This is a genomic window from Streptomyces sp. NPDC001450, assembly GCF_053597295.1.
The window spans coordinates 112411-170081 of sequence record NZ_JBSFHY010000014.1 but is presented as its reverse complement, the minus strand read 5'-3'; the positions used below and the strand labels follow the sequence as shown (position 1 = coordinate 170081).

The window sequence follows — 57671 nt, the reverse complement described above, 5'->3', positions numbered from 1 at the left end:
ACGGCGCACCGCGTAGGCGGCGCCCATGACACGGTCGCCGTCGACGGCGACCCGAAGCCCCTCCGGATCGAAGTTGGCGTCGAGCAGCACCAGGGAGCGGAAGCGGTCGGGGGTGATCGGGTCGGCCGGCGCGCTCCGGCGCCACGCCTCCACCAACTCCGGGCCGTCGCCCGCGCGAAAGCCACGAATCCCGGCCCGGGATCTCGTCGTTGTGCGATCGGTCATCGACGGGGTTGTCCTTCCGGGACGGTGTGGTCCTTCCGGGCAGAGCAGTGGGTGGCGGCGGTTGGGCGGGCGGGCTCACGTGTAGAGCAGCACGTCGTCGCCGGCCCACCGGCCGGGCGGTGCCGGCGGATCGCACAGCGGCAGCGGGTCGTCGCCCGCGTCGACGGCGTGCCGCAACCGGTCGGACCCCCACAGCAGGTCGATGAAGTGACGGTGGCCGGTCTGCTCCGCGCCGCTGTCCGCGGTGTGCCAGGCGAAGTCGTCCGGGTACAGCCGTCGCAGCGTGGCGAGCATCGCGACGGCGGTGCGCACGGGAGCGAACAGCTCGCGGTCGGTGATGTGGAGCTGGACCCCGCGCAGCGGCCGTCCGGCGTGTTTGTGGAAGGTCGGTACGTACCGCAGATCACGGAAGAGCACTCCGGGCAGGGCGAGTTCGGCGAGCGAGGGCGCGAACCGAGCGTCGATGTACGGGGCGCCGACGATCTCGAAGGGCTGCGTGGTGCCACGGCCCTCCGATAGGTTCGTGCCCTCGAACAGGCAGGTGCCGGGGTAGACGGTGGCGGTGGCGGGCGTCGGCATGTTCGGCGAGGGCGCGACCCACGGCAGGCCGGTGGCCTCCGCGGCCATGGCGCGCTGCCAGCCGACAGCCTCGATCACCGTCAAGTCGGCCGCGCTGGCCGCTGCTTGGGGCACGGCCGACGCGTTGAGATGCCGGGCGAGTTCGCCACAGGTGAGGCCGTGCCGGACGGGCACCGGGGCGCGTCCGACGAAGCCGGCCCACGCGGGGTCGAGCAGCGGGCCCTCGCTGACGAGCCCACCGAGGGGATTCGGCCGGTCGGCGACCACGAACCGTACGCCCGTACGCGCCGCCGAGACCATCAGGTCGAACATGGTCCACACGTAGGTGTAGAACCTGGCCCCGATGTCCTGCAGGTCGTACACCAGAGCGTCGACGCCGCTGTCGATCAGCAGTTTGTCGAGGAGCTCGCCGCTGCACCGGTAGGTGTCGTGGACCGGCAGGCCGGTGGCGGGGTCCGCCTCAGCGGCCTCGCTCTCGCCGGCCTGGCCGGTCCCGTGCAGCCCGTGCTCGGGACCGAACAGGGCGACCAGCCGCGCGCCGGCCTCGAGCAGCGCGGGCGCGGTCGGGCGCAGGTCAGGGAGGACGCCGGTGTGGTTGGTCACCAGACCGAGCCGGCCGGGCCCGGCGAGGCCGGGCGACGCGTGCAGCCGTGCGATCCCGGTCGTCACCGGGACGCGGTCGTCCGTGCCCATCCTTTGCCCCCGTCTGCCGGTGACGTCTCGAAGCGATGGTCGGAAATGTACGTGCATACCCGGGAATTTTGCTGGATTTACCAACAGTTCGCGCCGAAGGTGGTCGCCGTGCCCGGCGTCCGCGTCACGTCGAACAGCAGCGACAGCGGGGCGCCCATCACCTCGGCGAAGTCCGTGGCCCGCTTCGCCGTCCAGCGGTCGGCCGGCAGGTGCGCCAGGATCCCGTGCCCGCTGCACCCCCGGTGCAGGGGAGCGGCCGAGCCGAGCCGGGCTGCCGCCGCGGCTCGTGGTCGCTCTCCGTGCCCAGCACCAGCACCGTCTCGTCCCCGGCCCGCAGGTGGATGACCGCACCCGACCAGAGGCCCGGTTCGTCGAGAGTCTGTAACCGGCGGTATCGCTCCGCTCCGCGGCCGTGGCATCGTGGTCGCAGGGCGGAGGTGAGACCCCATGACCGATGCCGACCCGGGGCTGTTCGGCCCCTCCTCGGTGACCTGGCAGATGCACGGCGACCCGATGATGTGGGTCGCCGGCGTCCGCGCCCTGTACCTCCAGGCGCTGCACCCGCGCGCCGTGCGCGGCGTCATGCAGAACTCCGACTTCCGGCGTGACGCCTGGGGCCGGCTGATGCGCACCGCCAACTTCGTCGGCACGACGACCTACGGCACCAGCGAGGCGGCCGAGCGGGCCGGTGCCCGGGTGCGGAAGATCCACAGCATGCTCCAGGTGAGCGACCCGGACACGGGGGAGCGGTACGGCGTGGACGAGCCCGAGCTGCTGCTGTGGGTGCACTGCGCGGAGATCGATTCCTACGTGCACGTCCTGCGCCGCTCCGGTTACCCCCTCACCGACGCCCAGGCCGACCGGTACATCGCCGAACACCGCGTCAGCGCCCGCCTGGTGGGCCTCGACCCGGACGCCGTACCGGCCGGCCGGGCCGAGTTGGCCGCGTACTTCGAGAGGGTGCGGCCGGAACTTGCCGCGGGACCCGAGGCACGCGCGGTGGACGACTTCCTTCTCCGCCCGCCGACGCATCCTCTCCTGGTCCCGGCGCGCGAGGTGTTGTGGCGGCGCGTGGCGCAGCTGGCGTACGCCTCCCTGCCCCCGTACGCCCACGAGTTGTACGGCAGACCGGCTCCCCGGCCCGCCGTCGTCACCCGCCGGCTGCACGCCGCGGGCGCTCTTCTGCGGTGCGTTCCCGCACGTCTGCGCTGGCAGCTGCCGCCCAAACACATCCTGCGGGCCATGGCGAGGCTCGGTCCGGACACCCGACCGGCACCGTACAAACCGGGGCGATAGGCCGCCATACTGGACGAGCAGGGGGGTGTGTCACGGATCGGGCCGTGTTCCACGCGGTCGCGGCACGTGGCGATGTCCCCCAGGGGGCGGGGCGGACAGCGACGGGGGCGACGGCGCGCAATGGGGGAGAACAGGCTGATTCAGTACCGCTACCGACTGCTCGACCTGATCGGGCGGGGCGGGATGGGCGAGGTGTGGCGGGCCCGCGACGAGTCCCTGGGACGCCAGGTCGCGGTGAAGTGCCTCAAGCCGCTCGGCCCGCAGCACGACCCGTCCTTCACCCGCGTCCTGCGGGAGCGGTTCCGCCGGGAGGCCAGAGTGGCCGCCGCGCTCTCGCACTGCGGAGTGACCGTCATCCACGACTTCGGCGAGTACGACGGCGTCCTGTACCTCGTCATGGAGCTGCTGGAAGGACGCGACCTGAGCCGGCTCCTTGAGGACAACAAGGGGCATCCACTGCCCCTTGACGATGTGATCGACATTGCGCAACAGGTCGCCGCCGCCCTCGCCTACACCCATCAACAGGGCATCGTGCACCGGGACCTGAAGCCCGCCAACATCGTGCGCCTGACCGACGGCACCGTGAAGATCTGCGACTTCGGCATAGCGCGCCTCGGCCACGACATCGGCTTCACCGCCCGGCTCACCGGCACCGGCATCGCGATGGGCACACCGCACTACATGTCCCCGGAACAGATCGGCGGCACCGAGGTCGACCAGCGCAGCGACCTGTACTCGCTGGGCTGCGTCCTGTACGAGATCGCCACCGGGGCACCGCCGTTCGACCTGGACGACGCCTGGGCGGTCCTCATCGGCCACCGCGACACCCCGCCCCGCCCGCCCCGCGACCACCGCCCCGAACTGCCCGCGCCCTTCGAACGGATCGTCCTCGACCTGCTGGCCAAACAGCCCGAGGAACGGCCGTACGACGCCACCGAGTTGGGGCGTCGCCTGGCCGCGGGGCGTACGGCGGCCGGGTACGTGCCGACGGTCGTGACAGGACGGTCGCGCGCCGGCGAGACGGCCGCGCACGAGACACGCCTGCCGGCGTGGACCCGGGGCATGACCACCGGCCACAAGGCGGTCGGTGCCGGACTGCGCGCCGTCCCGCCGGACCCCGGCGCGGCCCTGCGCGGCGCCTGGACCGCCGGGGCCCGGGTCGCCGTCCTCTCCCGGCCGGCACCGGACGCCGTCGCCGCCCTCACCGCACGGCACCACGAAGGCCTGGGCCTGGCCCGGCGCGGCCGCTGGGCCGAGGCACGCGACGTGCACCTGACCGTCGCCGCCGAGCGGGCGGCACTCCTCGGCCCGGACCACCCCGACACCCTCGCCAGCCACTACGAGGCCGCCTTCACCCTCAGCCGCACCGGCCGGGCGGCCGACGCGCTGCGCACCTACACCGACGTCGCCGCGGCCCGGGCGCGCGTCCTCGGCCCCGAGCACCCCGACACGCTGGCCACCCGCCAGGAAACGGCCTACGTACTGGGCCAGTTGGGCCGTCACTTCGAGGCCCACCAGGGCTACACCTCGGTGCTGGCCGCCCGGATGCGCGTCATGGGCCCCGACCATCCCGACACCCTGCGCTGCCGCCACAACCTCGCCTTCAACCTCAGCCGGCTCGGGCGCCTGGAGGACTCGTACCGCATGGCCCTCGACGTGGCCGCCGCCCGCGCCCGGGTACTCGGCCCCGACCATCCCGACACCCTGGTCACCCGCTACGAAGTTGCCTACGCCCTTGGCCAGTTGAGCCGCTGGGACGAGGCGCTGCGCACCTACCGCGAGGTCGCCGCCGCCCGCGCCCGCACCCTCGGCGCCGACCACCCGGACACCTTCGCCGCCCGCTACGAGGCCGGCATCAGCCTCGGCCGGCTCGGCCGCAGCGCGGACGCCCTCCGCCTCTACCGCGACCTGATCGAGGACCGCACCCGCGTCCAGGGCGCCACCCACCCCGAGACCCTGCGCGCCCGCCACGGCCTCGGCGTCAACCTCGGCCGCCTCGAGCGCTGGGAAGAGGCCCTCGCCGAGGCCCGCGATGTCTGCGCGCTGCGTGAACGCGTCCTCGGCAGCGACCACCCGGACACCCTGGTCAGCCGGCGCGAGGTCGCAGTCGCCCTGGGCTGGCTGGGCCGCTGGGCGGACGCGCTCACCGAGTACCGGCGGGTCGCCACGGCCCGCGAAATCGTCCTCGGGCCCGACCACCCCGACACCCTCGCCAGCCGCAACGACGAGGCCCACTGTCTGGAACAGCTCGGCCGCGGTGCCGAGGCCGTCGAGCTGTACCGCAGGGTCGCCGTACTGAGCCGGCAGCGGGCGTCCGGCGGACACCGGCCCGCACCCTGACCCGTGCGCCGACACGTCCGGCATGCCTCTGGCCGCCGTAGATCATCACGTGTTACGAAGAACCATGCCTGCCAACGAGGGAACCCGGACGTACGACGCCGTCATCGTCGGCGGCGGCCACAACGGCCTTGTCGCCGCCGCCTACCTGGCCCAGGCCGGCCGCTCCGTGCTGCTGCTGGAACGGCTCGGCCACACCGGTGGCGCCGCCGTCTCCACCCGCCCGTTCACCGGGGTGGAGGCCCGCCTGTCGCGCTACTCCTACCTGGTCAGCCTGCTGCCGTCGAAGATCGTGCGCGATCTGGGTCTCGACTTCCGCGTCCGCGGGCGCACCATCTCCTCGTACACCCCCGTGGAGCGCGGAGGCCGGCCCACCGGACTCCTCGTCGGCGGCGGGGAGCAGCGCACCCGTGAGGCCTTCGCCCGGCTGACCGGCGGTGAGCGCGAGTACGACGCCTGGCAGCGCTTCTACGGCATGACCGGCGAGGTCGCCCGGCGTGTCTTCCCGACCCTCACCGAGCCCCTGCCCACCCGTGACGAACTGCGCCGCCGCATCGACGACGACACCGCCTGGCGGGCGCTGTTCGAGGAGCCGATCGGTGTCGCCGTCGAGGAGAACTTCACCGACGACCTGGTCCGGGGTGTGGTCCTCACCGACGCGCTGATCGGCACCTTCGCCGACGCGCACGACACCTCCCTGGCCCAGAACCGCTGCTTCCTCTACCACGTCATCGGCGGCGGCACCGGCGCCTGGGACGTGCCCGTCGGCGGCATGGGAGCCCTCACCGACGCCCTGGCCACCGCCGCGCGCGAGGCGGGCGCGGAACTCGTGACCGGACACGAGGCGGTCCGCATCGACACCGACGGCCGCACCGCCGAGGTCACCTACCGCACGGCCGACGGCGAGGGGGTCGCCGCCGCCCGGCACGTCCTGGTCAACGCCTCCCCGCAGGAACTGGCAGCCCTGACGGGGGACTCCGCACCCGAGCCGGCCGAGGGCGCCCAGCTCAAGATCAACATGCTGCTCACGCGGCTCCCCAAGCTCCGCGACCCCTCGGTGGACCCCCGCGAGGCCTTCGCCGGCACCTTCCACATCGCCGAGGGCTACGAGCAGCTGGCCACCGCCCACGCCCAGGCCGCCGCCGGTGAACTCCCGACCGCGCCGCCCTCGGAGATCTACTGCCACTCCCTGACCGACCCCACCATCCTCGGCCCCGACCTCGCCGAGCGGGGCTACCAGACACTGACCCTGTTCGGCCTGCACACCCCCGCCCGGCTCTTCGCCCGGGACAACGACGCCGTACGCGAGGAACTGCTGAAGTCCACCCTCGCCCAGCTCGACGCCCACCTCGCCGAACCCCTCACCGACTGCCTCGCCACGGACGTCGACGGCCGCCCCTGCATCGAGGCGAAGACCCCGCTGGACCTCGAACGCGACCTGCGCCTGCCCGGCGGCAACATCTTCCACCGTGCCCTGTCCTGGCCCTACGCCCAGGAGAGCACCGGCCGTTGGGGCGTCGAGACCCGGCACGCCAACATCCTGCTGTGCGGCGCGGGCGCGGTGCGCGGGGGAGGGGTGAGCGGGGTGCCGGGGCACAACGCGGCGATGGCGGTGCTGGAGGGGTAGTGCGCCCCGGCGGTGGGCGTCAGTCGGCCGAAGCCGTCCACCCCACAGCCTGGATCCGTGCCGCGTCGGCCGGCCGCGTCTCGTCGAAGACGACCTCGCCGTCGGCCTCGACGCGCGATGCGTCCACGTAGGCGCCGCGGCCGACGTACAGCCTGTCCGTGGTGTACCGCCAGCGCACGGTGAGCCGGCGGGCGGCCGGCAGGTCGGCGGTCAGCCGGTGCCAGACGCGGCCGGACCAGCCACTCGCCGAGCCCGTGGGGTGCTCCTGCGGCTGTGCGCCGTGGCTCGTGGTGGTGAACGGCACCGGCTGCCAGGTGGTGCCCCCGTCCGTGGTGGCCTCCAGGGCTAGGGCGTCCGAGGCGGGCTCGGTGTCCCACCACAGGGCGCAGCACAGCCGTGCGTCACCGGGCGAGGTGTCGACCGCGGGCAGGGTCAGCGTCGCCGAGGTGGCGTTGGCCGTTCCGGAGAACCAGGCCGTACGGTCTTGGGCCGGGCGGACGGGTACGGCGCGGGCCAGATGGGTGCCCGCGGCGACCCGGGGTGCGGACCCCGACCGCCAAGTGCGCACCGGATGAACGGAGTTGCCCAGCACCACGAGGAAGGAGTCGGTCGTCGGGTCGAGTACGAGCGAGGTACCGGTGAAGCCCGTGTGGCCCGCGGTGTGCGGGGTGGCCATCGCGCCCATGTACCAGTGCTGGTAGAGCTCGAGGCCGAGGCCGTGGTCGTGGCCGGGGAAGGCGGTGTTGAAGTTCGTGAACATCAGGTCCACCGACTCCGGCTCCAGGACGCGTGTACGGCCGTAGGCGCCGCGGTTGAGCAGCGTGCGGCCGAGGACCGCGAGGTCCCAGGCGCAGGAGAACACCCCCGCATGGCCCGCGACTCCGCCGAGGCTGTACGCGTTCTCGTCGTGCACCTCGCCCCACACCAGCCCGCGGTCCAGCCCCGACCAGGGCGGGCGGGCGACCTCGGTGGCGGCGATCGTCGGTTTCCAGGACGCGGGCGGGTTGTAGCGGGTGCGGTCCAGGCCGAGTGGGGTGGTGATCTCCTCGCGCAGGAGGACGTCGAGGGTGCGGCCGGTGGTCTTCTCCAGGACGAGCTGGAGGGAGATCAGGTTGAGATCCGAGTAGAGGTAGACCGTGCCGGGCGCATTGAGCGGCGCCTCGTTCCAGATGAGGCGGAGTTTCTCCTCGTGCGTCGGCGCGTTGTAGAGCGGGAGCCAGGCGCGGAAACCCGAGGTGTGGGTGAGGAGTTGGCGGATCGTGATGTCCTGCTTGCCGGCTCGGCCGAAGTCCGGGAGGTACGAGGCGACGGTCGCCTCCAGCTCCAGAGCCCCGCGCTCCAGCTGCTGCACGGCGAGCAGTGAGGTGAAGAGCTTGGAGACCGAGGCGAGGTCGAAGACGGTGTCCCCGGACATCGGGATCTGCTGGTCGGCCGGGAACTCGATTCCGGTGTCGGCCTTGTCGTCGTATCCCGCATAGCGCACCGCCATGCCGATCGGCTGGTGCAGTGCCACGGTGGTGCCGCGTCCGGCGAGCAGGACGGCGCCCGCGTACCAGGGGTGCTGGGGGGAGGGCCCGAGAAACGCCTCCGCATCGGTGACGAGTCCGCGCAGGTGCGTGGCCAGGAGTCCGGCCTGTTCCGGGGAGCCGTGCCGCAGGGTGCGACGGCCGGAGGTGGATGTGGCCTCGGCCGGGCCGGCCGGGAAGCCGGCGAGGGTGAGGGCACCGCCCAGGGTCAGGGCGCCCAGTTGACGGCGGGTGAGTCCGGTGGCCACCTCATCGGTCATCGTGAAACTGTCCTGTCGGGTGCGGGACATGTCAATGAGGCCTGCGCGCCCCCCGGGGTGAACATGAGTCCGGCGGAGCAAAATCTGCCGCGGTAACTGACGGAGCATCAGAAAAGCTCTTCCGTCGTCCGGGGGACTGCGGCATCCTGCGCCCATGCAGACGGAGCTGAGCAGGAAACTCGGAGTCGAGCACGCCGTCTTCGGCTTCACGCCGTTCCCCGCCGTCGCCGCGGCCATCAGCCGGGCCGGCGGCTTCGGCGTGCTCGGCGCGGTCCGCTACACCGCCCCCGACGACCTCAAACGGGACCTCGACTGGATCGAGGGGCACGTCGACGGCAGGCCGTACGGGCTGGACGTGGTGATGCCCGCGAAGAAGGTGGAAGCCCCGAAAGATCAAACACTGACCGAGGCGGACGTCGAGGCGATGATCCCCGAGGGGCACCGGCAGTTCGTGCGGGACACCCTCGCCCAGCACGGCGTGCCGGAGCTGGCCGAGGGTGAGGCGTCCAGATGGCGCATCACCGGGTGGATGGAACAGGTCGCCCGCACCCAGCTCGACGTCGCCTTCGACTACCCGATGCGGCTGCTCGCCAATGCCCTCGGCTCCCCGCCCCCCGACGTCGTCGCCCGCGCCCACGACCGGAACATCCTGGTCGCCGCGCTCGCGGGCAGTGCCCGGCACGCCCGAAAGCACCAGGAGGCGGGCATCGACATCGTCGTGGCCCAGGGTTACGAGGCCGGCGGCCACACCGGTGAGATCGCCTCCATGGTGCTCACCCCCGAGGTGGTCGAGGCGGTCGATCCGCTGCCCGTGCTCGCCGCGGGAGGCATCGGCAGCGGACAGCAGGTGGCGGCAGCCCTCAGCCTCGGCGCTCAGGGTGTGTGGCTGGGCTCCATATGGCTGACCACCACAGAAGCGGACCTCCACTCGCCCGCCCTGACCCGCAAGCTCCTGGCCGCCGGGTCCGGCGACACCGTCCGCTCCCGCGCCCTGACCGGGAAGCCCGCCCGTCAGCTGCGTACCGGGTGGACCGACGCCTGGGACGACCCGGGCGGGCCCGGCACGCTGCCCATGCCGTTGCAGGGCCTGCTGGTCGCCGAGGCGGTCTCCCGGATCCAGAAGTACGAGGTCGAGCCGCTGCTCGGCACGCCCGTCGGCCAGATCGTCGGCCGGATGACCAGCGAACGCAGCGTCCAGGCCGTCTTCGACGACCTCACCCGCGGCTTCGAGCAGGCCGTCGACCGCATCAACCGCATCGCCGGAAGGAGCGGCCAGTCGTGAGCACACCCCCCGCCGGCTTCTGGGCCCAGGCCGCCCAGGACCCCGACCGCATCGTGCTGATCGCCCCCGACGGCGAGCAGTGGACCGCCGGACGCCTGCACGCCGCCGCCAACCGGCTCGTCCACGGGCTGCGCGCGGCAGGCCTCGGGCGTGGCGACGCCTTCGCCGTCGTCCTGCCCAACGGCGTCGAGTTCTTCACCGCCTATCTGGCCGCCAGCCAGGCCGGGTTCTACCTCGTCCCGGTCAACCACCACCTGGTCGGCCCCGAGATCGCCTGGATCGTCGCCGACTCCGGCGCCAAGGTGCTCATCGCCCACGAGCGCTTCGCCGCTCCGGCTAGCCACGCCGCCGACGAGGCCGACCTGCCGGCCACCCACCGCTACGCGGTCGGCTCGGTCGAGGGCTTCCGGCCGTACCCCGAACTCCTCGACGGACAGCCCGAGTCGGCGCCCGCGGACCGCACGCTCGGCTGGGTCATGAACTACACCTCCGGTACGACCGGACGCCCCCGTGGCATCCGCCGCCCACTGCCCGGCAAGGCCCCAGAGGAGGCCTACCTCGGCGGCTTCCTCGGCATCTTCGGCATCAGGCCCTTCGACGACAACGTCCACCTCGTCTGCTCGCCGCTCTACCACACGGCCGTCCTCCAGTTCGCGGGCGCGTCCCTGCACATCGGACACCGCCTGGTGCTCATGGACAAGTGGACTCCTGAGGAGATGCTCCGCCTCATCGACGCCCACAAGTGCACCCACACCCATATGGTCCCCACCCAGTTCCACCGCCTCCTGGCCCTCCCGGACGAGGTGAAGGGCCGGTACGACGTCTCGTCCATGCGGCACGCGATCCACGGCGCGGCCCCCTGCCCCGACCATGTGAAGCGGGCCATGATCGACTGGTGGGGGCACTGTGTGGAGGAGTACTACGCGGCCAGCGAGGGCGGCGGAGCCTTCGCCACCGCCGAGGACTGGCTGAAGAAGCCCGGCACGGTCGGCAAGGCCTGGCCCATCAGCGAACTCGCGGTCTTCGACGACGACGGCAACCGGCTCCCGCCCGGCCAACTGGGCACCGTCTACATGAAGATGAGCACCGGTGGGTTCTCGTACCACAAGGACGAGGCGAAGACCCGCAAGAACCGCATCGGCGACTTCTTCACCGTCGGCGACCTCGGCTACCTGGACGAGGACGGCTACCTCTTCCTCCGCGACCGCAAGATCGACATGATCATCTCCGGCGGGGTCAACATCTACCCGGCCGAGATCGAGTCCGTGCTCCTCGCCCACCCCGCCGTCGCCGACGCCGCCGCCTTCGGCATCCCGCACGACGACTGGGGCGAGGAGGTCAAGGCCGTCGTGGAACCCGCTCCCGGGTACGAGCCGGGCCCGGCCCTCGCCGGCGCCCTCCTCGACCACTGCGCGGAGCGGCTCGCCGGCTACAAGCGGCCCAAGAGCGTCGACTTCATCACCGAGATGCCCCGCGACCCCAACGGCAAGCTGTACAAGCGGCGCCTGCGGGACCCGTACTGGGAAGGCCGCACACGGCTGGTGTGAGGTTCTTGACCCGCGCCTCCGGTGGGCCGAGGATCGGCTGTCATGACGCAGGGACACGGCAGCACGGTCGACGGGGTGCTGCGGCGCAGCGCCCGGCGCACCCCGGCGCGCGTCGCGCTGGAGTACGGCGAACGCACCTGGACGTACGAGGAACTCGACGCCGCCGTCTCCCGTGCGGCGGGCCTCCTCCGCGCCGAGGGGCTCGCCCCAGGCGACCGGGTGGGCGCCTACGGCCACAACTCCGACGCCTACCTGATCGCCTTCCTCGCCTGCGCCCGCGCCGGCCTGGTCCACGTGCCGGTCAACCAGAACCTGACCGGCGCCGACCTGGCGTACATCGTCGGCCAGTCGGGCAGCACGCTGGTGCTCGCCGATCCGGACATCGCTGGGCAACTGCCCGACAGCGTACGGATGTTGCCCTTGCGAAACTCGGACGACTCCTTCCTCGCCCGGCTGGCCGAGGCACCCCCGTACGACGGGCCCGAACCGCGCACCGAGGACCTGGTGCAGCTGCTGTACACCTCCGGCACCACCGCCCTGCCCAAGGGGGCGATGATGACCCACCGGGCGCTGGTCCACGAGTACCTGAGCGCGATCACCGCCCTCGACCTGAGTGCCGGCGACCGGCCCGTGCACGCGCTGCCGCTCTACCACTCGGCGCAGATGCACGTGTTCCTGCTGCCCTACCTCGCGGTCGGCGCGACCAACATCATCCTGGACGCGCCCGACGGCGACCTCCTCTTCGACCTGGTCGAGGCGGGCCGCGTGGACAGCCTGTTCGCGCCGCCCACCGTGTGGATCGGCCTCGCCAACCGGCCCGACTTCACCACCCGGGACCTGAGCGGCCTGCGCAAGGCCTACTACGGCGCGTCGATCATGCCCGTGCCGGTGCTCCAGCGGCTGCGGGAACACCTGCCCGGACTGGCCTTCTTCAACTGCTTCGGGCAGAGCGAGATCGGCCCCCTGGCCACCGTGCTCGGGCCCGACGAGCACGAGGGCCGGCTGGACTCCTGCGGCCGGACCGTCCTGTTCGTGGACGCACGTGTCGTGGACGACAAGGGAGAGGACGTGCCCGACGGCACGCCCGGCGAAATCGTCTACCGCTCACCCCAGTTGTGCGAGGGTTACTGGGACAAGCCCGAGGAGACCGCCGAGGCCTTCCGGGACGGCTGGTTCCACTCCGGCGACCTCGCGGTACGCGACCCGGACGGCTACTTCACCATCGTCGACCGGGTGAAGGACGTCATCAACTCCGGTGGCGTGCTGGTGGCTTCGCGCCAGGTCGAGGATGCCCTCTACGCCCACGAGTCCGTCGCCGAGACCGCCGTGATCGGCCTGCCCGACGAGCGGTGGATCGAGGCCGTCACCGCGGTCGTCGTCCCACGAGGCGAGGTGACGGAGGACCAGCTCATCTCCCACGTACGGGAGAAACTCGCCTCCTTCAAGGCACCCAAGCGGATCCTGTTCGTCGACGAGCTGCCGCGCAACGCCAGCGGCAAGATCCTCAAGCGCGAGCTGCGCGACCGGTTCGGCGGCCAGGGCGACAGCGCTTCAACCAGCGCTCGCTGACGCCGTGTTCAGGGGCCGTCGGGAACGAGGTTGTTCGCGCTGAGCAGGTTGCCGCCGACCGGAACGCCGATCGACTTGCGCAGTTCTCCGATGCCCGGATCGCGGACGGACACGGTCAGGGTGTAGGTCGGCTGTCCGGTGATGGTGTTCGAGGAGTCGATCGGCGGCTGGAGCCCCTTCCACACGGCGTTGCCGTCGTAGCCCGGGCACAGGGCTCGTACCGGCAGCGTGATCTCTCCGCTGCCGCCGCCGGTCAGGTCGATGTGTGTCTTGTCCTCGCGGCCGGTCTTCCCGGGGGAGTTCCAGGTGACGGGGAGGCCGTGTGCGCCGGCGACCAGTCCGTCCGGGCCCTCGATCTCCACCGCGGCTCCCTCCCCGCCCAGGGTCCGGGACACCTTGAGGGGTCCCTTCGGGCCTTGCGCGAAGAGCAGCCCGATGGAGAAACCGCCGGGAGTGCGGCCGGGCTGCGAGTAGCCGTAGGAGCCGAGTTCGAGCTGCGGGCCGGGGTGTGGGGTGGCCTGCGGCGCGGGTGAGGAGGCGGCTGCGGGGAGCGGGAAGTGGTGGTGGCCCTTGGTTCCGCACTGATCGCCGTCGGAGGTCCCGCCTCCCGGCAGTGCCACGGCCTTGGCCGGGCCCGACGCGGGCGGCCTGTCCCACGACAACAGGCCCTGCTGGTAGGCGCCTACGAGCACGACGGCCGCCACGGCCATCCACGGGATCACCGCACCGGCCCTGTCGCGGAACGCGCGCCCCTTCGGCCTCCGGCCCTTCCGCTCTGCCTTGAGTACGTTCCGCAGTCGCCGGTTCATCATCCTGGCCCGTGCCGACGGCTCCTTCGGCGCGGCGGCGCCGTCGCCTTCGGCGGTGTCCCGCAGGAACTTCGCCCACTGCTCGTCGGATATGGAGGAGTGGTCCTCCGGTCCCCCGTCGGATCCTTCGGGGGGCTGGATGCTGCTCACGGGGCGAACCCTTCACTGGCGTGGGGCTGGGCCCCGGGCGTTTCCGTCATCATGCAGGGCCTCGGCGAGCAGGCGCCACTGTGGCAGCGCCGAGGTGCCCGGCTCGATGCCGATCACCTGCACGGTCACATGGTCGGCGCCCGCCCCGGTGTGGCCGCGCAGCTTCCGTACGACGGTGTCCGGGTCGCCCCAGAACACGAGGTCGTCCACGAGGCGGTCGCTGCCGCCGGCGCAGAGGTCGTCGTCCGTGTAGCCGAGCCTGCGGAACTTCGCCAGGTTGTACGGGGTGTTGAGGTAGCCGTGCAGGTGCTCGCGCGCGAGGGCGCGGGCCCGGTCGGGGTCGGTCTCGAAGATCACCGCGTGCTCGACGGCGAGGAAGGCGTCCGGGCCGAGGATCTCTCTCGCCTGGGCGGTGTGGGCCGTGTTCACGTGGTAGGTCTGGGCCCCGTCCGCGCGCTCGCGCGCCAGCTCCAGCATCCGGGGGCCGTACGCGGCCAGCAGGCGCCGCATCGGGGTCTTGGGGCGTGGGTTGGGCGTCTTCGTCTCCAGGGTGTCCAGCTCGTCCAGGTACGCGGACATGGCGGCGAGCGGCTTGACCCCCGGGCGCGGCTGACCGCCGAAGCCGAGGCCGAGGACGTGCCGGTCGGGGTAGGCGTCCGCGAGCAGCGCAGCGGCGCCGTACGTCCACCGCGCCTCGCGTGACCAGATGCGGGCGATGCCGTTGACGACGCTCAGCCGCTCGGTGCAGGAGAGCAGATAGCCGGCGTGGCTGAACGCGTCCCGCCCGAGCAGTTCGGGGATCCACAGCGCTCGCCAGCCCAGTTCCTCCAGCTCCTGGACCGAGTCCCGGATCAGTGCGGCTGGTTGGTGCTCGAAGTCGAAGGTGTAGATCCCGAACGTGCCGAGCCCAAGACGCCTGTCGCCCGTCATCGTGCGCCTCCTCATGGATTGGATCACATCACTCAATCGAAATATCGCAGAATTCCGATATGACGACAAGGGGAGGGCCATGAGGGAGAGTCATGCGGGTGGAGCTGGGGCGGCTAGAGCGTCTGGCCCAGTTCCGCGACGAGGTGGGCGATGCGCTGCTCGTCCCGCTTGTAGTGGGTCCACTTGCCGACGCGGGTCGCCCGCACCAGCCCGGCGCGCTGGAGTTCGGCCATATAGGCCGACACGGTGGACTGGGCCAGTCCCGCCTTCGCCTGGATGTGGCTCACGCACACACCCACCTCGGCCGGATCGGCGATCGCCGCCTCCATGGGGAAGTGCCGCTCGGGCTCGCGCAGCCACTGCAGTATCTGCAGCCGCATCGGATTGGACAGCGCCCGCAATGCGCCGACCAGCTCCGGATCCGGGGAGAGGACGGTGTCGGTCATGCATCCGGAGTATAGGTTCGCCGCCGACGTTTCGAGGTACGTCGATGCGGCCGGGGGCCCGGGAGCGCCAGCGGCGGGTGCCGGGGAGGTGATCAGGTCCGGGGCGTCGCGGGCCATGAGCGCGAGGGTGGCGCGGACGGGGTCGTCGGCCTGCCGCTCCAGCGGGTCCGAAGGGCCGGGGCCGGGCACGGGAACGGCGTGTGCGGTGGCCCGGTCGACCTGCTCGCGGGCCCGGGCGTCGGGGGCTCGGTCCGCTCGGGCGGCGCCCATCAGGGGGTGGACCGCCTCGCGCAGTTCCTGCGCCGTGCGCACCGGGACGGCATCGGCGTCGCCGGTCTCGGCGGGGCAGGGGCCGCACTGCCGTACCCAGGCGGCCAGGGACTCGATGTCGGGCAGTTCCTCCACGGCGCCGGTCGTGTCCCGGTGGCGCAGGGTCCGGACGAAGTTCGGCCAGGGGTGGCCGGCGCCTTGGCGGAAGCGGGGGCGCAGGCACGTCGCCGGCTGTGATCTCCCTCGCCCGGCACCTGACCCACGGCCGGACGACGCCCGAGGCAGCCGAAGGCACCGAGGACGCCGTACCGGCAGGCCCGTGCCGTGACCGCTAGCGCGGGCGCAGATCCACGATCCGACGGATCTTGCCCACGGACCGCTCCAGCGACTCCGGCTCCACGATCTCCACGTCCACGGACACGCCGACGCCGTCCTTCACGGCCGCGGCGATGGACAGGGCCGCCGCCTCCCGTGCCTCGGGGGTGGCGCCCGGGCGGGCCTCGGCGCGTACGGTGAGCGCGTCGAGGCGGCCCTCGCGGGTGAGGCGCAGCTGGAAGTGCGGGGCCACGCCAGGGGTGCGCAGCACGATCTCCTCGATCTGGGTCGGGAACAGGTTGACCCCGCGCAGGATCACCATGTCGTCGCTGCGCCCGGTGATCTTCTCCATCCGCCGGAACACCCGGGCCGTGCCGGGCAGCAGGCGGGTCAGGTCCCGGGTCCGGTACCGGACGATCGGCATGGCCTCCTTGGTGAGCGAGGTGAACACCAGCTCGCCCGGCTCGCCCTCCGGCAGCACCTCACCCGTGATCGGGTCGACGATCTCCGGATAGAAGTGGTCCTCCCACACATGGAGACCGTCCTTGGTCTCCACGCACTCCTGGGCGACCCCCGGACCGATCACCTCGGACAGTCCGTAGATGTCGACGGCGTCGATCGCGAACCGGTCCTCGATCTCCCGCCGCATCTGCTCGGTCCAGGGCTCGGCGCCGAAGACGCCCACCCGCAGCGAAGTGCTCCGCGGATCCACGCCCTGCCGCTCGAACTCGTCCAGCAGCGTGAGCATGTACGACGGGGTGACCATGATGATGCCGGGTTCGAGGTCCCGGATCAGCTGGACCTGGCGCGCCGTCATACCGCCGGACGCGGGGATGACCGTACATCCAAGTCGTTCGGCACCGTAGTGGGCGCCCAGCCCCCCGGTGAACAGCCCGTATCCGTAGGCCACATGCACGGTGTCACCGGGGCGCCCGCCCGCGGCCCGGATGGAACGCGCCACCATGTCGGCCCACATGGAGAGGTCGTTCTCCGTGTAGCCGACCACCGTAGGCAGTCCGGTGGTGCCGCTGGAGGCGTGGAGGCGGCGGATACGTTCGCGGGGGACGGCGAACATGCCGTACGGGTAGTGCTCCCGAAGGTCGGCCTTGGTGGTGAAGGGGAAGTGCGCCAGGTCGGCCAGCGAACGGCAGTCCTCCGGCCGGACGCCGGCCTTGTCGAAGGACTCCCGATAGAAGGGCACGTTGTCGTAGGCGTGCCGCAGCGAGGCACACAGCCGCTCCAGCTGGAGCGCCCGCAACTCCTCGGGCCCGAGCTTCTCGCCCGCGTCCAGCAGGTCCGTCGCATCCGCCATCGGGACTTCTCCCTCGTCAGCCGCACATTCCGGACGACCGATCATTCGGTCGACCCTCCGGGGCCAGTAAATTCAGATCATCCGCCTCCAGGCAAGAGGCCGGGTCGGAATTTCCCGACGGGATGTCGCACAGAATGGGCGCGTGGAGCTATGACGCGAACTGCTGCCCCCGCCCGTGCCGGCCGAGCGCTGGCGGAGCTGGGCGAGGAGATCAAGCGGATCGAGAGGCTTCTGTCCGAGGACGCGGAGGCCGGGCGCCGGGCGGTCGACGCCTTCAACGCGGCGACCGGGTACGCGTACGGGCCGTCGGACTTCCTCTGCCGGTCTGCATCGCGTGATCTGGAGGAGTTCGCTCTGGAGGCCGCTCGGCCGGCCCGGCCACGCGTCCCGGACGTCACCCGCGAGGAACTGACCGAGATCGTCCGCCGGATCCTGGCGGGATGCGCGTCGGGGGATCCCGACACCGACCACTACCTGTTGGTGTTGCAGACCAACGTCGCTCATCCCCGGGCCGCCAACCTTCTCTTTCACCCGCCCGCCCACCTGGCGGACGCCCCGCCGGAGCGGATCGTGGAGGAGCTGCTGGCCTACCGGCCCATCGCCCTGTGAGCACACAAAAACATTGCGGCCCGGCCGGGCGGGCCTGAATGATCACTGGCATGCCGACCTTCAGCGCAGCCGACGGAACCCAGCTCTCCTACCGCCTCGAGGGTGGGGGCGAGCCCCTCGCCGTCCTGCCCGGCGGGCCCATGCGTGCCTCCGTCTACCTCGGGGACCTGGGCGGGCTCGCCGCGCACCGGCGGCTGGCGCTGCTCGATCTGCGGGGTACCGGGGACTCCGGGGTGCCGGGCGATCCGGGGACGTACCGCTGTGACCGGTTGGTGGACGACGTGGAGGTGTGGCGGGCCCATATGGGGCTGGAGCACATGGATCTGGTCGCTCACTCGGCGGCCGGCAGTCTCGCGATGCTCTACGCGGCCCGCTACCCCCACCGGATACGGCGGCTCGTGCTGATCACCCCGAATCCCTCGGCCCTCGGCTTGCGGGCGACGCCCGAGGACCGGCTGGCCGCGGCCCGGCTGCGGGCCGACGAGCCGTGGTTCGCGGAGGCGTTTCCCGCGTTCGAGGCGTGGCTGACGGGGGAGGGCGACTTCGACGAGGTCTTCATGCCGTTCTTCTACGGCCGCTGGGACGATGCCGCCCGCGCGCATGACGCGGCCACGGACGAGCAGACCAACGACGAGGCGGGCGACCGGTACTTCGGCGAGGGAGCCTTCACCCCGGACGGCACCCGGGCCGCGCTCACCGCCCTGACCGCCCCGGTTCTGGTGTACGCGGGCGAACTCGACGGCGGCCCCCGCCCAGACCTCGCCCGCCGCACCGCCGAGGCCTTCCCGAACGCCGAGGTCACCGTCCAGCCCGGCGCCGGCCACTACCCGTGGCTGGACGACCCGGAGCACTTCGTCCGCCGCACCCTCGCCTTCCTCGACGGGGACACGGTCAGCCCTGCCGCGGACCGTACGCCCGCATGAAGCGGTCGCGGAACTTGTTCATCGGCCAGATCGGAGCGTCCGCCGCCGGCTTCAGGCCCTCCGTCCAGCCCCAGTCGGAGACGCGGTCCAGCACCTCGGGGTCGTGGGCGACGATGGTGACGGGCACGTCCTTGCGGGGGCTGCCCGCGGTGACGGTCGGCACCGGCTGGTGGTCGCCGAGGAAGACCAGGACCGTGTTCTTGTCGCCGTAGCGCTGCACGAACTCGACGAGGCTGTGCAGCGAGTACTCGATGGCGTTCCGGTACTCGGTGCGCACGCTCTCGGGGTTCTTCCAGACCTCCTTCGGATCCTTGCCCTCCTTCTTGACGCGGTGGAAGACCGAGCCGTCGCCGAGGTCCTTCCAGTCGATCATGTGGGCGACGGGCGCCCAGGGGTTGTGGCTGGAGGCGAGGATGATCTCCGCCATCAGCGGTCCCCGGTCCTTCTTGCCGAACTCCAGCCGGTTGAAGGCCTCCAGGCTGAACTGGTCCGGCACGGGCGTCCAGCTGAAGTAGGGGCCGTGGTAGCCGAGGTGCGTGGAGTCGTAGATGTGGTCCAGGCCGAAGAACCTGCCCTCCGGCCAGGCGTACCGCACGCCCGGCACCACGCCGACCGTGCGCCAGGCGCCGGTCTCGTGGAAGTACTTGCTGAGGGTCATCCGGTCGCTGGAGGTGACGGTCCGGTACCGCTGCTGGTTCTTGACCCACAGGCCGGACAGGAAGGTCGTGTGGCACAGCCAGCTGCCCGCGCCCGTCACCGGGGACCGGAGCCAGCCGCTGCGGGCCTCGAATCCCGCCGCCTTCAGGGCGGCCGTACCCTCCTTCAGCACCGTACCGATCCGCGGCGCCATCGCCGGGTCCTCGATCGCCGTACGGCCGTAGCTCTCGATGAAGGTGAACAGGACGTCCTTGCCGCGCAGGCCGGTCAGCAACTGGTCGCGCGGCGTGTCGGCGAAGGCGTCGACGGCGGCCTCCTCGCGGAAGACCCGGGCATCCTCGAGGCCCGCGCGCACCTGCTCGACCCGGTTGTTCACGATGACGGCGTTGATCTTGGAGGCGATCGGCACGTCACCGATCTGCAGGCTGAGCGTGACGCAGGTGATCCACGCGGTGCCCAGCACCAGGGTGCTGCGGGTGGCCACTTGGCGGTGCCGGGCCATCAGGCCGGTCAGCCGGACCGTGGCGAGCGTGGTGAGGAGGAGGACCGCGACGGCGAGCAACAGGGCGCCGGTGATCGCGAGCAGCTGGCCGGTCCGGCCGAGCGACTCCCGCAGGAAGTCCGTCGCGTTGCCGAGCAGGCCCCAGTCCATCACCAGGTTGAACGGCCGCACCAGCACCGCGTAGAAGCCCATGTCGACGCACTTGAGGATGGTCAGCAGACCGAGCAGCAGCCCGGTGACCACCGCCGCGATCCGTCGGCCCCGCGGTGGCAGCACCAGGAGCAGGCCGGCCAGCAGGATCCCCTCCGCGGGGATGCGCAGGAACGTGGAGAAGGCCAGCCCGTCGAGCCGGTTCGGCAACAGCAGCGCGCCCAGCACGAGGGCGGCCGCGAGGACCGTCGTCCCCACGCCCACGCCCCGCGCGAGCCGGGGGTGGTGCAGGCGCCAACCGAACCAGCCGGGGCGGGAGCCCGTCGGCGAACCCTTCGGGATGCCCTCCCCGCTCCCCTCCTCCTCGGTGTCCGACTTCCCTTGGCGGCCCGGCAGTTGACGAGGGATGAGGTGCGACACCCGAAGGGTCCTTCCGTGCGTGGCGCGGTCCCGGCCGCGACGGGCCGGAACCACGAGGCCGACGCCGTCATCACCCGTACGGCCGACCTTCGCCGTCCGTTCAACCGTGGCGCACACAGTACGCGGCTCGGGCTGCACGTCAGTGATGGGACACCCCGTGCCCTAGCGGTCCGCGGCCACCGCCACCTCGCGCGCCCACCGGTAGTCCGCCTTGCCGCTCGGTGACCGCTGGATGGAGTCCGTGATCACCAGCTGGCGCGGGATCTTGTAGCCGGCCAGCCGGGTGCGGCAGTGGTCCTGGATGTCGGTCAGCGAGGGGTGCCGGGCTCCTTCGCGCAGTTGCACCACGGCCGCCACATGGTTGCCCCACGTGGCGTCCGGCACCCCGGCGACCAGCGCGTCGTACACGTCCGGATGGGCCTTGAGGGCCTGTTCGACCTCCTCCGGGTACACCTTCTCGCCCCCGGTGTTGATGCACTGCGAGCCCCGGCCGAGGACGGTGACCACACCCTCCTCGTCCACCGTCGCCATGTCGCCGAGCAGCACCCAGCGCTGCCCGTCCTTCTCGAAGAACGTCTCGGCGGTTTTGCTCGGGTCGTTGTAGTAGCCGAGCGGCACATGGCCGCACTGCGCGACCCGGCCGATCTCGCCCACGGCCACTGGCTCGTAATGCGCGGGATCCACCACCTGTGTACGGGAGTTGACCCGGATGCGGAAACCTCGCTCGGGTCCCGAGTCTTCCGTCGCCGTACCGTTGAAGCCGGACTCGGAGGAGCCGAAGTTGTTCAGCAGCAGAGCGTTCGGGACCAGTTCCCGGAACTGCCGGCGCACGGTCTCCGACATGATCGCGCCCGACGAGGAGACGCTGAACAAGGCCGAGCAGTCCGTACCCTTCATCGGGCCGCCGAGCGCGTCGATCAGCGGCCGGAGCATCGCGTCGCCGACCAGCGACATGCTGGTGACCTTCTCCTTCTCGACGGTCCGCAGCACCTCCTCCGGCACGAACTTGCGGTGCAGGACGACTCGTTGGCCGAAGTTGAAGCCGATGAACGCCGTGAGGGTGGACGTGCCGTGCATCAGCGGGGGAGTGGGGAAGAAGGTGATCCCCGACCCGCCCGCCGCGACCCGCTCGGCCAGCTCCTTCGGGCTCTTCACCGGCTCACCCGTCGGCGCCCCGCCGCCCAGTCCCGCGAAGAACAGGTCTTCTTGGCGCCACATCACCCCCTTGGGCATGCCGGTCGTGCCGCCGGTGTAGATGATGAACTGGTCGTCTCCCGACCTGACGGGAAAGCCTCGCTCGGGCGAACCGGACGCCTCCGCCTCGGTGAACGGGACGGCGCCGGGCACTTCTGCGGGAGCGCCCACCCGCAGCAGATGCCGCAGCTTCGAGGCTCGTGGCAGTGCCGCCGCCACCCGGTCGCCGAACTCCCCGTCGAAGGCCAGCGCGACCAGATCCGCGTCCCGGTAGAGATAGACCAACTCCTCCTCCACATAGCGGTAGTTCACGTTGACCGGGACGACCCGGGCCTTCAGGCAGGCCAGGACCGTCTGCAGGTACTCGACGCCGTTGTAGAGGTGGAGGCCCAGGTGCTCGCCGGGGCGTATCCCGCTGTCGATCAGGTGGTGGGCGATGCGATTGGCGGCCGCGTCCAGCTCCGCGTAGGTCAGGCGGCGTTCCGCGCCGGTGCCGGGATGGTCGAGGTACACGAGAGCCTCGCGGTCCGGGACCACGTCGACGACCGACTCGAACAGATCGGCAAGGTTGTACTCCACCGCTCCTCCTGACCTCCGACGGCCTGGCGATCCACCGGTTCGCCGGTCATCAGAGCAAAGGGCGCCGTAACTGTGAAGGGTCCGCGCGAGAAAATCTGACTGCCTGTCAGAAAACCCGCGAAGTTCCCTTGAAGTGGCTCCCCGCCTACTGCAACCTGTTCTCGTTCCAACCGAGGGGAGATGGGCAATGGGTGGGACGGAACACCTCACCGTGCAGCGCGAAGGCGCCACACTGGTGCTCACGCTCAACAGGCCCGAAGCGAAGAACGCGCTCTCGCTTCCCATGCTCGTCGGTCTGTACGACGGCTGGGCCGAGGCCGACGAGGACGACGCGATCCGCTCGATCGTGCTCACCGGGGCCGGGGGCACCTTCTGTGCCGGCATGGACCTCAAGGCGCTGGCCGGGGACGGCATGGCAGGGCAGCACTACCGCGACCGGCTCAAGGCCGATCCCGACCTGCACTGGAAGGCCATGCTGCGACACCACCGCCCCCGCAAACCGGTGATCGCCGCCGTCGAGGGGTACTGCGTGGCCGGCGGCACCGAGATCCTCCAGGGCACCGACATCCGGGTCGCGGGCGAGTCCGCGACCTTCGGCCTCTTCGAGGTCCGGCGCGGCCTGTTCCCGATCGGCGGCTCGACCGTCCGGCTGCAGCGCCAGATCCCGCGCACCCACGCCCTGGAGATGCTCCTCACCGGCCGGCCGTACAGCGCGAAGGAGGCGGCCGCCATCGGGCTGATCGGGCAGGTCGTCCCCGACGGCACCGCAGTCGCGAGGGCGCTGGAGATCGCCGAGCAGATCAACGCCTGTGGACCGCTCGCCGTGGAGGCCGTCAAGGCGTCGGTGTACGAGACCGCCGAGATGACCGAGACCGACGGACTCGCCGCCGAACTCGCCCGTGGCTGGCCGGTCTTCGACACCGCCGACGCCAAGGAAGGCGCCCGCGCCTTCGCGGAGAAGCGGCCCCCCGTCTACAAGCGCGCGTAGCGGCTCCGCCGGGTTGGCGGTCGACGAGCGCCGTTCGCGGGACCGCGGGCCGCCGTGGCCGGTCTCCCCGCCGCGGAGCCGCCCATCGATACGGCCCCGCGCTCCCTCCGGGGCGCGCCCGTACCGGCCGCTCAGCCCCCCCGGCCCCAGCACGCCGACTTCCCAAGGAGGCAGCTTCCGATGCACGAAGTCCTCAAAGCCCCGCTCGTCGTCGAGTTTCCCTTCACCCGCTCGCTCGGCCCCGTCCAGAGCGCCTTCCTCACGGGACTGCGCGAACGTGTCGTCCTCGGGGTGAAGACCACCGACGGGCGCACGCTCGTCCCGCCCGTCGAGTACGACCCCGTCACCGCCGAGGAGATCCGCGACCTGGTGGAGGTCTCCTCCACGGGCACGGTCACCACCTGGGCCTGGAACCACGAGCCCCGCCGGGGCCAGCCCCTCACCACTCCCTTCGCCTGGGTCCTGGTCCGGCTCGACGGTGCCGACACCGCCCTGCTGCACGCCCTGGACGCCCCAGGACCAGACGCCGTGCACACCGGCATGCGGGTGCGGATCCGCTGGGCCCGGGAACGCACCGGCGCCATCACCGACATCGCCTGCTTCGAGCCGTACGACGGCGAACCGGACCAACCGGGCGGCCACACCGGCGAGTTCGAGAACCCGCTCACCGGGATCGTCGCCCACGCCCGCCTCGACTACACCTACTCGCCCGGCCGCGCCCAGACCGACTACATCAACGCCCTCTCCGATCAGCGGTCCGTCGGCGAGCGCTGCCCCTCCTGCCACAAGGTGTACATCCCGCCGAGGGGTGCCTGCCCCACATGTGGCGTGGCCACATCCGAACAGGTCGTGGTGGGTCCCAGTGGCACGGTCACCACCTTCTGCATCGTCAACATCAAGGCTGCTCATACGGCGAATCTCGACATCGAGGTGCCGTACGTCTACGCGCACATCGCCCTCGACGGCGCCGACCTGGCCCTGCACGCCCGCATCGGCGGGATCCCGTACGACGAGGTGCGCATGGGCCTGAGGGTCGAGCCGGTGTGGACGCCGGGAGCGCGCTACCCCGACCACTACCGCCCGACCGGCGAACCCGACGCCGACTACGACACCTACAAGGAGCTGCTGTGACACGGGAGATCGCGGTCGTCGCCTTCGCCCAGACCGACCACCGGCGCTCCACCGAGGAGTCCTCCGAGGTCGAGATGCTCATGCCGGTGCTGCACCAGGTCCTGGCCCGGACCGGGCTGAAGACCGCCGACATCGGCTTCACCTGCTCCGGCTCCAGCGACTACCTCGCCGGCCGGGCCTTCTCCTTCACCCTCGCCCTCGACGGTGTCGGTGCCTGGCCGCCCATCTCCGAGTCGCACGTCGAGATGGACGGCGCCTGGGCACTGTACGAGGCATGGACCAAGCTGCTGACGGGAGATGCCGACACCGCCTTGGTGTACTCCTACGGCAAGTCCTCTCCCGGATCCGTACGAGACGTCCTGACCCGCCAGTTGGACCCGTACTACGTGGCCCCCCTGTGGCCGGACTCGGTCGCGCTCGCCGCCCTCCAGGCCCAGGCGCTCATCGACGCGGGCGACACGGACGAGCCCGCCCTTGCCGCGATCGGAGCGCGGAGCCGCGAGTCCGCCCGCACCAACTCCCACGCTCAGCTCGTGGGTTCGGTCCCGCAAGGCGACTACGTCGTACGCCCCTTGCACACCGGCGACTGCCCGCCCGTCGGCGACGGCGCCGCCGCGGTGATCCTCGCGGCGGGGGAGCGGGCCCGCGAGCTGTGCGAACGGCCCGCCTGGATCCGGGGCATCGACCACCGCATCGAGGCGCACTCCCTGGGCGTGCGCGACCTCACCGACTCGCCCTCCACGCGCCTGGCCGCCGAGAAGGCCGGGGCCTTCGAACTCCCCCGCAGCCGCGAGGGCATGGGAGGTGCGCCCACCGTCGACACCGCCGAGTTGCACGCGCCGTTCAGCGCACAGGAGGTCGTGCTGCGCAAGGCGCTCCGGCTGGACGACAGCATCCGCGTCAACCCCTCCGGGGGCGCCCTCGCCGCAAACCCGGTCATGGCCGCCGGACTCATCCGCATCGGCGAGGCCGCCGCCCGCATCCACCGCGGCGAGTCCGACCGTGCCCTCGCCCACGCCACCTCCGGCCCCTGTCTGCAGCAGAACCTGGTCGCCGTACTCGAAGGGGATCCACGATGAGCAAGGAGCCCGTGGCCGTCGTAGGAATCGGCCAGACCAAGCACGTGGCCGCCCGCCGGGACGTGTCGATCGCCGGACTCGTCCGCGAGGCGGCCGGGCGGGCACTCCAGGACGCCGAGTTGACCTGGGCCGACATCGACGCCGTCGTCATCGGCAAGGCGCCCGACTTCTTCGAGGGCGTCATGATGCCCGAGCTGTACCTCGCCGACGCCCTCGGCGCGGTCGGCAAGCCCATGCTGCGGGTGCACACCGCCGGCTCGGTCGGCGGATCCACCGCCCTCGTCGCCGCGGGCCTGGTCGCGGCCCGCGTCCACGGCACCGTGCTCACCCTCGCCTTCGAAAAACAGTCCGAGTCCAACGCCATGTGGGGCCTGTCCCTGCCCATCCCCTTCCAGCAGCCCCTGCTCGCCGGGGCGGGCGGCTTCTTCGCCCCGCACGTGCGCGCCTACATGCGGCGCAGCGGCGCCCCCGACACCGTCGGCTCGCTCGTCGCCTACAAGGACCGGCGCAACGCCCTGAAGAACCCCTACGCCCACCTCCACGAGCACGACATCACCCTGGAGAAGGTCCAGGCCTCGCCCATGCTGTGGGACCCGATCCGCTACTCGGAGACCTGCCCGTCCTCCGACGGGGCCTGCGCCATGGTCCTCACCGACCGCGCCGGAGCCGCCCGTGCGCCCCGGCCGCCCGCCTGGATGCTCGGCGGCGCCATGCGCAGCGAGCCGACCCTGTTCGCGGGCAAGGACTTCGTCTCCCCGCAGGCCGGCAAGGACTGCGCCGCCGACGTCTACCGGCAGGCCGGCATCGCCGACCCGCGCCGGGACATCGACGCCGTCGAGATGTACGTGCCGTTCTCCTGGTACGAGCCCATGTGGCTGGAGAACCTTGGCTTCGCCGAGGAGGGCGGCGGCTGGAAGCTCACCGAGTCCGGGGTGACCGAGCTGGACGGGGACCTGCCCGTCAACATGTCGGGCGGGGTGCTCTCCGCCAACCCCATCGGCGCCTCCGGCATGATCCGCTTCGCCGAGGCCGCCCTTCAGGTGCGCGGCCAGGCCGGGCAACACCAGGTGGAGGGCGCCCGCAAGGTGCTCGGGCACGCCTACGGCGGCGGTTCGCAGTTCTTCTCCATGTGGCTCGTCGGAGCCGAGCCCCCCGACTCCTGAAAGGTCCTCACGACACGGCCTGTCCGCCGTGGGAAGCGGTCGCTAGGCTGACCGCGGACGACGAACCGGGAGGAGCACGGACGTGGCCGAGACCACCACCCAGCAGCAGCCGCTCGTGGGCTGGCACAAGCCGGAGCTGGACCTCAGCAGGGCCGAGTGGCAGTCCAGCAGCCGAGGGCTGGGCGATGTCCAGATCGCCTTTGTCGAGGGCTTCATCGCCATGCGCAACAGCGGCCGCCCGGAAAGCCCTTCCCTGATCTTCACCCCCGCCGAGTGGGGCGCCTTCGTCTCCGGCGCACGGGAAGGTGAGTTCGACCTGACCTGAGTGACCTCGTGCCGCGAGCCGAACCGGGGAGTGTTCGGCGCGGATTTCCGGACACGCGATCGACAGCGCCCCGTCGGGGCCGACGCCTGAGCGAGGCTGGCACCGACAAGGGGAAGGTCGCGTTCCGGAGGTGAGGGAAGATGAGCAGTGCGCCGGTCATCGCCGCGGTGGACGGTTCCGAGGACAGCCTGCGGGCGCTGGAGTGGGCCGTGGACGCCGCCCGCCGTCGCGCGGCGCCGCTGCGGGTGGTGCACGTACGGCAGTACGCCGCCTGGGGACAGGCCGACGTCCTGGTCGCCGGGCCCCCCGACACGCAGGGCGACCCGGTGCTCGACGAGGTCCGCGACCTGCTGCGGGACCGCGCCGACGCACAGACCGTGGAGTACGTCGCGCTGGAGGGCGTACCGGGCGCGGTGCTGCCCGAACTCGGCGTGGACGCCCAGCTGTTGGTCCTCGGCTCACGCGGCCGCGGCGGCTTCGCCAGCCTGCTGCTCGGCTCCAACAGCCTGGCCGCCGCGCGCGACGCCGAGTGCCCGGTGGTCGTCGTGCCCCGGCCCGACCGCGAGGTCCACGGAGACGGCCCGGCCGAGCCCGGGCCCCGGGTGGTCGTCGGCCTGCACGTCGACAGCCCCGACGAGGACACCCTCGGCCTCGCCTTCGCCGAGGCCGCTCTGCGCGGGGCCCGCGTCGAGGTGATCGCCGCGTACCCGTGGCCGGTGCAGACCTGGGCCGCGCCCGGCCAGCTGGTACCGCCCCCGATCGACCAGGCCTCCGTCGAGAACGAGACCCGGACCCTCGCCGCGAGTTTCCTGGCCCCGCACCGGGAGCACCATCCGGACGTCCGCGCCGACGTCGCGGCCGTGCCCGGTGACGCGGCCGGTCACCTCGTCGCCGCCTCGAAGGGCGCCGACCTGCTCGTCGTCGGCCGCCACCGGCGACGCCTGCTCGCCCCCGCCCGCATGATGGGCTCGGTCACCCAGGCGGTCCTGCTGCACGCGGCGAGCCCGATCGCGGTGGTACCGCCGGAACCGACGGGGGAGGCCCACGAATCCGTCCGGTGACCGCCAGGTCCGGGCCCGGCCGCACAGTGGCGGTCAGGCGCGTGGTCAGGATCGCAACATCCCCCGAAGTACGCCACCGTCCCCGTGTGACACCACGAACGGCACCACAACCCCGCCCAGACCGGCCCGGGTCGGGCCCCGCGAGGCGTACGCTGAGGTGCCTGACGGTCACGGTGTGCGCCCGCTCCCCGCGCGGGTCGGGTGGCGTGGCGGGGGTGTGTGATGGGACAACGTATGGTGCGCAGCCGCAAGACGCTCTTCGAGCGGGAGAGTGAACTCGCCGCTGTGGAGGAGGCGTTGGGCGAGCTCACCGGCCTGCGTGCGGATGGCGCCGAGGCGGCGCGGCGCCCGCGCGGCGCCCTGCTCGCGTTCGCCGGCCGCGCGGGCATCGGCAAGACCACCCTCCTCGCCGAAGTCCGCCGCCGGGCCACCGCCCTCGGCTGTACCGTGCTGTCCGCCCGCGGCGGCGACCAGGAACAGCGCGTCGCCTTCCACGTGGCCCGCCAGCTGCTCCAGCCGCAGCTCGCCGGAGTGCCGGAGAGTGAACTGCGGTCCTCGCTGGGCAGTTGGTACGACATCGTCGGCCCCGCCCTCGGCCTGTGCGCACCCACCGAGGGCGCCCCGCCCGACCAGCAGGGCCTGCGCGACGGCCTGGACTGGGTCCTCACCCACCTCGCCGTGCGTCGCGCCCCGATGGTCCTCGTCCTCGACGACGCCCACTGGGCCGACCCCGAATCCCTGCGCTGGCTGGCCGCGTTCGCGCCCCGCGCCGAGGAACTCCCGCTGCTGGTCGTCGTCGCCTACCGGCCCGACGAACTCCCCGACCACGCCGAGTCGTTCCGCGGACTCCCCGGCCGCGCGGGCGGACGCCCCCTCGACCTGGAGCCGCTCAGCGCGGCCGCCGTCGCCCGCCTGGTCCGGGAGTTCCTCGGCGCGCACGCCGACGACGCGTTCTGCCGCGAGTGCTGGGCCGTCACAGCCGGCAACCCCTTCGAGACCGTCGAGCTGACCGCCAAGGTGCACGATCGCGGACTCATCCCCACCGAGACCGGGGCCCATCTGCTGCGCGACCTCGCCGCGGCCGTCAAGGGCACCGGCCTGATCGCCCGGCTCGAACGCCTCGGCACCTCCACCGTCCGTTTCGCCTGGGCCTGCGCCGTCCTCGGTACCGAGATCCATCCCCGGCTCGGCGCCGCCGTCGCCGGACTCGGCCACGAGGAGGCCGCCGACGCCGCCGACGCGCTGCGCGGCGCGCGCATTCTGACGGGTGTCGAGACGCTCGAATTCGTTCACCCCCTGATCGCCACCGCCGTCTACCGGGCCATCCCGTCCAGCGTGCGTGTCGCCCTGCACGGACAGGCCGCCTGGTGCGTGATCAACGACGGACAGGGCCCCTCCGCGGCCGCCCGCCACCTCCTGGAGACCCACCCCGAGGGCGACATCTGGGTCGTGCAGCAACTGCGCGCCGCCGCCGGTGAGACCCTCCGGGCCGGCGCCCCCGACGCCGCCCGCAGCTACCTCGCCCGCGCGCTGCGCGAGCCACCGCCGCCCGAGGAGCGGGGCGCCGTCCTGTACGAACTGGGCTCCGCCTCCCTGCTCACCGAACCCGCCACCACCGTCAACCACCTGCGCGCCGCCCTCGAAGAGCCCATCGCCGACCCCGAGCTGCGGCACCACATCGTCTACCGCCTCTCCCAGGTCCTCGCCCACAGCGACCGCCTCGCCGAGGCCTCCGACACCCTGGCCCGCGAGATCCGCCTGACCGGGGACGCACGGGTCAGGCTGCGCATGGTCTCCGAGCAGTTCATGTGGGACGCCTTCCGCGCCGACGAACCCGACCACCCCTCCCGCTCCCGCCGCCTGGCCAGGCTCGCGAGCCGCCTCAAGGGTCGCGACCTCACCGAGCGCTACATCATCGGGCTGCGCACCTGGGACGCCGTCCAGCGCGGCGAACCCGCCCAGGTCGCCCTCCAGCACGCCGAACGCGCCCTGGCCGGCGGCCTCGGCTGGGCCGAGTCCGACCGTGGCTTCGAGGTGCCGGTCCTGGTCGCGCTCGCCTTCATGTACGCCGACCGGCCGGGCCGCACCGAGGAGCTGTTCGCCGCCGGGATCGCCGACTTCGAGCGCCAGGGCTGGCGCGGCGCCCACCTGTCCTTCGCCTACACACTCCTCGCCTACGTCCGCTACCGGCGCGGGCGGCTCGTCGAGGCCGAGGACTTCGTCCGCGCGGGCCTCAGGCTCGCCGAACGCGTCGGCCCCGGCACGCCCGCCCACTGGTACGCCGTCGGCATCCTGATCGAGGTCCTGCTGGCCCGGGGCCGCGTCGCGGAGGCGGCACAGACCGCCGACGACTTCTGCTTCGGGGAGCCCTACCCGGCCGCCGTCGTGTTCCCCGACGCCCAGACGGTGCACGGCGAACTGCTCCTCGCCCGCGGCCTCACCCAGGACGCGGCGGCCGAACTCGCCGCCGCCGGGAGCCGCCTCGACCCGCGGGGCATCCGCAACCCCGCCTGGTGCCCCTGGCAGCTCCATCTCGCCCGCGCCGAGAGCCACGACGCCCCCGAACGAGCCCTGGCCACCGCCCTCGAAGCGGTGGCCCGTGCCCGCCAGTTCGGCGCCCCCTCCGCGATCGGACAGGCCCTGCGGACGGCGGCGGAGGTGTCCTCGGGCTCAGCGCGCGTGAAATACCTGGAGGAGTCCGTCGCCCATCTGGAGCGATCCCCGGCCGCGTACGAGCTCGCCTGCGCACTGGTCGCCCTGGGCACCGAGCTGCGCCACGCCGGCCGCCCCAGGGAAGCCGCCGAGCACCTCTACCGGGGCCTCGACACGGCCGTCCAGTGCGGCGCCGACGGCCTCGTGGACACAGCCCGCACCGAACTCGCCGCCGCCGGCCTACGCCCCCGCCGCCTCCACAGCACCGAGACCGACACCCTCACCAGCCGCGAACGCGTCGCCGCCACCCTCACGGTCCACGGCTGCACCGAGGCGGAGATCGCCGTGGAACTCCACACCGACGAGCAGAGCGTCGTACGCCTCCTCTCGGCGGTGCACCGGAAGCTGGGAACCGACCGGTCGGGGCTGGGAGCGGCGCTGGGCGGGGGGAGGACGCCGGGCTAGAGCGCGGAGGGTGCCCACACGTCGCCGAGTGTGCTCGGGCACGTACCATGGCCGCATGTCGTTCCTCCGCCGCCGCAGCGCCACTCCCGCCGGACCCGACTTCGACGTCCTGGCCATGGACCCGGGCGACTGGCCGGGCAACCTCGGCGCGGGCCTGCTGCCCGCCCCCGACGGCTCCTGCCAGGGCGTCTTTCTGCGTTACGACCTGTTCGGCGGCCGCGGCCCCGCCATGATCATCGGCAATCTCCCCGAGGGCTCCCCGGCCCGGGAGGTAGCCGAGGGCGAGGTCCCCTTCGAGGTGGGTCAGCTGCTGCTGGCGCTGGAGAACGACGAGGAGGTCACCGTCGTCGGTATCGAGGACACCCCGGTCCTCCAGGGCGACAACCTGCTGATCGTGCGGCGGCTGAAGCTCTCCGAGAGCCGGATCTCCTGCGTCCAGTTCGACCGCAGCGACGGCATCCTCGTGACCATCGCCGCCTGGGACCGCCCCATCACCGACGACCTGTACGCCCTGCTGAAGCCGCTCCCGGCGGAGCTGTTCCAGCAGGGCTGACGGCCGGTCCCGGCTAGCCGGCGGCAAGCTCCAGGCGGACGTCCGCGGCACGCACGAACTCCACCCGGTGGCCGTACTGGATCTCGTAGTACAGGTCCTTGCCGACCACGACCCGGTGCGAGTCGGTGGTGAAGGTGACCGCGTAGTAGTACTCGCCCGGGACCACGTCACCGACCACGTACTTCTGTCCGGCCGGGAGCGTGTAGGGCAGCGCCACGACCGGCTGCGCGGGCACCTCCGCCGGGTAGGCCTCCTTCTCCGGGTACGCACGGCCGTACACCGGGACGCTCGCCAGGCCCTCCTTCGGGGTGACGACGAGTCCGGACGCCGGCACCGCCGTGGGCTGCTCGGCCGGGTTCTCGAACCAGGCCTTCTGCCCGAGGTACCAGATCGCCGTCCAGTCGCCCCAGCGGTCGGCGACCGCGTACTGCTGGCCGGTGGAGACCCGCGAGGACAGATCGTTCACCCCGATGGTCGGATCCGCCTTCAGGCCGATGTCCTTGATCAGCGGGGCGTTCTCGTCGTGGTCGGAGTACAGCCGCACCTCGCTGGAGCCGTGCGCGGTGCAGGGCTCGCCCTTGGTGGTGCAGCCCGTGTACGCCGGCTGGTTGGCGGCGTAGTCCGGCCGGATCGTCACCATGCCGGAGTACTTGCCGCCCGTGGCTCTGAAGGGGTGGCCCAGCAGCTGGAAGTAGTGCCGCCAGTCCCAGTACGGGCCCGGGTCCGTGTGCATTCCGGGAATGGTGGAGGCGGTCGGGCCGGGCACGGTGTCGTGGCCCAGGATGTGCTGCCGGTCCAGCGGGATGCCGTACTTCCTGGCCAGGTACTTCACCAGGCGCGCCGAGGACCGGTACATCGCCTCCGTGTACCAGGCGTCCGGCGCCGCGAGGAAGCCCTCGTGCTCGATGCCGACCGACTTCGCGTTGATGTACCAGTTGCCCGCGTGCCAGGCCACGTCCTTCGCCTTGACGTGCTGGGCGATCAGACCGTCGGTGGAGCGGATGGTGTAGTTCCAGGACACATAGGTGGGGTCCTGGACCAGGTTCAGCACCCCGTCCCAGGTGCCCTCCGTGTCATGGATGACGATGTACTTGATGCTCTGTGAGTCCGGGCGGTCGCCGAGGTCGTGGTTGCCGTAGTCGTTGTCACCGAACTCGGAGTACGGCGCCGGGATCCACTCGCAGGACACCGAGTTCGGGCACTCGACGTCGTCTGTCGCGATCGTGCGGAGCCCCGTCCGCTTGAGCTGGGCGGTGTCGGCGGCGAGGTGCGGCTGAGCTGCGAGGGTGACCCGCTGGCCGTCGTCCGTGGTGCGCTTCTCACCCGTCCGGAGTACGTCGTAGACGTCGTCCGCGTATGTCGCCGCGGTCGCCGTGTCGTCCGCGCCGGAGAAGCGGGCCACCGCGCCGTACCAGTGGGCCGGGTCGGCGCTCGCCGGCTCGCCCAGCTCCTTCTGGGCGGCGGCGAGCAGGGCGGCGCCGCCCGCGATGTTGGCGGCCGGGTCGGTGCGCAGCTCGGCCGCGGGCAGCCCCGTCAGTTCGGCCGCCTTGGGCAGCGTCCTGAGGCGGGCCGGGAGTGCCGCGTTCTCGGGCACCTTGACGTCGGGGTGCAGGGCGGCGCGGGCGCTGTCGCCGCGGGCGTCCTCGGTGCCCTCGGCGAGGTGCTCGGTGGTGGCGAGTGCGGTGCGGGCGTCGGTGAGGTGCATCGGGCCGTAGCCGCCGGTCACACTGGGTGCCCCGGCGTGCGCGTCCCAGCGGGACTGGAGATAGGAGACGGCCAGCAGGACGCTCTGCGGCACGTGATACTCGGCGGCCGCGTCGGCGAAGGCGCGCTGGAGCCGGCCTGCCGAGGAATCCGTCGCGCTCTGGGCGGGCGCCGCGCCGAGCAGCGGGAGCAGTAAGGCGGCGGAGGCGAGCGTACCGACGCTTCGCCTCAGATGTCTGTGGCCGGGTGTGGACGTGGGGTCGGTGGCGGATCCTCGCAAGTGCGGCCTCCTGTGACGGGCGGGCGGCGGGCGTGCGGCTCCGAGCTGGACCAGTGGTACCGGCTTGCCGACGATCCGTCAATGATGCCCTCAGGACTCTGATTTCCCACGTCACGAAGGGTTTCGGCGAGTTTCGCGGCGGCGGCGCACCGGGCCTGCGGGGCGTCAGTGGCGTACACCAGTGGCCGCCGCCCGCGGCTGGGTCTGTCCTTGCCGGACAGACCTGGGGCCTTACACACGAAGGTCCGCGGTGCGCCGCCGCTCTGGGCGCACCGCGGAGCCGTCGTCCCCGTCAGCGAGTGCCGACCGCCGCGCGCACGGCCCGGCGGGCCAGCTGGCAGTCGTCGTGCAGCCGCCTGAGCAGCAGCCGCTGTTCCTCGCCGGACGGCGCAGCACCCGGGTGGGCCGTGCCCGGTGCCGCCGGGGCCGTATCGTGCATCGAACGCTGCACGGCCGTCTCGTACGTACGGATCTCCCTCGTCAGCAGGAGCATCAGATTCACCAGGAAGGCGTCCCGGGAGGCCGGGCCCGCCGACTGGGCGATCTGGCTGATCTGACGCCGCGCCACAGGCGCGTCCCCGAGGACCAGCCACAGCGTCGCCAGGTCGTACCCCGGCAGATACCAGCCCGCGTGCTCCCAGTCCACCAGCACTGGACCGGCCGGTGAGAGCAGGATGTTCGAGAGCAGGGCGTCGCCGTGGCAGAACTGGCCCATCCCCTGGCGGCCCGCCGCGTGCGCGATGCCGCGCAGCAGCTTCTGCAGGTCCCCCAGGTCCCGGTCGGTCAGCAGGCCCAGTTCGTGGTACCGGGAGATGCGGGCCGCGTAGTCCAGGGGGGCGTCGAAGGTGCCCGCCGGGGGCCGCCAGGCGTTCAGCCGGCAGATCGCGCCGAGCGCCGCCCGGATGTCCGGCCGGGGCGGGGCCTCCAACGGATGCCGCTGGAGCGCCGCCACCCGGCCCGGCATGCGCTCGATCACCAGCGTGCAGTTGTCCGGATCCGCTGCGATCAGTCTCGGCACCCGCACCGGCGGGCGGTGCCGGACGAACGAGCGGTATGCGGCTATTTCGTGGCGGATCCGATCCGACCAGGCGGACGATTGGTCGAGGAGACACTTGGCCACGGCTGTGCTGCGTCCGGTCGTCCCGACCAGGAGTACGGAACGTCCGCTGCGGCGCAGCACCTGTACCGGAGCGAACTCCGGACAGATCCGGTGCACCGAGGCGATCGCGGTGCGCAACTGCGCACCCTGGGGACCGGACAGGTCGAGTCGCCCGCTGAGCGGCTGGGATCCGGGCTGTCCCGGAACGCGCCGCGGTCGGCCCGCGCCCAGCACGGGTGCTGCCGGCCGCGCCGCCGGGTCGAGGTACGGGCCGCCGCCCGCCGGGCGGGGACGCAGCGGCCGGGGCGGAGCGGACACGGAGGACGATGCTGCGTACATGGGAGATACAGATCCCTTCGTGTGCCTGCAATGCCTGCCTGTACATCCATGCTCAAAACCCCTGTGCGAAGTGGATACGCAATGCGGGTGCTTTGAGTTCATACGCCCACCCGACCCGGTCGCCCGGATGCACCCTGGGGAATGCACCCGTCACTGGGAGGGCGACCGGGGCCGGGGTGGCGCATTCCTACCTGACACCCGATGCCCAGTGGCACACCATCTGGCGCACCCTGGCGAACCGTGGCGAATAGTCGCCCGGCAACCTCCACGGGGCTACTGTCAACTCAGCCGAGAACCTGGGGGCTTGACGTGAGCGGACAACCCAACACCCGCCTTTCGGACCTGTTCGGCCTGGCCGGCTGGTCCAAGGGCGAACTCGCGAGGCTGGTCAACAAGCAGGCGGCGGCCATGGGCCACCCCCAGCTGTCGACCGACACCTCCCGGGTGCGGCGGTGGATCGACATGGGAGAGATCCCGCGCGATCCCGTACCGCGGGTGCTGGCGGCCCTGTTCACCGAGCGTCTCGGCCGTGTCGTGACCATCGAGGACCTCGGTCTGGTACGGCACGGGCGTACGGGGAAACGGCAGGGCGACGGGAATGCGGAACATCCCGACGGAGTGCCGTGGGCGCCCGAACGGACCGCCGCGGTCCTCACCGAATTCACGGGAATGGACCTCATGCTCAACCGACGCGGCTTGGTGGGCGCGGGTGCCGCGCTCGCCGCGGGATCCACACTCAGCAGCGCCATGTACGACTGGCTGCACGCCGACCCCACACTGAAGGCCGACGCCCCTGTCCTCGACGATCCCCTGCACGCCGACCCCGCTGGGTTCGACCGCTATGAGGCCGCCCCCATCGGGTCGCAGGAGATCGAGGAACTGGAGCGTTCGGTCGAGGTGTTCCGTGCCTGGGACGCCGCCCGTGGCGGCGGGCTCCAGCGCAAGGCGGTCGTGGGCCAGCTCAACGAGGTGGGCGGCATGCTCGCCTACCACCACCCACCCCATCTCCAGCGCCGCCTGTGGGGCGTCGCCGCCAACCTCGCCGTCCTCGCGGGCTGGATGTCGCACGACGTCGGCCTGGAGCCCACGGCCCAGAAGTACTTCGTCATCGCCGCCCACGCCGCCCGTGAGGGCGGTGACCGGCCGCGTGCCGGGGAGGCCCTGTCCCGGGCGGCCCGGCAGATGGTGCACCTCGGCCGGCCCGACGACGCGCTGGACCTGATGAAGCTCGCCCAGTCCGGTTCGGGGGAGCGCCTGCAGCCGCGTACGAAGGCGATGTTCCACACCATCGAGGCCTGGGCACAGGCGTCCATGGGCAAGGGCCAGGCGATGCGCCGCACGCTCGGACAGGCGGAGGACCTCTTCGTCTCCGACCGGCAGGACCTGGAGCCGCCGGACTGGATGCAGACCTTCAAGGACGAGGATCTGTACGGCATGCAGGCCCTCGCCTACCGCACTCTCGCGGAGTTCGACCCCGGTGCGGCCACGCACGCCCAGTACTACGCGGAGAAGGCCCTGGCCCTGCGTATCGACGGGCGGGAGCGGTCGAAGATCTTCGACCATCTCTCCATGGCCTCGGCCTGCTTCATCGCCGACGACCCGGAACAGGCCGACCGCTTCGCACGGCTGGCCCTGATGTCGATGGGTTCGAACTCGTCCCGTCGCACCTGGGACCGACTGCGGCAGATGTACCAGCTCACCGCCCAGTACGCCGAGTATCCGAAGATCCACGAACTGCGGGAGGAGATCAGGCTCGCCCTGCCGAAGCCGAGGGGCAGGGCCGACAACCGCGCACAGGCGTAGGGGCTGTGCGCTGCTCCCTATTCAGAAGGCCAGAAGGCCAGAAGACTGAGAAGGTCTTGAAGGTCGGCTGATCAGGTTCAGATCAGGTTCAGAACTCAGCTCGGTCGGCTCATGAAGTGACCTTGGCGACGAGCACACAGGCTTCGTCCTCGCGCTCGGCTCCGCCGAACTCCTCCACGACCGTCCGCACACATTCCTGCGCCGTGCGGGCCGCGTCGAAGCGTGGGGCGAGGTCGAGCAGGCGGTCCACGGCTGTGGTTCCGCCGTGCCCGGACACCAGCCCGTCGGTGTGCAGCAGGAGGAGATCGCCGGGCTCCAGGACCACTTCGGCCTGCCCGTAGGTGGCGCCCGTGGTGGCGCCGAGCAGGACGCCGTCCGGTGCGTTCAGCATGTGCCCCGTCCCGTCGCGGTACAGCAGCGGGGCGGGGTGTCCTGCCTGCGCCCACACCAGGGTGCGGGTCTCGGGCCGGTAGCGGCAGCACACGGTGCTGCCGAGGGCGGGCTGCACGGTGGCGTCGAGTAACTGGTTGAGCATGGTCAGGAGGGGGCCGGGCTGAGTGTCGGCCATGGCCATGCCGCGCACGGCACCCAGCAGCATCGCCATGCCGGAGGTGACGGCGACGCCGTGTCCGGTGAGATCGCCGACGCTGAGCAGGGTCGCGCCGTCGGACAGCTCCAGCGCGTCGTACCAGTCGCCGCCGATCAGGGCACTTGTGGCGGCCGGCAGATAGTGGGCGGCGAGGTCGAGGGTCTGTGGTCCCTGGTGCGGGAGCCGCAGGGAGCCGCGCCAGGGCGGCAGCACGGCTTCCTGCAGCTCGACCGCGAGCCGCTGCTCGGTGCGGGCCTGCCGCTGGTGGTGCTGGAGCGAGTCACGGGTCTCGCGCACCGTCCGCTGGCTGCGGCGCAGTTCACTGACGTCGCGCAGCACGGCCCACATCGAGGCGGTGCTGCCGTCGCCACCGAGCACGGGCTCGCCCATCATGTGCACGGTCCGCACGGAGGCGTCGGGCCGTACGACACGGAACTCGCCGTCGATCGGCCTGGCGTCGACCAGGCAGTCCGTCACCATCCGGGTCAGCTTCGCCCGGTCTTCCTCCAGGACCAGCGAAGGCAGTTCGTCCAGGGTGAGGGCGGGGCCGGCCGGGTCGAGGCCGAGGATCTGGTACAGCTCCCCGGACCAACTCGCCTCGTCCGTGAGCAGGTTCCACTCCGCGCTGCCGACACGGCTGAGCAGCGAGGCGCGCGGTGCGCCGACGGCCGCCGTGGGCCGGACGACCAGCGTCTCGGTGTGCTCGTCCGCCGGGGCGGGCTCCGGGCCGTCCCGCAGCTGGGCCAAGTGGGCGTCCAGATCCTCGAGTTGGTGCACTGCGAGGTCGTACAGCGCCCGCTGCCAGCGTTCCTCCGGGTCCGATCCGTCGTTCTGCGCGTCCCGCCGTACGGCGTCCACGTCGCCTTTGAGTCGCCGCGCCTGCGTGATCAACGCGTCGACCGAGCCGCGCCCGGGCGGCTGGGCGGCTGGGCGGTCCGCGGAGACTGGGGACGGCATGACGCACTCCGAAGGGGGATGGACGGCCAAGGGGGACGGAGGGACCGTTACGACTGTTGCACAGCCCGCGACGCCCTGTAAGGGATTTGGCAACACACGATACGGTGGTGCTTCCGACATATGCCAGAGTCTTCCCGGGCTGATCCGAGGGGGCGTATGGCGTACGCGCGAGCTGGTTCAAGTCGTAGGACTTCTACGTGCCTTGACCCATACCGTAGGGCTTCGCGGTCGTGCTCAGCCGCCTGTTCGACGCTCAGATGTTCCATGATGGCGGCGACCGGTCGATCCGCACCAACTCTGTCTGGATTTGGCGTCCTGTGACGGGCCTCCGCGGACTCCTTAATGGCATGGACATCTTCGTCGAGCAGACCGCCCACGCCCGTCTCATCACCGCCGAGGACCGGGAGGTCCCGGTGTCCGCCCTCCTGCGCTACGCGGCGGACGATCCACTGGCCGTCTTCGTGGACTTCCCGCCCGAGGCCACCCTGGAGGGAGACGAGGTCACCTGGACGTTCGCGCGCTCCCTGCTGGACCAGGGCCTGCGCGCCCCGGCCGGACACGGGGACGTACAGATATGGCCGTACGGCCGTACCCGGACGGTCCTCGAACTCCATTCGCCGTGCGGCCTCGCCCTGCTCCAGTTTCCCACCTCGGCGCTGCGCCGCTTCCTGCTGCACACCTACTCCCTGGTGCCGGCCGGGCAGGAGGACGTGGCGGCGGTCGTGGAGCGAGGTCTGAGCAGCCTGTTCGGCGGGGTGTGAGCCCCGGTCAGGGCCGGGGCCCCGACTTTGACCTCTATGCACTCATGCCTCACCGCACGGCAGTGGACCTCGACGATCACCGCGTGCACCCTGGCGCGCGGTGTGCCACAGGGGCACGCCGCTGACGAGGACGGGGCGAATGACACCGATCAGCCGAAGAGGCTTCGTGGGACTCGGCGCATCCGTGGCGGCAGGCGTGGTGCTGGACGCCGGCACCCTCCCCCAGAGCTCGAACGCGCTCGCTCTGGGAGGTACCCCCACCACGGCCGCGGCAGCGACCGCAGCGACCGGCACGATCAAGGACGTCCAGCACGTGGTCATCCTCATGCAGGAGAACCGCAGCTTCGACCACTACTTCGGGCGCCTGAAGGGTGTCCGTTGCTTCGACGACCGCAGCGGCATCACGCTGAGCGGCGGCTACCCGGTCTTCAACCAGCCGAACGGAACGGGCCGCCCATACCCGTGAAAGCTCAGCGCCACCCCGGCCGCCGCCATCAAGGCCGACGTCCTGGCGGGCACCCTCCCGCAGGTCTCCTGGGTGGTCCCCAACCAGGCCTTCTCCGAGCATCCGTACGCCCCGCCCGGCGACGGCGCCCACTTCGTCAACCTCGTCTACCAGGCCCTCGCCGCCGACCAGGACGTGTTCGAATCCACCGTCCTGTTCCTCAACTACGACGAGAACGACGGCTACTTCGACCACGTCCCGCCCCCGGCGCCGCCCGCCGGAACCGCGGGAGAGTTCCTCAACGGCGTGCCGTACGGCTTCGGCTTCCGCGTCCCGACGCTCGTCATCTCACCCTGGACCCGGGGTGGCTGGGTCTCCTCCGAGGTCTTCGAGCACACCTCGGTGCTGCGGTTCCTGGAGACCTGGACGGCGGCGATCGGCAGGCCCGCCACGTGCGCCAACATCAGCGACTGGCGGCGCAGGGTGAGCGGTGACCTGACCGGTGTCTTCGACTTCGCCAACCCGGTCCACGGCTCCGTCCCGCTGCCCGCGACGCGCGTCATCGGCATGGCCACCTGCGGCCCGCTGCCCAACGGTTGTAGTCGGCGTCGACCGGGCCGGCGTCATCGGGGTCATCCCGGTGTGGGGCCGTGTCACCGGTCCCGCGCCCGTCAGGGCGGATGCGACCTCGATGCCGCAGCCAGCGGTAGCCGAGGAGCGCGACGAGGTGTGAACCGCCGAGCACGCGAGTTCGGCTGTTCACGGCCGAGAAGGTGACCATCACCTCCAACCATGCCCGCGGCGCCGGTCCCTGGACCTACCCCGTCGCCGCGGGAGTCTCGGCGGAGGACTACTTCAACGCCGTCGCGTACCAGAACGGCTGGTACGACATCACGGTGACCGTCGACTCCGACGCGACCTGGTCGCGCCGGTTCACCGGGCACCTGGAGACCGGCGCCGCGAGCGTCAGAGGCTGACCTCGGCGTACAGGTCCGGGCGCGGGGCGAGCCCGACGGCCACCCGGCCGCCGGTCTCCAGCGCCCGGACTCCCGCCTCCGCGACGACGGAGGCCGCGTAGCCGTCCCAGACACTCGGGCCGGTGACCACGCCGCGCCGCGTGGCGTCGACCCAGGCCTGCACCTCGCGGTCGTAGGCGTCGGCGAAGCGGACGAGGTAGTCCTGCGCCACCTCCTCGGCGGCGCTGCCCCGGCGGGTGACCACCATGGTGTGCTCGTCGCCGATCCGGGCGCTGCCCGCCTCGCACACGGCCTCGCAGCGCACCTGGTAGCCGAAGCCGCAGTTGACGAAGACCTCCACGTCGACCAGGGCGCCGTGCTCGGTCTCGAACAGCACGAACTGCGGATCGATCAGGCCCTCGGGCGCACCCGCCGAGGACGCCGGGCGCAGCACGGTGACCGCCGTCAGCTCCTGCCCGAGCAGCCAGCGGGCCGCGTCGATCTCGTGCGCGACGGAGCTGTTGATCAGCATGGCGCTGGTGAAGTCGGGCGGTGCGGAGACGTTGCGGTGGGTGCAGTGCAGCATCAGCGGACGGCCGAGGCTGCCCCCGTCCAGCAGGGCCTTCAGCCGCCGGTACTCGGCGTCGTAGCGCCGCATGAAGCCGATCTGGGCCAGCCGGCGGCCGAGCCGCGCCTCCGCCTCCACCACCCGCAGCGCACCGGTGGAGTCCGGCACCATGGGCTTTTCGCACAGTACCGGCAGGCCGCGCCCGAAGGCCGCGAGCAGCGCCTCCTCGTGCGCGGGGCCGGGGGAGGCGATCAGCACGGCCGCCACGCCGGGCGCCTTCAGCGCGGCCACCGGGTCCGTGTGCACGGCGACGCCGTCCAGGCCGGCCACCGCCTCCTTCGCCCGCTCGCGATCGGGATCAGCCACGGCGGCCACTCTGGCGCCGCTCACCACCTCACCGAGGCGTCGTATGTGGTCGGCTCCCATGTGTCCGGCACCCAGTACGGCCACACCCAGCAGGTCACCCATGTGCGCGCTCCCTCTCGCCGACGATCACGCCGCAGCGTACGCGGCAGGGGGAGCGCTGCCTGGTGAGTGCCTTGGTGCAGCGGCCCCGGGGAATGCCTCGGTGCCGCTGCCGGCGGAGTTCCTCAGTACCGCAGCACCCCCGCGATGCCGTTCGCGTCGCCCAGCGTGCCGTCCGGGACGAAGCGCACGTCGGCGCCGGTCTCCAGACACAGCTCGACGATCTCGTCCACGATGTCGTCGCGGGAGTCCAGGTCACCGGGCTCGGCCGGGACGAGGTGGTCGCCCTGGTCGCGGACGGTCACGCGGTAGTTCTCCTCGACCGCGAGCAGCCGGACCCGGCCGTCCCGGGCGTTCTGCCACAGCTCGTCCACCCCGGCCGCGAAGGCCTTGCGCCCGCGTGCCGAGGTCAGTTCCCCGACGACGGAGGAGGTGTCCCTGCGGGCCTCCTCCTCCAGGACCGGCTTCAGGGCCTGCCACACAGCCTCCGGGCCGGCGTGGGCGAGGCCGCCGTGCGGGACCTGTACGGCGGATTTGGCGGCGCTGCCGACCTCGTCCAGCAGGGACAGGGCCGCCTGCTCGCCGGTGACGTACAGACGACGTGGCTGCTCGCGCAGCACCGTGCCCAGGGCGGTGTCCACCTCGCGCAGGAACTGACGCGTGCCCTCGTCGACATAGATGCTCGGCACGTCACCGATCTGCTCCCGGCGCTCGGCGTCGAAGTTCTCCCGGATGTGGATCAGCGGGAAGCCGCCGGAATGCTCCTCGACGACCCGGTCGTGGCCGCCGCTCCAAAGGGTCACGCGGTCGGCGGAGAGCGACAGTACCCAGAATGGCCGCTCGGCGGCCTGTGCGGAGACCAGATTGCGGGTGAGGAAGGTGTCCGAGAACACCACCCGCTCGGGGACGGTGCGGGCCAGGGACCAGACCTGGTGTTCACCCGGGGCGGCGAAGATCACCAGACCGTCCTCGGCGTGCGACAGGTCCACTTCCGTCAGTGCGCGGTCGAGCTGTGCCACGACGTCGGCGCGCCGCTCCCGGGTGATCGAGGGGTCGGAATCCAGCCGTTTCCTGGCCTCGGCCACCACGTTGCGCAGCCGAACCGGGTCCTGGCCGTTCTCGGGTTCGCGGCGGTGCGTCGGCGTCAGCACGGACACTGCCGGGTAAGGACGCGGGCGCCGCAGTTCGGCGAGGGTTGCGGGACTCAGTGCGTGCTCCATGACAGCACGATAGGGCGGATTCACCTGTCCGGCATGCGGGGTAATGGTACGATTTCAACTGTCTCTGTGTGATCAATCGAGCGCAGAGTGCAACGAGGGTCACGATGTGCACGACGTGCCGTGTCGCCGCGGCCTGTTCACGGATTCGTCACGGACCGTCAGTTCGGCCAACTCGCTTGGACACGAAGCGTTTACGTGCGTTCGACATGTCGGTCATTCGGACTGCTATGGTGCTACTCGTCGGTAGCAATCTGCTGCGGGGGGATCACTCGGTGCCATCTGACCCATGGTGCTCTGTGTAGAGGGGTCGAGTCCAACGACCCGGCAACGAGGCCGGGTTGAACCCGGCCCCGTGCGTCCGCCCGGCGCGACGCTCGAACTCCCTCTTCTTCACCACCTATCCAGACAGGTGAGACTCGTCCCATGGCAAGTTCCCTGGTCGATCCAGTGACCGCGCACGCCTCGAACCATCCGGAGCGCACCGCGTACCGCCACCTCGTCACCGGTGACTGCGACGGAGAGATCGAGGAACTCACCTACGGCCGGCTGGCCACCCGCTCCCGGGCCGTCGCCGCTGCGCTGCAGGAGCGCGGACTGGCCGGTTCGCGCGCCATGCTGCTGTACCCGCCCGGCCTGGAGTTCATCTGCGCCTACCTGGGCTGCCTGTCGGCCGGTGTGGTCGCCGTACCGGGCGTGCCCCCGCAGGGCCGCTCACAGAACCACCGAGCGCTGACCCGGATGAAGCGCCTGATGGCCGACGCCGACGCCAAGGTCATCCTGGGCGGCCGGGACGTGATCACCGCGCTCGACGGCATGGCCGGACACCTGCCCGAACTCGACGGGATCGCCCGTCTGGCCACCGAGGACATACCCGACGACGCGGCCGCCGCCTGGCGCGAACCCCAACTCACCGCGGATTCCGTGGCGTTCCTCCAGTACACCTCGGGCTCCACCTCCGCCCCGCGCGGTGTCGTGGTCACCCACGGCAACCTGCTGGACAACCAGCGGGTCATCACCGAGCGCATGGGTCACACACCCGAGGTGCTCGCCGCCCACGACCACGAACTGTTCGTCAGCTGGCTGCCGGTCTACCACGACATGGGACTCATCGGTCCCGTCCTGAACACGGTGTACCTCGGCGCCACCGCCACCCTGTTCTCGCCCCTGCACTTCCTCCAGCAGCCGGCCCGCTGGCTCACCGCCGTCAGCCGCTACCGCCCGCACACCAGCGGCGGCCCCAACTTCGGCTACGAGCTGTGCCTGAAGCACGCCGGCCCGGACCTGCTCGACGGCCTCGACCTCAGCTCGTGGAAGGTCGCCTTCAACGGGGCCGAACCGGTGCGCGCGGCCACGCTGCGCCGCTTCGCCGACACCTTCGGCCCCTCCGGGTTCCGCCGCGAGGCCCTCTACCCCTGCTACGGCCTGGCCGAGGCCACCCTGATGGTCACCGGCGGCACCGTGGACACCCCGCCGACGCTGCTCGCCGCCGCCGACGGCGCCCCGAACGCCGGCGAGGCCGACGCGGCTGCCGTCGGCTGCGGCCGGCCCGGCCCCGGCGTGACCGTGGCGATCGTCCACCCCGAGCGGCAGGAGGAGCTGCCCGAGGGCGAGATCGGCGAGATCTGGGTGGGCGGGGCGAGCGTCGCCAAGGGCTACTGGCGCAACGCCCTCGCCACGCGCGAGACGTTCCGCGCCCAACTCCCCGGCCACGAGGGCCGGTTCCTGCGCACCGGCGACCTCGGCCTCCAGCGGGACGGCGAACTCTTCGTCACCGGCCGCCTGAAGGACCTCATCGTCATCGACGGCCGCAACCACTACCCGCAGGACCTGGAGCTGACCGCCGAGCTGTCCCACCCGGCGCTGCGCCCCGGCTGCACCGCCGCGTTCTCCGTGGACACCGCGGCCGAGGGGGAACAGCCCGTCCTCGTCGCCGAGATCGCCCCGGACGACGCCGGCGAGTCCGAGAAGATCACCGATCTGATCCGCAGCACGGTCGGCGAGGCCCACGGCCTGTCCCTGCGCGACGTCGTCCTGGTGCAGCCCGGCACCATCCCCAAGACCTCCAGCGGGAAGATCCAGCGCCGCGCCACCCGGACGGCGTACCTCGACGGCACCCTCTCCGTGGTGACCGCGCCCGCTGCGGAGTGACACCGCCGCCTCCCGCGTGCCCGTCGGCGCGGGAGGCCCCTGCGGCCGTACGCCGCCTCCTTTCGCCGTACCGCGCACCTGTCGCCCGGTACGGAATCCAGCCTGAGCCCGAGTTCACGAGGACACCTGCCCAGATGCCTGCGAACGAGTCCCCGAAGCGCACCCCCGAGCCGTCCCTGACGACCTCCGAGGGCGTCCGGGCCTGGCTGGCATCGGCCGTCGCCGAGGCGGCCGGGACCGACCCGGCGGACGTCGACCCGAACCGGCCGCTCGCCGAGTTCGGCCTCGGATCACGCCAGTTGGTCACCCTGGCCGGCGAACTCGGCACGCTGACCGGCCGCCCTCTGGAACCGTCCCTGGTCTTCAACCACCCCACCATCGCCGCCGTCGCGCAGGCCGTCTTCGAACCGCAGCGGGCGAGAACGCCGTTGCCGGGTCCGGCCGTGGAGCGGACCGGCCCCGGCGACGACGTGGCGATCATCTCCATGGCCTGCCGCTTCCCCGGCGGCGCCGACGACCCCGAGGCCCTGTGGCGGCTGCTGACCACGGGCGAGGACGCCATCTCCGAGGTACCGGCGGGCCGTTGGGACACGGGTGGCCTGTACGACCCCGACCCCGAGGCGGCCGGCAAGGCCTACACCCTGCGTGGTGGCTTCCTCGACGGCGGCATCGACCGCTTCGACGCGGCCTTCTTCGGTATCTCCCCGCGCGAGGCCGCCGCCATGGATCCCCAGCAGCGGCTGCTCCTCCAGACCGCCTGGGAGGCGATCGAACGCGCCGGCATCCTCCCGGAGTCCCTGAACGGCAGCTCCACCGGTGTCTACCTCGGCCTGTACGACAGCGGCTACCTCGCCGCCGCCCCGCTCACCCAGCTCGACGGACACGTCGGCACCGGCTCGGCGGCCAGCGTGGCCTCCGGACGCATCGCCTACACCCTCGGCCTGCAGGGGCCGGCGGTGACGGTCGACACCGCCTGCTCGTCCTCGCTGGTCGCCCTGCACCTCGCGGCGCGCGCCCTGGCGAGCGGGGAGTGCGATCTCGCCCTGGCCGGCGGGGCCACCCTGCTGGTCACCCCGCGCGGGCACGTCGAGTTCAGCAGGCTGCGCGGGCTGTCCCCGTCCGGGCGGTGCAGCCCGTTCTCCGCCGACGCGGACGGCGTCGTCTGGGCCGAGGGCTGCGGTCTCGTCGTGCTCAAGCGGCTCGCGGACGCGCGCCGGGACGGCGACCGGATCCTGGCCGTCGTGAAGGGCTCGGCGATCAACCAGGACGGCCGCAGCCAGGGCCTCAGCGCCCCCAACGGCCCGGCTCAGGAACGGGTGGTGCGTGCCGCGCTGGACGCGGCCGGGCTCACCCCGCACGATCTCGACCACGTCGAAGCCCACGGCACCGGCACCCTACTCGGCGACCCCATCGAACTGCGGGCCCTGGCCAACGTTTTCGGCCCCGACCGCCCGGCCGACCACCCCCTCGGCATCGGCTCCCTGAAGTCCGCCATCGGCCACACCCAGGCGGCCGCGGGCATCGGCGGCGTCATCAAGACCGTGCTCGCACTCGGCCACGAGCACATGCCGGCCTCCCTGCACGCCGAGCGCCTCACCGACCAGATCGACTGGAGCGGCAGCGGGCTGCGCGTGCAGAGCGCCGGACAGGACTGGCCGCGCACCGCGGACAGGGTGCGCCGGGCCGGGATCAGCGCCTTCGGCATCAGCGGCACCAACGCCCACGTGGTCCTGGAGGAAGCACCGGAACCCGCCACCGCCGACACCCCCGCGCAGCAGCCCGCCCCCACGCTCTTCCCCCTCTCCGCCCGTAGCCTCCCCGCCCTGCACGGCCAGGCCGCCCGGCTGCTCGAGACCCTCGAAACACACCCGGAGCTGCCGCTCCCCGCGGTCGCCGCGACCCTCGCCCACCACCGCACCCACTTCGACCACCGGGCCGTCGTCCGGGCCTCCGACCGCACCCGGCTCCTCGACGCCCTGCGTGCCCTCGCCGGCGGACACCCCGACCCCGACCACACCACCGGCCCCCAGCGCACCGCCCCCGCCGGAAAGCTGGCCTTCGTCTTCCCCGGCCAGGGCAGCCAGTGGGCCGGCATGGCCCGCGACCTGCTGGACCGGGACCCCGTGTTCGCCGACGAGCTCGACCGCTGCGACGCGGCGCTGCGCCCGTTCACCGAGTGGTCCGTGGCAGCCGTGCTGCGCGGCGACGCAGGCGCCCCGTCCCTGGACCGCGTGGACGTCGTCCAGCCCGCCCTGTTCGCCGTGATGGTGTCGCTGGCCGCCGTGTGGCGCGCCCGGGGCGTCCGACCGGACGCCGTCATCGGGCACAGCCAGGGCGAGGTCGCCGCCGCCTGCGTCGCAGGCGCACTCAGCCTCAACGACGCGGCCGCCGTCGTCGCCCTGCGCAGCCAGGCCCTGACCGGCCTGTCCGGCACCGGCACCATGGCCGTGATCGCGCTGCCCCACGGCGAGGTCCGCGCCGAACTCGACGGATCCGTCTCGGTCGCCGCCGTCAACAGCGGCCGGGCGACCGTGGTCGCGGGCGCCGTCGAAGCGGTCGAAGCGCTGCTCGCCCGCCTCGAAGCGCGCCAGGTGTTCGTCCGCCGTCTCGACGTCGACTACGCCTCCCACAGCGCCCAGGTCGAACCGGTCCGCGAGCGGATCCTCGACGAACTCGACGGCGTGACCACCTACCCCACGGACACCGCCTGGTACTCCACGGTCACCGCCGAACCGGTCACCGAGGAACTGGAGGCCGGCTACTGGTACACCAACCTCCGCGAGACCGTCCGCTTCGCGCCCACCGTCGAGCGCATGCTCGCCGACGGCTACCGCCACTTCGTGGAACTGAGCCCCCACCCGGCCCTGCTCACCGCGCTGCGCACCGTCGGCGAGGACACCGGCCACGACCTGACCGCCGTCGGCTCGCTCGGCCGCGACGAGGACGGCCCCGCCTGCCTGGACCGGGCCGCCGCCGAACTCCACGTCCACGGACGGCGGATCGACTGGCGCCGCTCGGTTCCCGACGGCGACACGGCCGACCTGCCGACCTACGCCTGGGACGCGCAGCGCCACTGGATCGAACCGGAGACCGCCACCGGCGGCCCGGCCCTGTTCGACCGGGCCGCGCATCCGTTCCTCGGCATCCAGCTCCAGTCCGCCGACGAGACCCGCTGGACCTTCCGCAACGAGTGGTCCCCGGCCACCGCCGACTGGCTGCCCGACCACACCGTGTTCGGCCGTACCGTGGTCTCCGGCACCACCCTGATGGAGCTGTGCCGCGCCGCGCTCGCCGTGGCCCGCCCGGACGACGCGGCCGACGTCACCGACCTGCTCCTGCTCAGCCCCCTCGTCCTGCCCGGCACCGGCACGGTCGAGGTCTCCGTCGAGGTCGTCACCGGCGGTCCCGTACCCGAGATCACCGTGCACAGCCGCCCGCGCGGACAGGACGCCCCCGGCTGGACCCTGCACGCCACCGCCTGCGCGGCCGAGTCGGCCCCGCTCACCGCGGGCCGCCCCCCGGAGTGGCCCGACACCGCCGAAGAGGCCTGGACCGCGCAGACGTACGACCGCCTGTCCGGCCTCGGCCTCGGCTACGGGCCCGCCTTCCAGGGCGTACGGTCGGCGGTCACGACCGGCGACGGAGAGCTCCTCGCCCGCCTCTCCCTGCCCTCCACCGCCCGCGACACGGCCGACCCGTACCCGGTGCACCCGGCCCTGCTGGACGCCGCTCTGCACGTCACGGCCGCCTTCGGAGCGACCGGCGGACGCGCCCTGCTCCCGGTCGCCGTGGGCCGCTGCGTCCTGCCGTACGGCGGCGCGGGCGATCTGACCGCGCAGGTGCGGCGCACGAGCGAAGCCGACTCGGACCTCACCCTGGACGTCACACTGTGGGACGCCGACGGCCTGCCCGCCGGACGCCTGGAGGCCGTACGCCTGCGCGCCGCCGACCCGGCCGACCTCGACGCCGGCTCGGAGAACGCCCGGCACCTGTACGAGGTGGCCTGGACGGCCGTCACCGAGGAGCCGCCCGCCGCCGCTTCGGACCTCACCTGGGCCGTGGCCGGCGATCCGGCCGACCCGACGGCCGAGGCCGCTCTGCAGGGCCTCGCGCGTCGCGAGACGGGCGCCGACGTGGTCGTACGATTCTGGCCGCGCCCCGACGAACCGCTGTCCGGCGCACACGAGTTGGCGGCCACCGCGCTCGCCGAGCTGCAGCAGCTCCTCGCGCTCCCCGAGGACCAGGCGCCCGCCCGGACCGTGTGGGTGACCCGCGACGCGATCGCCGCGGCCGACGGCGACCCCGTCGCCGGACACGCCCAGTCGGTGCTGTGGGGGCTGGTCCGCAGCGCACGTGCCGAGCATCCGGACCTCGGACTGACGCTGCTGGACCTCGACGACGGCGACCCCGCGTCCGCGCTCAGGGCGGCAGTGGGCCTTGCCGACGAACCCGAACTCGCCCTTCGCGAAGGGACGTTGGTCGTACCCCGGCTGGTGCGCGCACGCCCCGACCGCCACGAGCAGGGTGCGGCCGACCACCTCCCCGCGGACGGGACCGTTCTGATCACCGGCGGCCTGGGCGCCGTCGGCCGGCACATCGCCCGCCTCTTCGCCCGACGAGGCGTTCCCCGACTCCTGTTGACGGCGCGCAGGGGTACCGAGGATCCCCGCGCGGCCGAGACGGTCGCCGAGCTGGCCGCGCTCGGCGCCGAGGCCGAGGTCGTCGCCTGCGAGGTCACCGACCCGGCCGCCGTCGCCGACGTACTCGCCCGCGCCGGCGAGGAGTTGCCCCTGCGCGGTGTCGTGCACTGTGCCGGGATCCTCGACGACGGGGTGGTCGCCGAGCTGACGCCCGAGCGGCTGGCGCGGGTACTGGGACCCAAGGTCGACGGAGCCCTCCACCTGCACCGGCTCACCGCCGACACCCCTCTGGACCTGTTCCTGCTGGTGTCCTCGGCCGCCGGTGTCGTGGGCAACGCGGGTCAGGGCAACTACGCGGCCGCCAACGCCTTCCTCGACCAACTCGCCCACCACCGGCGGGCTCTGGGCCTGCCCGGCAGTTCGATCTCCTTCGGTGCCTGGGCCGGTGAGGGCCTCGCCGCGGCCCACGCCGACCTGGACCGCATGGCCCGGCTCGGCCACCGGGCGCTCACCCCGGAGCAGGGCCGCGACCTCGTGGCGCTGTCCCTGCGGCGCACCGCCCCGCACCTGGTGGCCTGGGCCCTCGACCTGCCCCGCCTGCGCGCGTCGGACGCCGCCGGCACGGCCCTGTGGCGCTCGCTGCTGCCCGCGCCGCGCAGCACCGGGGGAGACGCCCTCGCCGACCGCCTGGCCCGGCTGCCCGAGCCCGAGCGGGCCGAGCGCGTCCTCGCCCTGGTCCGTGACGAGGCCTCCCGCGCCCTCGGCCTGCGCTCGGCCGAGTCCGTGCGCCCCGACCAGCCGCTGCGCGACCTCGGCATGGACTCCGTCACCGCCGTCGAACTGCGCAACCGCATCGGGGCCCGCCTGGGCACCCGCCTGCCCGCCACCCTCCTCTTCGACCACCCCACCGCCGACCGGCTCACCGGGTACCTGCTGGCCACCGTGCTGGGGCGCACGTCACGCAAGGAACAGCGGGCTCGGACGACCGCGCCCGCCGGCGACGAACCGATCGCCATCGTGGCGATGGCCTGCCGGCTGCCCGGATCGGTGAGCGACCCGGACGACCTGTGGCGGCTGGTCGCCGAAGGCCGGGACGCGGTCGGCCCGTTCCCGGCCGGACGCTGGGACGTGGAGGCGCTCTACGACCCCGACCCGGACGCCCTCGGCAAGTCCTATGCCCGCGAAGGCGGCTTCCTGGACGACATCGAGTCCTTCGACGCCGGGTTCTTCGGCATCACCCCGAAGGAGGCCGCCGCCATGGACCCCCAGCAGCGGCTGCTGCTGGAGACGGCCTGGGAGGCGCTGGAACGCGCCGGAATCGTGCCCGCCCGGCTCGCGGGCAGCACCACCGGCGTGTACGTCGGCATGTTCGGCAGCGACTACCTGGCGGGCTCCCGCCTCGACCAGCTCGACGGCTACGTCGGCACCGGCTCGGCACTCAGCGTCGCCTCCGGCCGGCTGGCGTACGCGCTCGGCCTGCACGGCCCGGCCCTGACCGTGGACACGGCCTGCTCGTCCTCCCTGGTGGCGACGCACCTGGCCGCACAGGCCCTGCGCGCCGGGGAGTGCGACCTGGCCCTGGCCGGCGGGGTGACGCTCATGGTGACCCCGCAGACCTTCGTGGAGTTCAGCCGCCTGCGCGGCCTGTCCCCGACCGGCCGCTGCCGCTCCTTCTCCGACGCCGCCGACGGCGCGATCTGGGCCGAGGGCGCGGGCATGCTCGTCCTCAAGCGGCTGAGCGACGCCGAGCGGGACGGCGACGAGGTGCTCGCCGTGCTGCGCGGCACGGCCGTCAACCAGGACGGCCGCAGCCAGGGCCTGTCCGCGCCCAACGGCCCGGCCCAGGAGCAGGTGATCCGCCGCGCCCTGGAGCTGTCCGGGCTGGCACCCGCCGACCTCGACCACATCGAGGCCCACGGGACCGGGACCACGCTCGGCGACCCGATCGAGGCCAACGCCCTGGCCGAGGTCTTCGCCGGCTCCCGCCCCCAGGACCGCCCGCTGTACCTGGGTTCGCTGAAGTCCAACATCGGCCATGCGCAGGCTGCTTCGGGTGTCGCCGGGCTGATCAAGGTCGTGCAGTCGCTACGCCACCAGACCCTGCCCCGCACCCTGCACGCCGGCACGCCGAGCCGGCACGTCGAGTGGGACGGCAGCGGGCTCCGGCTGCTCCAGGAACCGGTCGCCTGGCCGGCGACGGGGGAGCGGGTGCGGCGGGCCGGGGTCAGCGCCTTCGGCATCAGCGGCACCAACGCCCACGTCATCGTGGAGGAAGCCCCCGCCCGGCCGCGACAGGACCCGGAACTCCCGGACGGGAAGCGGCTGTTCCTGCTCTCCGGGCGCAGTGAGGCCGGGCTGCGCGGGCAGGCGGCCCGGCTCGCCCGGTACGTCACCCCCGACACCGCCCTCCCGGACGTCGCCCACACTCTGGCCAGGCACCGCAGCCACTTCGAGTGGCGCACCGCGGTCGTCGCCGGCGACCGGGACGAACTGCTCTCCTCCCTGAAGGCGCTCGGCGGCGGACGCAAGCCCGTGCCCGCGCCCCGCGAGGACCAGACCGGCAAGGTCGCCTTCGTCTTCGCCGGACACGGCGGTCAATGGACCGGCATGGGCCTGGAGTTGCTGTCCCAGTCCGAGGCCTTCCGGGCGGAGCTGACCCGCATCGACGCCGCCGTCGAGCGGCAGGCCGGCTGGTCGGTGCTCAACGTGCTGCGCGCACCCGAGGAGTTCTCCCCGCTCGACCGCACCGAATACCTCCAGCCGGTCCTGTTCGCCGTCAACGCCGCCCTGGCCGCCGCCTGGCGGGAACTCGGCGTCACCCCGGACGCGGTCGTCGGACACAGCCTGGGCGAGATCGCCGCCGCGTACAGCGCGGGCGCCCTCACGCTGGACGACGCCGTCACCGCCGTCACCGGACGGGCCGCCGCGGTCGTCCCGCTCGTCGGACAGGGCGGCATGCTCGCCGTGGAGCTGCCGCTCGGCGACGTCGAGGAGCTGCTGGAGCCCTACGCCGGCCGACTCTTCGTCGGAGCCGTCAACAGCCCCGGCGCCACCGCCGTCTCCGGCGACGCGGACGCGCTCGCCGCACTCCGTCGCCAACTGGAGGAGCGGGGTGTCCCCACGCGCGTCCTGTCGACGCCGTTCGCCTCGCACACCCCGCTCATGGAACCGCTGCGCGCGGAACTCCTCGACCGCTTCTCCGGTATACGGGGTACCCGCACACCGACCCCGCTCTACTCGTCGGTGCTCGCCGAACCGGTCACCGGGGAAGGCCTGGACGCCGCCTACTGGTTCGACAACCTGCGCCACCCGGTCCGCTTCGCCGACACCGTCCGCCGCATGCTGGACGACGGCTACCGCTACTTCGTGGAACTCAGCCCGCACCCCTCGCTCACCGCGGCGATCGAGGCCGTAGCGGCCGAGGCCGGGATCGGCGCGGTGGGCATCGGCTCACTGCTCCGCGGCCGGGACAGTCAGGACGTACTGCTCTGCAGGCTGGGGGAGTTGTACGAGGCCGGACACACGCCCGACTGGACGGCCCTTTTCCCGCACGGCCGCCGCGCCGACCTGCCGACCTACGCCTTCGCCCGCGAACGCCACTGGCTCGCCCCCGTCCAGGACACCTCCACCGGCGGCTCGCCGCTGCTCGGCACCCACGTCCAGGCCAGCGACGAACCCGGCCGGGACCTCTTCCAGAGCGAGATCGACCTGAACGACAGCCGCTTCGCCTACCTGACCGACCACCAGGTCACGGGCGAGGTGTGGCTGCCGGGCGCCGCCTTCCTGGACATGGCGCTGGAGGCCGCGACCACGCTCGCCGACGGCGACGAGGTGCAGCTGGCCGACGTCCGGTTCGTCCAGCCGCTGCGACTGGACGCCGGCCGGCCCGTACGGCTGCAACTGGTGCTGCGGCCCGCGGAGGACGGCTTCCGGGAGTTCTCCGTCGCCTCGACCGTCGCCGGTGCGCGACAGCCGCGGTGGGAGCGGCACGTGACGGGGCGCATCGCCCTCACTCCGGAGCCGGTGGCGGAGGCCGTCATGGAACTCGCCGCGCTGCGTGAGCGCTGCGCCGAGCGGGTCGACCTGCCCGCCGTCTACGCCGGTCTCGCCGCCCTCGGCATCGACTACGGCCCCGCCTTCCGGGGCCTGGCCGAGGGTCACCGGGACGGCGGAACGACAGCGGTGGCCCGCCTGGCCGCCCGGCCCGCCGCCGGTCACCTCCTGCACCCGGCCACGCTCGACGCCTCCTTCCACACGGCCGCGCTGCCCGCGGCCGCCCCGCAGGGCCGGGCGTTCGTGCCCGCCGGTGCCGGACACGTACGGTTCACCGGCCTGCGCACCGCACCCGCCTGGGTGAGCTGTGACCTGCGCGCGGTGGACGGCGACACCGCCCTACTCGACCTGCGCCTGTGGGACGACGACGGCCAACTCGTCCTCGCGGCCGACGAGTTCCGGCTCGCCGCGCTCTCCCCGCTGGACGGGGCACTCTTCGAGACGCGCTGGCAGCCCCGCCCCGCGGCACAGGAGCCGCCCGCCGGGGGCAGCTGGCTCGTCCTCGCCGACGAGACCGGGGTTGCCGACGAACTCACGTACCGGCTCGGCGACTTGGCGCCGCACGTCGTCGCCCGCCGGGGCACCGCGTACGGCGTCGAAGGCCCCGGTCGCTACGTCCTCGACCCGGCCGACCCCGCCCAGTGGGCCCGGCTCCTGGACGAGGCCTTCGCGGACGCGCCGCCCGAGCGGGTGGTCCAGCTGTCCGCGCTCGACGCCCCGCCGGTGTTCGACGGCCGCGGCGCCGAGGAGGCCGCCCGGCTCTGCTGCCTGGCCACCCTGCACCTGGTGCGGGCCCTCACCGAGCGCGAGCGGCCCAAGGGCCGGGCACCGCGCCTGTTCGTCGTCGTACGCGGCAGCCAGGCCGCCGGTGACAGCACCGAGGTGACCCAGCCGCAGCAGGCCCTCGCCTGGGGCTTCGGCCTCGCCGTGGCCCAGGAGCACCCGGAACTCGCCACCACGCTGGTCGACCTGCCCGCCGACGGCGGAGCCGAGGCGCTGTGGACCCAGTTGTGGCACGCCGACGACGAGCGCCTCGTCGCGCTGCGCGACACCGGCCGGCTCGTCCCGCGCCTGGCCCGTACCCGCCCCGACGAAGGCGGCCACCCCGAGCTGCCGGACGGCGTGCACCTGATCACCGGTGGCCTGGGCGGCCTCGGCCGTGTCGTCGCCGAACGGCTGGTGCGCCGGGGCGCCCGGCGGCTCGCCCTGCTGAGCCGCGGCACGCCCGGCACGGCCGCCACCGCCTGGATCCGGGGCCTCGAACAGCGGGGCGTCACCGTGCACCTCGTCCGCGCCGACGTCGCCGACCGCGCCGGACTCACCGCCGCCCTGGACGCCCTGCGCCACGAGGCCGGTCCGGTCGCCACCGTGGTCCACGCCGCCGGCGTCCTGGACGACGCCACCCTGGCGAACCTCACCGAGGAGCACGTCCGGCGCGTCCTCGCGCCCAAGGTGCTCGGCACCGCCCTGCTCACCGAACTGGTCCCGGAGGCCGGGAACCTGGTTCTGTTCGCCTCGGCGGCGGGTCTGCTGGGTTCGGCCGGGCAGAGCCCGTACTCGGCGGCCAACGCCTTCCTCGACGCCTGGGCGCACCACCTCTCCCGGACCGGGCGCCGGGCGCTGAGCCTGGACTGGGGTGCCTGGGCGGGCGTCGGCATGGTCGCCGAGTCCGGCACCCGGGCCGCCGAGACCAGCCGCTCCGGCCTGGTCGCCTTCTCCCCGCAGGACGGCGGCGAACTGTTCGAGCGGGTGCTGACCACCGCCCGCCGCCAGCTCGCCCCGATCGCCCTCGACTGGGAGCTGCTGGCCCTCGACCCGGACGCGGTACGCAGCCGCCCGCTGCTCGCCGACCTGGTGTCCGCCCCGGCCGGTGGCAAAGACACCGACGACCTGGTCAACAAGGTGTTCGCGGCCGCCCCCGGGCAGGAGCGCGCCGAGTGGCTCGAGACCTACGTACGGGCCCGGGTCGGCGAGGTCTCCGGCGGTGCGGTGGACGTGTTCGCCACCACGGCCCTGAAGGAGCTGGGCCTGGACTCGCTGATGCTGGTCCGGCTGCGCAACGCGTTCGCCCGTGAGCTGGGCGTCGAGCTCCCGGCCGCCGACGTGTTCTCCGCCGCCGACATCCGCGGCCTCGCCCGCACCCTCGGCGAGGCACTGCCCGAGCGGGCCGTCCCTGCCGAGCGGGCCGCCTCCGCCGAGGGGGCCGACAGCTCACCCGCGCAGGACGTGCCCGAGACCGAACTGCGGCCCGCGACCCGGGATGTCGTACGGCTCCTGCGCAGCGCGCAGCCGGACATGCCCGACGCGGCCCACGGCGTCGGCCTGGCCGTACGGCTCACCACACCGACCACCCGGGAAGCCCTCACCGGCATCCTGGACCGGCTCGCCGCCCGCCACGCCGCCCTGCGCACCGCCGTCGTGACCGGCGGTGAGGGCGGCCGGCAGCTGCGGGTGGACCGTCAGCCGCCCACGCCGCTCCTGCGGTGGACCGAGGCCACGGAGGTGGACGCGGCCGAGCGGCTGCGGCTGCTCCTCGAGCCGCCGTTCGACCTGGCCGTTCCGCCGCTGTGGCGGTTCGAACTCGCCGACGGCGGCCCGCAGGGCCAGATCCTCGTGTTCGGCGCCCATCACGCGGTCAGCGACCTGCAGTCCCTGCTCCTCGTGGCCGCGGAGGTCGACGCCGAGCTCTCCGGCACCCCGCTGGACGGCACCGTCACCAACCGGGACATTGACCTGCTGATCGAGGCCCAGCGAGGCGGCGGCGACGGCCCCGGCGAGGACTGGCGCGCGGCCTTCGAGGGCAGCGAACGGCTCGACCTGACTCTGGCCCGGCCGCGCCCGGAGACCCGCTCCTACCGGTCCGGCAGCGTCACCGTGACCGTCCCAGACGGTCTCATGGAGCGGATCTCGGCCGCCGCGAGCGCCCTGACCGTCACCCCCGCCGCGTTCTGCCTCGGCACCCTCACCGTGCTGCTGGCCAGGAAGCGGGAGCGGGAGCGGTTCGCGCTCGCCGTGCCCGTGGACACCCGCATCCACGCCGAGGCGTACGGCGCGGTGGGCTTCTTCGGTGTCCCCGTGCCCTTCCCCGCCCAGGCGGCCGCGGGAGAGCGGGTCTCGGACGTGCTGGTCCGCACCGACCAGCGCCTGCAGCGGATCCTGGCGAAGGGCGCCATGTTCTCCGACGTCCTCGCCACGCTCGCCCGGCAGGGCCTGCACCGCGCCAACGCACCGCTCGTCGAGGTCTACTTCAACTACGTCCGCTTCTCGGGCCGGTTGACCAACCTCGAAGTGCTGCCCGCCGGCGTCGGCCACACCGACCTCGACCTGATGATCACCATGACCCCGGACACGGGCACCGTCCGCCTCGACCACAACCTCGACATCCTGGACGCGGACACCGCGACCGAACTCGGCGAGGAGTTCCTGAAGGTGCTCGCGGAGACCGCCGAGGACGCGACCGAGGTCGTACGCGAGAGCGCGACGGCCGTTCGGCCGACGCCGGTCGAGGGACCGCGTCTCGCCCTCGCCGCCACCTTCGCCCTCGGCAACCTGCCCCTGATGTGCGAGACGGCGCTGGAGGACGAGCGGGCGACGGTCGCCGAAGCGCCGTACCACCAGGTGCTCGCCGCCCTCCAGGACCCGTCCGGCGTCCTCGCCGACCCGGCCACCACAGTGGGCGTCGTCCTGCTGCGGGCCACCGACCTGGAGCGGTTCGGACCGGTGGACGACACGGTCCTCGCCGAACTGCGCGGCGCCTACCCGGCCGCGCTGAAGTCCCTCGCCGAACGCACCCGCAGGCCGCTCGTCGTCGGCGTCCTGCCGACCGCCCGGGCCGATGACCGCCTCCTCGACTGGGAGCGCGGGATCGCCGCCGACCTGGCCGAACTGCCCGGCATCGCGGTGCTCGGCCCCGACGAGTGGACCCGGCACCACACCGTCGAGGACCGCTTCGACCAGCGCACCGAGCGCCTCGCCCACCTGCCCTTCACCCCGGCCTTCCAGGCAGCCGTGGCGCTGCGT

At 72.5% G+C, this 57671-nt stretch carries 37 protein-coding genes (2 of these 37 only partly in view); 23 read left to right on the top strand and 14 right to left on the bottom strand.

The window, feature by feature from the left end; all coding sequences use genetic code 11:
* Both ACWC5O_RS17975 and ACWC5O_RS17970 read right to left on the bottom strand, forming a co-directional pair.
* Positions 1 to 225, bottom strand: partial view of a GNAT family N-acetyltransferase gene (locus ACWC5O_RS17975; RefSeq protein WP_450587678.1) — the beginning only. It extends 759 nt beyond the left edge of the window; only the first 225 of its 984 coding nucleotides appear in the window; it begins with the start codon at positions 223 to 225; its stop codon lies beyond the left edge, outside the window.
* A 75-nt stretch (positions 226 to 300) separates the two neighbouring features.
* Positions 301 to 1497 carry an exo-beta-N-acetylmuramidase NamZ family protein gene (locus ACWC5O_RS17970; RefSeq protein WP_450587677.1) on the bottom strand — a complete coding sequence of 399 codons (1197 nt, stop codon included), beginning with the start codon at positions 1495 to 1497 and terminating at the stop codon, positions 301 to 303.
* 447 nt (positions 1498 to 1944) lie between these two features.
* On the opposite strand from ACWC5O_RS17970, the gene ACWC5O_RS17965 reads away from it, so the two are divergent.
* The 3 genes from ACWC5O_RS17965 (at position 1945) to ACWC5O_RS17955 (ending at position 6757) form a co-directional block, all read left to right on the top strand.
* On the top strand, positions 1945 to 2793 hold the full coding sequence (locus ACWC5O_RS17965; RefSeq protein WP_450587675.1) for an oxygenase MpaB family protein: 849 nt from the start codon (positions 1945 to 1947) through the stop codon (positions 2791 to 2793).
* 120 nt (positions 2794 to 2913) lie between these two features.
* Positions 2914 to 5133 (top strand): tetratricopeptide repeat protein, encoded by a 2220-nt coding sequence (locus tag ACWC5O_RS17960; protein WP_450587674.1) that lies wholly within the window; start codon positions 2914 to 2916, stop codon positions 5131 to 5133.
* Between the two features lie 64 nt (positions 5134 to 5197).
* Positions 5198 to 6757 (top strand): phytoene desaturase family protein, encoded by a 1560-nt coding sequence (locus ACWC5O_RS17955; RefSeq protein WP_450587672.1) that lies wholly within the window; start codon positions 5198 to 5200, stop codon positions 6755 to 6757.
* Positions 6758 to 6776: 19 nt separating this feature from the next.
* Here the strand turns inward: ACWC5O_RS17955 and ACWC5O_RS17950 are convergent, their stop codons facing one another.
* The gene (locus tag ACWC5O_RS17950) at positions 6777 to 8543 is read right to left on the bottom strand and encodes a serine hydrolase (protein ID WP_450587670.1); all 1767 of its coding nucleotides are present in this window, start codon (positions 8541 to 8543) and stop codon (positions 6777 to 6779) included.
* A gap of 154 nt (positions 8544 to 8697) precedes the next feature.
* Here ACWC5O_RS17950 and ACWC5O_RS17945 point away from each other — a divergent pair, with 154 nt between their 5' ends.
* Genes ACWC5O_RS17945 through ACWC5O_RS17935 form a run of 3 tightly spaced genes read left to right on the top strand, consistent with a single transcriptional unit; the run spans position 8698 to position 12941 of the window.
* Positions 8698 to 9825 carry a nitronate monooxygenase gene (locus tag ACWC5O_RS17945; RefSeq protein WP_450587668.1) on the top strand — a complete coding sequence of 376 codons (1128 nt, stop codon included), beginning with the start codon at positions 8698 to 8700 and terminating at the stop codon, positions 9823 to 9825.
* Entirely contained in the window at positions 9822 to 11372 is a 1551-nt protein-coding gene (locus ACWC5O_RS17940) for an acyl-CoA synthetase (RefSeq protein ID WP_450587666.1), read from the top strand. Before ACWC5O_RS17945 ends, ACWC5O_RS17940 begins: the two co-directional genes overlap by 4 nt.
* Positions 11373 to 11414: 42 nt before the next feature.
* Entirely contained in the window at positions 11415 to 12941 is a 1527-nt protein-coding gene (locus ACWC5O_RS17935; protein ID WP_450587664.1) for an acyl-CoA synthetase, read from the top strand.
* Positions 12942 to 12949: 8 nt separating this feature from the next.
* Here the strand turns inward: ACWC5O_RS17935 and ACWC5O_RS17930 are convergent, their stop codons facing one another.
* The 4 genes from ACWC5O_RS17930 to paaK all read right to left on the bottom strand — a co-directional run bounded on the left by ACWC5O_RS17930 (position 12950) and on the right by paaK (position 17173).
* Complete coding sequence (locus tag ACWC5O_RS17930; RefSeq protein WP_450587663.1) at positions 12950 to 13900, bottom strand: hypothetical protein; 951 nt, start codon at positions 13898 to 13900, stop codon at positions 12950 to 12952.
* A 12-nt stretch (positions 13901 to 13912) separates the two neighbouring features.
* Positions 13913 to 14830: a TIGR03620 family F420-dependent LLM class oxidoreductase gene (locus tag ACWC5O_RS17925; protein ID WP_450587661.1), complete on the bottom strand. Its 918-nt coding sequence runs from the start codon at positions 14828 to 14830 to the stop codon at positions 13913 to 13915.
* A gap of 113 nt (positions 14831 to 14943) precedes the next feature.
* On the bottom strand, positions 14944 to 15765 hold the full coding sequence (locus ACWC5O_RS17920) for an ABATE domain-containing protein (protein WP_450587749.1): 822 nt from the start codon (positions 15763 to 15765) through the stop codon (positions 14944 to 14946).
* A 112-nt stretch (positions 15766 to 15877) separates the two neighbouring features.
* Positions 15878 to 17173 carry a phenylacetate--CoA ligase PaaK gene (gene paaK / locus ACWC5O_RS17915; protein ID WP_450587659.1) on the bottom strand — a complete coding sequence of 432 codons (1296 nt, stop codon included), beginning with the start codon at positions 17171 to 17173 and terminating at the stop codon, positions 15878 to 15880.
* Positions 17174 to 17323: 150 nt separating this feature from the next.
* Between paaK and ACWC5O_RS17910 the strand changes: the two genes are divergently transcribed.
* Both ACWC5O_RS17910 and ACWC5O_RS17905 read left to right on the top strand, forming a co-directional pair.
* Positions 17324 to 17782 carry a hypothetical protein gene (locus ACWC5O_RS17910; protein WP_450587657.1) on the top strand — a complete coding sequence of 153 codons (459 nt, stop codon included), beginning with the start codon at positions 17324 to 17326 and terminating at the stop codon, positions 17780 to 17782.
* Between the two features lie 50 nt (positions 17783 to 17832).
* Positions 17833 to 18705, top strand: a complete 873-nt coding sequence (locus ACWC5O_RS17905; protein ID WP_450587655.1) for an alpha/beta fold hydrolase — start codon at positions 17833 to 17835, stop codon at positions 18703 to 18705.
* Here ACWC5O_RS17905 and ACWC5O_RS17900 read toward each other — a convergent pair.
* Both ACWC5O_RS17900 and ACWC5O_RS17895 read right to left on the bottom strand, forming a co-directional pair.
* Entirely contained in the window at positions 18674 to 20434 is a 1761-nt protein-coding gene (locus ACWC5O_RS17900; RefSeq protein ID WP_450587654.1) for a sulfatase, read from the bottom strand. The genes ACWC5O_RS17905 and ACWC5O_RS17900 overlap by 32 nt on opposite strands.
* Positions 20435 to 20596: 162 nt before the next feature.
* Positions 20597 to 22207 carry an acyl-CoA synthetase gene (locus tag ACWC5O_RS17895; RefSeq protein WP_450587653.1) on the bottom strand — a complete coding sequence of 537 codons (1611 nt, stop codon included), beginning with the start codon at positions 22205 to 22207 and terminating at the stop codon, positions 20597 to 20599.
* 187 nt (positions 22208 to 22394) lie between these two features.
* Here ACWC5O_RS17895 and ACWC5O_RS17890 point away from each other — a divergent pair, with 187 nt between their 5' ends.
* From ACWC5O_RS17890 to ACWC5O_RS17855, 8 genes are all read left to right on the top strand, one after another.
* The gene (locus ACWC5O_RS17890; protein ID WP_450587651.1) at positions 22395 to 23195 is read left to right on the top strand and encodes a crotonase/enoyl-CoA hydratase family protein; all 801 of its coding nucleotides are present in this window, start codon (positions 22395 to 22397) and stop codon (positions 23193 to 23195) included.
* Positions 23196 to 23375: 180 nt separating this feature from the next.
* Entirely contained in the window at positions 23376 to 24326 is a 951-nt protein-coding gene (locus tag ACWC5O_RS17885; RefSeq protein WP_450587649.1) for a Zn-ribbon domain-containing OB-fold protein, read from the top strand.
* Positions 24323 to 25405, top strand: coding sequence for a thiolase domain-containing protein (locus ACWC5O_RS17880; protein WP_450587648.1), 1083 nt, complete (start codon positions 24323 to 24325; stop codon positions 25403 to 25405). Before ACWC5O_RS17885 ends, ACWC5O_RS17880 begins: the two co-directional genes overlap by 4 nt.
* Positions 25402 to 26568 (top strand): thiolase domain-containing protein, encoded by a 1167-nt coding sequence (locus ACWC5O_RS17875; protein ID WP_450587647.1) that lies wholly within the window; start codon positions 25402 to 25404, stop codon positions 26566 to 26568. Before ACWC5O_RS17880 ends, ACWC5O_RS17875 begins: the two co-directional genes overlap by 4 nt.
* Positions 26569 to 26650: 82 nt before the next feature.
* A complete protein-coding gene (locus ACWC5O_RS17870; protein ID WP_450587645.1) occupies positions 26651 to 26893 on the top strand; it encodes a DUF397 domain-containing protein in 243 nt (80 codons plus the stop codon).
* 140 nt (positions 26894 to 27033) lie between these two features.
* Entirely contained in the window at positions 27034 to 27954 is a 921-nt protein-coding gene (locus tag ACWC5O_RS17865; protein WP_450587643.1) for a universal stress protein, read from the top strand.
* Between the two features lie 222 nt (positions 27955 to 28176).
* The gene (locus ACWC5O_RS17860) at positions 28177 to 31071 is read left to right on the top strand and encodes an ATP-binding protein (RefSeq protein WP_450587642.1); all 2895 of its coding nucleotides are present in this window, start codon (positions 28177 to 28179) and stop codon (positions 31069 to 31071) included.
* A gap of 55 nt (positions 31072 to 31126) precedes the next feature.
* On the top strand, positions 31127 to 31624 hold the full coding sequence (locus tag ACWC5O_RS17855; protein ID WP_450587641.1) for a hypothetical protein: 498 nt from the start codon (positions 31127 to 31129) through the stop codon (positions 31622 to 31624).
* 13 nt (positions 31625 to 31637) lie between these two features.
* Here the strand turns inward: ACWC5O_RS17855 and ACWC5O_RS17850 are convergent, their stop codons facing one another.
* Both ACWC5O_RS17850 and ACWC5O_RS17845 read right to left on the bottom strand, forming a co-directional pair.
* Complete coding sequence (locus ACWC5O_RS17850; protein ID WP_450587640.1) at positions 31638 to 33608, bottom strand: N-acetylmuramoyl-L-alanine amidase; 1971 nt, start codon at positions 33606 to 33608, stop codon at positions 31638 to 31640.
* Between the two features lie 292 nt (positions 33609 to 33900).
* Positions 33901 to 35046: an aminoglycoside phosphotransferase family protein gene (locus ACWC5O_RS17845; protein ID WP_450587638.1), complete on the bottom strand. Its 1146-nt coding sequence runs from the start codon at positions 35044 to 35046 to the stop codon at positions 33901 to 33903.
* 309 nt (positions 35047 to 35355) lie between these two features.
* On the opposite strand from ACWC5O_RS17845, the gene ACWC5O_RS17840 reads away from it, so the two are divergent.
* A complete protein-coding gene (locus tag ACWC5O_RS17840) occupies positions 35356 to 36849 on the top strand; it encodes a DNA-binding protein NsdB (RefSeq protein WP_450587636.1) in 1494 nt (497 codons plus the stop codon).
* A gap of 109 nt (positions 36850 to 36958) precedes the next feature.
* Here ACWC5O_RS17840 and ACWC5O_RS17835 read toward each other — a convergent pair whose 3' ends face one another.
* Complete coding sequence (locus tag ACWC5O_RS17835; protein ID WP_450587634.1) at positions 36959 to 38395, bottom strand: PP2C family protein-serine/threonine phosphatase; 1437 nt, start codon at positions 38393 to 38395, stop codon at positions 36959 to 36961.
* A gap of 347 nt (positions 38396 to 38742) precedes the next feature.
* On the opposite strand from ACWC5O_RS17835, the gene ACWC5O_RS17830 reads away from it, so the two are divergent.
* From ACWC5O_RS17830 to ACWC5O_RS17815, 4 genes are all read left to right on the top strand, one after another.
* On the top strand, positions 38743 to 39156 hold the full coding sequence (locus ACWC5O_RS17830) for an SsgA family sporulation/cell division regulator (RefSeq protein WP_450587633.1): 414 nt from the start codon (positions 38743 to 38745) through the stop codon (positions 39154 to 39156).
* A gap of 166 nt (positions 39157 to 39322) precedes the next feature.
* Complete coding sequence (locus ACWC5O_RS17825; RefSeq protein ID WP_450587631.1) at positions 39323 to 39622, top strand: alkaline phosphatase family protein; 300 nt, start codon at positions 39323 to 39325, stop codon at positions 39620 to 39622.
* A gap of 27 nt (positions 39623 to 39649) precedes the next feature.
* A complete protein-coding gene (locus ACWC5O_RS17820; protein ID WP_450587747.1) occupies positions 39650 to 40378 on the top strand; it encodes an alkaline phosphatase family protein in 729 nt (242 codons plus the stop codon).
* Entirely contained in the window at positions 40375 to 40578 is a 204-nt protein-coding gene (locus tag ACWC5O_RS17815) for a phospholipase domain-containing protein (RefSeq protein WP_450587630.1), read from the top strand. Before ACWC5O_RS17820 ends, ACWC5O_RS17815 begins: the two co-directional genes overlap by 4 nt.
* Here ACWC5O_RS17815 and ACWC5O_RS17810 read toward each other — a convergent pair.
* A complete protein-coding gene (locus ACWC5O_RS17810; RefSeq protein WP_450587628.1) occupies positions 40568 to 41593 on the bottom strand; it encodes a Gfo/Idh/MocA family protein in 1026 nt (341 codons plus the stop codon). The two genes, ACWC5O_RS17815 and ACWC5O_RS17810, sit on opposite strands and share 11 nt — an antisense overlap.
* A gap of 122 nt (positions 41594 to 41715) precedes the next feature.
* Positions 41716 to 42810, bottom strand: coding sequence for a baeRF3 domain-containing protein (locus tag ACWC5O_RS17805; RefSeq protein ID WP_450587627.1), 1095 nt, complete (start codon positions 42808 to 42810; stop codon positions 41716 to 41718).
* 423 nt (positions 42811 to 43233) lie between these two features.
* Here ACWC5O_RS17805 and ACWC5O_RS17800 point away from each other — a divergent pair, with 423 nt between their 5' ends.
* Together ACWC5O_RS17800 and ACWC5O_RS17795 are read left to right on the top strand one after the other, a co-directional pair.
* Positions 43234 to 44958: a fatty acyl-AMP ligase gene (locus ACWC5O_RS17800; RefSeq protein ID WP_450587625.1), complete on the top strand. Its 1725-nt coding sequence runs from the start codon at positions 43234 to 43236 to the stop codon at positions 44956 to 44958.
* Positions 44959 to 45092: 134 nt separating this feature from the next.
* Positions 45093 to 57671 carry the 5' portion of an SDR family NAD(P)-dependent oxidoreductase gene (locus tag ACWC5O_RS17795; protein WP_450587624.1) on the top strand. 1062 nt of this gene lie beyond the right edge of the window, so only the first 12579 of its 13641 coding nucleotides appear in the window; the start codon lies at positions 45093 to 45095; its stop codon lies off the right edge, out of view.

What these genes read in the sequence shown, in the direction of transcription:
- ACWC5O_RS17805 (WP_450587627.1), bottom strand. Translation starts at nt 42,810, where the DNA reads ATGGAGCACGCACTGAGTCCCGCAACCCTCGCCGAACTGCGGCGCCCG.
- ACWC5O_RS17925 (WP_450587661.1), bottom strand. Translation starts at nt 14,830, where the DNA reads ATGACGGGCGACAGGCGTCTTGGGCTCGGCACGTTCGGGATCTACACC.
- ACWC5O_RS17965 (WP_450587675.1), top strand. Translation starts at nt 1,945, where the DNA reads ATGACCGATGCCGACCCGGGGCTGTTCGGCCCCTCCTCGGTGACCTGG.
- ACWC5O_RS17860 (WP_450587642.1), top strand. Translation starts at nt 28,177, where the DNA reads ATGGGACAACGTATGGTGCGCAGCCGCAAGACGCTCTTCGAGCGGGAG.
- ACWC5O_RS17955 (WP_450587672.1), top strand. Translation starts at nt 5,198, where the DNA reads ATGCCTGCCAACGAGGGAACCCGGACGTACGACGCCGTCATCGTCGGC.
- ACWC5O_RS17960 (WP_450587674.1), top strand. Translation starts at nt 2,914, where the DNA reads ATGGGGGAGAACAGGCTGATTCAGTACCGCTACCGACTGCTCGACCTG.
- ACWC5O_RS17800 (WP_450587625.1), top strand. Translation starts at nt 43,234, where the DNA reads ATGGCAAGTTCCCTGGTCGATCCAGTGACCGCGCACGCCTCGAACCAT.
- ACWC5O_RS17935 (WP_450587664.1), top strand. Translation starts at nt 11,415, where the DNA reads ATGACGCAGGGACACGGCAGCACGGTCGACGGGGTGCTGCGGCGCAGC.
- ACWC5O_RS17845 (WP_450587638.1), bottom strand. Translation starts at nt 35,046, where the DNA reads ATGTACGCAGCATCGTCCTCCGTGTCCGCTCCGCCCCGGCCGCTGCGT.
- ACWC5O_RS17810 (WP_450587628.1), bottom strand. Translation starts at nt 41,593, where the DNA reads ATGGGTGACCTGCTGGGTGTGGCCGTACTGGGTGCCGGACACATGGGA.
- paaK (WP_450587659.1), bottom strand. Translation starts at nt 17,173, where the DNA reads ATGGCGGATGCGACGGACCTGCTGGACGCGGGCGAGAAGCTCGGGCCC.
- ACWC5O_RS17835 (WP_450587634.1), bottom strand. Translation starts at nt 38,395, where the DNA reads ATGCCGTCCCCAGTCTCCGCGGACCGCCCAGCCGCCCAGCCGCCCGGG.
- ACWC5O_RS17885 (WP_450587649.1), top strand. Translation starts at nt 23,376, where the DNA reads ATGCACGAAGTCCTCAAAGCCCCGCTCGTCGTCGAGTTTCCCTTCACC.
- ACWC5O_RS17945 (WP_450587668.1), top strand. Translation starts at nt 8,698, where the DNA reads ATGCAGACGGAGCTGAGCAGGAAACTCGGAGTCGAGCACGCCGTCTTC.
- ACWC5O_RS17910 (WP_450587657.1), top strand. Translation starts at nt 17,324, where the DNA reads ATGACGCGAACTGCTGCCCCCGCCCGTGCCGGCCGAGCGCTGGCGGAG.
- ACWC5O_RS17890 (WP_450587651.1), top strand. Translation starts at nt 22,395, where the DNA reads ATGGGTGGGACGGAACACCTCACCGTGCAGCGCGAAGGCGCCACACTG.
- ACWC5O_RS17905 (WP_450587655.1), top strand. Translation starts at nt 17,833, where the DNA reads ATGCCGACCTTCAGCGCAGCCGACGGAACCCAGCTCTCCTACCGCCTC.
- ACWC5O_RS17865 (WP_450587643.1), top strand. Translation starts at nt 27,034, where the DNA reads ATGAGCAGTGCGCCGGTCATCGCCGCGGTGGACGGTTCCGAGGACAGC.
- ACWC5O_RS17830 (WP_450587633.1), top strand. Translation starts at nt 38,743, where the DNA reads ATGGACATCTTCGTCGAGCAGACCGCCCACGCCCGTCTCATCACCGCC.
- ACWC5O_RS17950 (WP_450587670.1), bottom strand. Translation starts at nt 8,543, where the DNA reads ATGACCGATGAGGTGGCCACCGGACTCACCCGCCGTCAACTGGGCGCC.
- ACWC5O_RS17875 (WP_450587647.1), top strand. Translation starts at nt 25,402, where the DNA reads ATGAGCAAGGAGCCCGTGGCCGTCGTAGGAATCGGCCAGACCAAGCAC.
- ACWC5O_RS17970 (WP_450587677.1), bottom strand. Translation starts at nt 1,497, where the DNA reads ATGGGCACGGACGACCGCGTCCCGGTGACGACCGGGATCGCACGGCTG.
- ACWC5O_RS17855 (WP_450587641.1), top strand. Translation starts at nt 31,127, where the DNA reads ATGTCGTTCCTCCGCCGCCGCAGCGCCACTCCCGCCGGACCCGACTTC.